Below are 55,695 nucleotides of genomic sequence, written 5' to 3'. Positions count from 1 at the left end.
GTGACGGCGCGGACCACGCAGGTCGTCTCGTCGAAGCACTGCAGGGCCTTGGTGCCGAGCATGGAACCGGCGGCGCCCACGCCCTCGTAGTCCAGCGGGACATCGAGGTGTTCCTCGGTGAACATCGGGGTCGAGGAGCCGCCCGGGGTCCAGAACTTCAGCCGGTGGCCGGGCCGCATCCCGCCGCTCATGTCGAGCAGTTGACGCAGGGTGATGCCGAGCGGGGCCTCGTACTGTCCGGGGCTCGCGACATGGCCGCTGAGCGAGTACAGCGTGAAGCCCGGGGACTTCTCGCTGCCCATCGAGCGGAACCATTCCTTGCCCCGGTTCAGGATCGTGGGAACCGAAGCGATGGACTCGACGTTGTTCACCACAGTGGGGCACGCGTAGAGGCCCGCGACGGCAGGGAAGGGGGGACGCAACCGCGGTTGGCCACGGCGGCCTTCGAGCGAGTCGAGCAGCGCGGTCTCCTCACCGCAGATGTACGCGCCCGCGCCCGCGTGCACGGTGAGTTCGAGATCGAGTCCGCTGCCCAGGATGTTCTCGCTGAGGTAGCCCGCCGCGTAGGCCTCGCGGACGGCCGAGTGCAACCGCCGCAGTACGGGGACGACTTCACCCCGCAGATAGATGAAGGCATGCGACGACCTGATGGCGTAGCACGCGATGACGATGCCCTCGATGAGGCTGTGCGGGTTCGCGAAGAGGAGCGGAATGTCCTTGCACGTTCCGGGCTCCGACTCGTCGGCGTTGACAACAAGATAGTGAGGCTTGCCGTCTCCCTGGGGAATGAACTGCCACTTCATCCCGGTGGGGAACCCGGCGCCGCCCCGGCCGCGCAGCCCGGAGTCCTTGACGTACGCGATCACGTCGTCCGGCGACATGGCGAGCGCCTTGCGGAGCCCCTCGTATCCCTCGTGCCGCCGGTAGACGTCCAGCGTCCAGGACTTCTCCTCGTCCCAGAAGGCCGACAGGACGGGTACGAGCAGCTTCTCGGGGCTGTCCGATCCACCCTCGAATCCGCTCGGGCGGGGGGTGCCGTTCTCGGGTGCCAAGGTCATCACTGCCCCTCCTCGTCGACGGGCCCGTCCGACTCGGAAGCGGGTGACGGGTGGTCAGGGTCGGAGGCCGAGGTCTCCTGGGGCGCGTCGTGGGAGCTGAGGTGCTCGGCCGGTGACGGCTCGTGCGGCGCCGCGTCCTGCGGTTCGTCCTGCGGCCCGCCGTCGCGCGGGTGCACCACGCGCGCCGCGGCGGTGTCCCCCTTGGCCAGCCGCAGTCCGACCAGCGAGGCCGGTCCCGCCCCGCCGGTCGCGTCGACGGCTCCGTCCCGTTCGTCGGGGAAGCCGGCCAGCATCCGGGCCGTCTCCTTGAACGTGCACAGGGGGGCGCCGCGGGTGGGGTCGACCTGGCGGCCCGCGCGCAGGTCGTCCACCAGGCGCTTGGCGCTCTCCGGTGTCTGGTTGTCGAAGAACTCCCAGTTGACCATCACGACCGGTGCGAAGTCGCAGGCCGCGTTGCACTCGATGTGCTCCAGGGTGACCTTGCCGTCGGCGGTGGTCTCGTCGTTGCCGACGCCCAGGTGCTCCTGGAGAGCGGCGAAGATCGCGTCGCCGCCCATCACGGCGCACAGCGTGTTGGTGCAGACGCCCACCTGGTAGTCGCCGGACGGCTTGCGGCGGTACATGGTGTAGAAGGTGGCGACCGCGGCGACCTCGGCCGTGGTCAGCTCCAGCAGGTCCGCGCAGAACCGCATCCCGGTGCGGGTGACATGGCCCTCCTCCGACTGCACGAGGTGCAGCATCGGCAGAAGGGCGGATCGCGAGTCCGGGTAGCGCCCGATGATCTCGCGCGCGTCTGCTTCGAGTCGGGCTCGGACGTCGTCCGGGTAGTCCGGTGCGGGCAGTTGGGGCATGCCCAGGCCGACGCCGCGCTCCGAAGAACTGGTGGTCACCGGTCGACGCCTCCCATCACGGGGTCGATGGACGCGACGGCGACGATCACGTCGGCGACCTGGCCGCCCTCGCACATCGCCGCCATGGCCTGAAGGTTGGTGAAGGACGGGTCGCGGAAGTGGACCCGGTAGGGGCGGGTGCCGCCGTCGGAGACGACGTGCGCGCCGAGTTCGCCCTTGGGTGACTCGACGGCCGCGTACGCCTGTCCCGGCGGGACGCGGAACCCCTCGGTCACCAGCTTGAAGTGGTGGATCAGGGCCTCCATGGAGGTGCCCATGATCTTCTTGATGTGGTCGAGCGAGTTGCCGAGTCCGTCCGGGCCCAGGGCCAGTTGGGCGGGCCAGGCGATCTTCTTGTCGGCGACCATGACCGGGCCGGGCTGGAGCCGGTCCAGGCACTGCTCGACGATCCTGAGCGACTGGCGCATCTCCTCGAGGCGGATGAGGAAGCGGCCGTAGGAGTCGCAGGTGTCGGCGGTCGGGATGTCGAAGTCGAACGTCTCGTAACCGCAGTACGGCTGTGTCTTGCGCAGGTCGTGCGGCAGGCCCGCCGCGCGCAGGATCGGGCCCGTCGCGCCGAGGGCCATGCAGCCGGCCAGGTCGAGATAGCCGATGTCCTGCATACGGCCCTTGAAGATGGGGTTCCCGGTGGCGAGCTTGTCGTACTCCGGGAGGTTCTTCTTCATCTTCTTGACGAACGCGCGGATCTGGTCCACCGCGCCGGGCGGCAGGTCCTGGGCGAGTCCGCCGGGGCGGATGAAGGCGTGGTTCATCCGCAGCCCGGTGATCAGCTCGTAGAGGTCGAGGATCATCTCCCGGTCGCGGAAGCCGTAGATCATGATCGTGGTGGCGCCCAGCTCCATGCCGCCGGTGGCGATGCACACCAGGTGGGAGGAGAGCCGGTTCAACTCCATCAGGAGCACGCGGATGAGCGTGGCGCGGTCCGGGACCTGGTCCTCGATGCCGAGCAGCTTCTCGACGCCGAGGCAGTACGCCGTCTCGTTGAAGAACGACGTGAGGTAGTCCATGCGCGTCACGAACGTCGTGCCCTGTGTCCACGTGCGGTATTCGAGGTTCTTCTCGATACCGGTGTGGAGATAGCCGATGCCGCAGCGGGCCTCGGTGACGGTCTCGCCCTCGATCTCCAGGATGAGCCGGAGCACACCGTGCGTGGAGGGGTGCTGCGGACCCATGTTGACGATGATGCGCTCGTCGTCGGCGCGGGCCGCGGACTGGACGACCTCGTCCCAGTCACCACCGGTGACCGTGTAGACGGTGCCTTCGGTGGTCTCGCGCGACGACGCGGAGGACGGTGTCTGTGTGCTCATGAGTACGACCTCCGCTGGTCCGGAGCCGGGATCTGGGCGCCCTTGTACTCGACGGGGATGCCGCCGAGGGGGTAGTCCTTGCGCTGCGGATGGCCCTGCCAGTCGTCGGGCATCATGATCCGCGTCAGGGCCGGGTGACCGTCGAAGACCAGACCGAAGAAGTCGTAGGTCTCGCGCTCGTGCCAGTCGTTGGTGGGGTAGACGGCGACGAGCGAGGGGACGTGCGGATCGGCGTCGGGGGCGCTGACCTCCAGCCGGATCAACCGGTTGTGCGTGATCGACCGCAGATGGTAGACGGCGTGCAGCTCCCGGCCCTTGTCGCCGGGGTAGTGCACTCCGCTCACGCCCGTGCACAGTTCGAAGCGGAGCGCCGGGTCGTCGCGCAGGATCTGGGCGACGGCGACGAGGTACTCGCGCTCGATGTGGAAGGTCAGCTCACCGCGGTCGACGACGGTCTTCTCCAGCGCGTTGCCGGGGACGATGCCCTGTTCCTCCAGCGCGCCCTCGAGTTCGTCGGCGACCTCGTCGAACCAGCCGCCGTAGGGGCGGGTGGCCGGGCCCGGCAGCCGCACGGGGCGGACCAGACCGCCGTAACCGGAGGTGTCCCCGCCGTTGTTGGCGCCGAACATGCCGCGCTGGACGCGGATCTGCTCGCCGTGATCGCCGCGCATCCCGGGGAGGTTGGACGTACCGAGGTCCTTCTCGGGATTGACGCCGTTGCCGTTCGCGGCGGCCCCGTTCGCGCCGTTGCGCGGGGTGTTCGCGCCGTTGCTCTTCGGGTCGCTCATCGCAGCAGCCCCTTCATCTCGATCGTCGGGAGCGCCTTGAGTGCCGCTTCCTCCGCCTCGCGGGCCGCTTCCTCGGCGTTGACTCCGAGCTTGGAGCTCTGGATCTTCTGATGGAGCTTGAGGATCGCGTCCATCAGCATCTCCGGGCGCGGCGGGCAGCCGGGCAGATAGATGTCGACGGGGACGATGTGGTCGACGCCCTGGACAATCGCGTAGTTGTTGAACATGCCGCCCGAGGAGGCGCAGACTCCCATCGAGATCACCCACTTGGGAGCGGGCATCTGGTCATAGACCTGCCTCAGGACCGGCGCCATCTTCTGGCTGACCCGGCCCGCGACGATCATCAGGTCCGCCTGGCGCGGCGATCCCCGGAAGACCTCCATACCGAAGCGCGCCAGGTCGTAGCGGCCGGCGCCGGTGGTCATCATCTCGATGGCGCAGCAGGCGAGTCCGAAGGTCGCCGGGAACACCGACGACTTGCGCACCCAGCCCGCGGCCTGCTCCACGGTCGTCAGAAGGAATCCGCTCGGCAGCTTTTCTTCGAGTCCCATGACGTATAGCCCCTCAGTCCCATTCCAGGCCGCCGCGCCGCCATACGTACGCGTACGCGACGAAGACGGTGAGCACGAAGAGCAACATCTCCACGAGCCCGAAGATCCCGAGGGCGTCGAAGGTGACGGCCCACGGGTAGAGGAAGACGATCTCGATGTCGAAGACGATGAAGAGCATCGCCGTCAGGTAGTACTTGATGGGGAAGCGCCCGCCACCGGCCGGCGTGGGGGTCGGCTCGATACCGCACTCGTAGGCCTCGAGCTTGGCCCGGTTGTACCGCTTCGGACCGATCATCGTGGCCATGACCACGGAGAAGATCGCAAAGCCTGCCCCGAGGGCTCCCAGTACGAGGATGGGCGCATACGCGTTCACCGCTCCTCGCTCCTCTCAGTCGGCACTGACTGCTGGCGGTTGGTTGAGCCACAGCCGCCCCACCTGTCCCACGAGCCCCGCTCGCCCCAACGAAGATCGCTAACATGTGAAGCAGGTCACAAGCCCAACTGCCCCGCATCCTATGCCCGGCCGCATGTGATCTGCGACACGGGGGTCACTACGTACTTTGTGATCTTCACCACCCGACGAAGGATCATGAAGTCGGATGAGCAGTGATCTTCGTACGCGAAGCAGTCAAGTGATCACCAAGAGGTGACAATTTCGATCGTTCTCGCTGGTAGAGGCCGCCTTGCCAATATCAAGAAGAGATCGTCCAGGGCAAATTGGCTTCGGGTCGGATCCCTTGATAATGGGATGCGTTCACACATCAGGGGGAGGAGTGAGGACGTAAGTGGACACGTGCACGCGTTCACGAGCGGGCCGCACCCTCGCGAGCGCGCGAGCGATCACCGCGAGCGGGAGAGCGCGTGAGACGCGGGCGGCCGTCGCACGCGAGACGCACTCGTCGCAGTGACCGTTCCGTGACCTCCGCCACACGGACGTGTGGTCGACATAAAGCGGGGTTGGCCACTCATGGTGACGAGTGGTAGGCGCGGGGCAATTCGGACGTAACAGCGATAACCCATGATCACAGGCATGATCATCACTGTCCGGTTTGCCCGTTACGGCGTCAATAAAGGCCGACACGCCCGGGGTTCGCAGGTGCGATCGGGCAACTGTGGCGCAGGCCACGTTTCTTGAAGCGACGGACGGGCCCCTGATACCGCTAGTAGCCATGTCCCACACCGCTCACATACGTAGCCACCGGAAGCCCCGCAACCGCAGCGCGTCTTCTCTCGCGATGCGGGCCGGAGTTGCCGGTGGCGTCCTCGGCACCCTGGCCGTCGCAGGCTCGTCGGCCTCTGCCTACGCAGCCGAGCCGGTGACGCAGACCCTCGAACTGCCCACCCTCACGGCCGACCTGGCCGCGCAGGCCGCCCAGTCCGCGGAGACCACCCAGCAGGTCGCCGCCACCTACCAGTTGCAGGCCGAACGCGACGCGGCCGTCTCGAAGGCCGCGAAGCAGGCCGAGGCGAACCTCGCCAAGGCCAAGAAGAAGGCGGCGGAGGCCAAGAAGAAGGCCGAAGCCGAGCGCAAGGCGGAGGCCGACCGCAAGGCCGAGCTCGCCGCCTCGCGCGGCACCGAGCGCACCGTCCTCACCGACGCCGCGCCGGTCAGCGCCTCCACGAGCGTCTCGTCCACCACGGTGAACAGCAGCTCCACCGGCACCGGTTCGGCCGCCACGGTCATCGCCTTCGTCAAGGCGCAGCTCGGCGACGCCTACGTCTCCGGCGGCACCGGTCCCAACTCCTGGGACTGCTCCGGCCTCGTCCAGGCCGCGTTCAAGCAGGTCGGCGTGGACCTGCCGCGCGTCTCGCAGAACCAGTCGACCGCCGGTACGCAGGTCTCGCTGAGCAACCTCCAGCCGGGCGACATCCTTTACTGGGGCGGCGCGGGCAGCGCGTACCACGTCGCGGTGTACGTCGGCGACGGCATGTTCGTCGGCGCGCAGAACCCGTCCAGCGGCGTCGTCGAGAAGCCCCTGTCGTACGACCCGCCGTCCGGCGCCGTCCGCGTGCTCTGAACACAGCGGCTCCGCCAGGCATTCCGCGTTCCCCATGAGGGCCGCCGCACCGATCGGTGCGGCGGCCCTTCGGACGTTGACGCGCCGTCACCCGCACCGCCGCGGACGCGCGCATTCAGACCAGCGGGAACACGCGCGTCACCACGGCGACGGGCCGGGCCCCCTCCGGCCTGATGGTGGGCCGCTGTTCACGGTCCTCGTAGCGGGTGAGCGCGCGGCGCATGATGTCCGCGACGGTCCCCATCTCCTCCGGCGTCAGATAGACGACGGCGCTGAACGCCTCGTCCCGCCGCCACTCCTCGGGGGCTTGCTCCTTCTGCGCGAGCCACTGCTGGTAGCTCTCGTCCTCCAGGCCACGCGCGAGGTCCTTGAACCCCGCGGGTTCGGGTGCCTGTCCCCGCAGCCGCCACGGCTTGGCCCGTCCGCGGCTGACCGGCACCTCCTCGATGCGTCCGTACCGGGCGAGCTGACGCAGATGGAACGAGCACAGGCCGGAGCTGTGGCCGAGCCGGGCGGCGGCCTCCGTGGCGGTGACGGTGCCCACCTCGGCGAGCAGCGCCAGCAGGGCGGTACGGACCTCGTGCTCGGGGAGCACGGTCTCGGGCGGCCGGCTCACATCGTCTTCGGTCACACTGGCTCCAGATCTAGGGGCGCTTTGCAAAGTCTGCTACTTTGCAAAGCCACTGACAAGCGGCCGAGCGGCAGCGAGGAGCAGCGATGCCCACCGTGTTCGTGCAAGGGAAGCCCGTCGACGCGTACCCCGCGGCGGCACCGGAGGCGCGGCGCGGCGCCGTACGACGGATCACCGAGGTGGGCGAGGCGGTGCTGCGCCGGCCCTGCCGGGAGGTCACCGCCGCGGAGTTCGGCTCCCCGGAGCTGGCCGCGCTCATCGACGACATGTTCCTGATGATGTACGTGGCCGACGGCTGCGGGCTCGCCGCGAACCAGGTGGGCGTGGACCTCCGCCTCTTCGTCTACGACTGCGCCGACGAGTACGGCGACCGCCATGTCGGCCACATCGTCAACCCCGTGGTGGACGAACCGGACACCACGGGCCGCCGCCTCCTCGACGAGGCCGAGGGCTGCCTGTCCGTGCCCGGCGCCACACGGGAGGTGCCGCGGCCCGACCGTGCCGTGGTCCGGGGCCGCGACAAGGACGGCGTACCGCTCGTCCTGGAGGGCAGGGGCTACTTCGCCCGCTGCCTCCTGCACGAGACGGACCATCTGCACGGGCACGTGTACCTGGACCGGCTGTCCAAGCGCGACCGCAAGGACGCGCTCCGGCAGATGGCGGACCGTCGCGAGGAGGTGTGCGCGCGACGCGCGGCGAAGGAGGCGGAGCTGAGCACTCCGTAGGACCGCTCCGCCCCCGGGCCTCACGCCTTCGGGGCCACCTTCGACAGACCGTTGATCACCCGGTCCATCGCGTCCCCGCCCGTCGGGTCCGTCAGGTTGGCCAGCAGCTTCAGCGTGAACTTCATCAGCAGCGGATGCGTCAGGCCCCGCTCCGTGGCGATCTTCATGACCTTCGGGTTGCCGATGAGCTTCACGAAGGCGCGGCCCAGCGTGTAGTAGCCGCCGTAGGTGTCCTTGAGGATCTTCGGGTAGTTCCGCAGGGCCAGTTCGCGCTGGGCCGGGGTCGCGCGCGCCACCGCCTGCACGATGACGTCCGCGGCGAGCTGGCCGGACTCCATGGCGTAGGCGATGCCCTCGCCGTTGAAGGGGTTGACCAGGCCGCCCGCGTCACCGACGAGCAGCAGGCCCTTCGTGTAGTGCGGCTGGCGGTTGAAGGCCATGGGCAGCGCGGCGCCGCGGATCGGGCAGGTCATGTTCTCCGGCGTGTACCCCCAGTCCTCGGGCATCGAGGCGCACCAGGCCTTGAGGACCTCGCGCCAGTCCAGCTCCTTGAAGGACGCCGAGGTGTTGAGGACACCGAGGCCGACGTTGCTGGTGCCGTCCCCCATGCCGAAGATCCAGCCGTAGCCGGGCAGCAGCCGCTCCTGGCCGCCGCGCCGGTCCCACAGCTCCAGCCAGGACTCCAGGTAGTCGTCCTCGTGGCGCGGGGAGGTGAAGTACGTACGGACCGCGACGCCCATCGGGCGGTCCTCGCGGCGGTGCAGTCCCATCGCCAGCGACAGCCGCGAGGAGTTGCCGTCCGCGGCCACCACCAGCGGCGCGTGGAAGGTGACTTCGCGCTTCTCCTCGCCCAGCTTGGCGTGGACGCCGGTGATCCGGCCGGTGCGGTCGTCGACGATCGGCGCGCCCACGTTGCAGCGCTCGTACAGGCGCGCGCCCGCCTTCTGCGCCTGGCGGGCCAGTTGCTCGTCGAAGTCGTCGCGCTTGCGGACCAGGCCGTAGTCCGGGTACGAGGCGAGATCCGGCCAGTCGAGCTGGAGCCGTACGCCGCCGCCGACGATGCGCAGACCCTTGTTGCGCAGCCAGCCGGCCTCCTCGGAGATGTCGATGCCCATCGCCACGAGCTGCTTGACCGCGCGGGGGGTGAGGCCGTCGCCGCACACCTTCTCGCGCGGGAACGCGGTCTTCTCCAGGAGCAGGACGTCGAGCCCGGCCTTGGCCAGGTAGTACGCGGTGGTGGAACCGGCTGGCCCGGCCCCGACGACGATCACATCGGCGCTGTGTTCGGTAAGGGGCTGGGGTTCGGTCACGGCGGGGTTCTCCACAGGACTCGACGGTACGGACGGCGCCAGCGGCGGTGTCAGCGGCGACCGCCGCGAGATCCACGGCGGGATCCATGGGGAGATCCACTGTGAAATCCGCGACGAAAAGGGCGTGCTGACGGGCGCTGGACATGGGCAGTCTATTCAGCGGTACCGATCTCCTGGCTGAAGGGCTGTCTCCCGTGAACCGAGCACTCCCCGATGTACGGCTGCGCGTTCCCACCGACGAGGACGCCGTCGCCTGGCACCGGGTCTTCGCCGACCCCGAGGTCATGGAGTTCCACGGCGGCCGGGCCGCCGAGCTGTCCGTCTACGAGGAACTGACGGCGCGCCAGCGCCGGCACGACGCCGAACTGGGCTTCTGCCTGTGGACCGTCCTCGACGAGTCGGGCGCGGCCATGGGGTTCACGGGCGCGCAGCCCTGGCCGCGCGAGTGGGGCCCGAAGGGCGAGATCGAGATCGGCTGGCGGCTCGGCCGCGAGCACTGGGGCAAGGGGTACGTCACCGCCGCCGCGCTCGCCACGCTGGAGCGGGTACGGGCGGCGGGCGTGAGCAGCGTGGTGGCCATGGTCGACGCCCGCAACACCCGCTCGATCGCGGTCACCCAGCGCCTCGGCATGAGCCTCGCCGAGGTGTTCACGACCCCCGACGGGCGGGAGGGGCACTGCTACCGACTCACGTTGTGACACTGGGTAGTTGATTGCCACAGAACGACACAGAGCGCTTCCGGGTGACACCCTCGGCCGGTTACCCTTCCGGGTATCGCTGGGGGTGACATCTGTGCGTATACCACCCAAGACACCCGAAGTGCGTGTGCCGCGGCTGGTCGGCCTGATGGCGGTGGACGCGCGCGAGGCCGCCGCGCGGCAGGGCGTCCTGCTGGCCGCGCCGGACCGGCCGGACTTCCACCGCACGGTCGTCGACCACGTCGTCCGTCAGTACCCGCCGCCCGGCACCGAGGTGCCCCGGGGTGCCGCGATCACCGTGTGGTTCGACCTCGGTGAGGGCGAGGGCGGCGGAGGCGCGGGGGTGCGCGAACCCCGCCTGCCTGCCCGGCCGCCGGGCGGACTCCTCCGCGAACTGGACGAGCCCGCGGGCAAGTTGACCGGCTGAGACCGTCAGGCCTTGAAGCCGCGGTGCAGCGCCACCACGCCGCCCGTCAGATTGCGCCACGCCACCTTCGACCAGCCCGCCGTACGCAGCCGCCCGGCGAGCCCCGGCTGGTCGGGCCAGGCGCGGATGGACTCGGCGAGGTAGACGTACGCCTCGGGGTTGGACGACACCGCGCGGGCCACCGGCGGCAGCGCGCGCATCAGGTACTCGGTATACACCGTCCGGAAGGGCGCCCAGGTCGGATGCGAGAACTCGCAGATCACGACCCGCCCGCCCGGCTTCGTCACCCGGTACAGCTCGCGCAGGGCCGCGTCGGTGTCCTGCACGTTGCGCAGTCCGAACGAGATCGTCACCGCGTCGAAGACGTCGTCCTTGAACGGCAGCCGCGTCGCGTCGCCCGCCGTGAACGGCAGCCAGGTGTGCCGCTTCTTGCCGACTTGGACCATGCCGAGGGAGAAGTCGCAGGGGACGACGTACGCGCCGGTACGGGTGAAGGGGAGCGACGAGGTCGCCGTGCCCGCCGCGAGGTCGAGGATCCGCTGCGCGGGGCGCGCGTCGACCGCCTTCGCGACCTCCTTGCGCCACAGCCTCGCCTGTCCGAGTGACAGCACGTCGTTCGTCAGGTCGTACCGTTCCGCCACGCCGTCGAACATCGAGGCGACATCGTGCGGCTGCTTGTCCAGGGATGCGCGGGTCACGGTCCCCATTGTGGCAGCACGGGACGGACGTACCGCAGGCGCCCGGCCCTACGCGCGTCACCCGCACGCCATGGCCGCCGACGCGGTCAGCGGCGGCGGTGCACCAGCCGTCCCGCGAGGACCGTCGCCACACATGTACCGGCGCCCCGCTCGGCGAGCGCCGCCTCGTCCGGGGCGTCGAACACCGCGAACGTTGCGTCCGCGCCCTCGGGCGGGAACGGCGAGACCAGTGCGTCGGCCAGGGTCCGCCCGGCCAGCGGATCGAGGCCCGGCCGGCCCGCCGGGGCCGCGGACCGCGCCCGCAGGCCCAGCCCGGCACGGTGCACGGCGTCCCGCACCGTGGGGCGGCTCGGCTCCCCGGCCGCGGCGACCGTCCCGTGCGCCAGCATCCGCTGCACACCGCGCCGCGCGCTCGCGCCCCAGCGGGTGTCGGTCATGGGGAGCGCCGCGAGGGCCTCGTCCATGAGCGGTTCGGTGCCCAGTTCATCGGCCTCGCGCGGGTCGGGATGGTAGGCCCGCTCCAGCAGTTCGGGGCCGTACGGGTTCACCAGGCCCGGCGTGAGAAGCCCCGGCCAGCGCCGGACGCGGGCGGCCGGATGCGCCGCCGCCAGGTCCTCGTACGGGCCGATGCCCGCGCACATCCGCCCGTCGACCAGCACCGCGCCGCCCACGACGGACGGCCGCTCCCGGTCCCCCGTGATCAGAAGATCGGCGGCGTGAATCGTCAGCATGGGAAGGCCAGTCGGTCCAGTCGGATCAGTTGGAGTTGAGCAGCTTCAGTTCCGGATGCGCCGTGCCGCCCTCGATCGCCGTCGAGGAGATGTGCGACGCGACCCGCTCGTCGGCGGGGTCGTTCGCCGGGTCGTCGTGGACGGCGAGGTGCTCGTACGTGGTGGAGCGCTGGGCCGGAACCCGTCCCGCCTTGCGGATCAGGTCGATGATCTCCTGGCGGTTGGAGCGGTGCTTGGCACCGGCCGAGGAGACGACGTTCTCCTCCAGCATGATCGAGCCGAGGTCGTCCGCGCCGTAGTGCAGGGAGAGTTGGCCGATCTCCTTGCCCGTGGTCAGCCACGAGCCCTGGATGTGCTGGACGTTGTCGAGGAAGATGCGGGCGATCGCGATCATCCGCAGGTACTCGAAGATGGTCGCCTGCGTGCGGCCCTTCAGATGGTTGTTCTCGGGCTGGTAGGTGTACGGGATGAAGGCCCGGAAGCCGCCCGTGCGGTCCTGTACGTCACGGATCATCCGCAGGTGCTCGATGCGCTCGGCGTTGGTCTCGCCCGTGCCCATGAGCATGGTGGCCGTCGACTCGACACCGAGGTTGTGCGCGATCTCCATGATCTCCAGCCAGCGCTCACCGCTCTCCTTGAGCGGCGCGATGGCCTTGCGCGGGCGCTCGGGCAGCAACTCCGCGCCCGCCCCGGCGAAGGAGTCGAGCCCGGCGGCGTGGATGCGCGTGATGGCCTCCTCGACCGTCACACCGGAGATCCGCGCCATGTGCTCGACCTCGGAGGCCCCCAGGCTGTGGATGACCAACTGCGGGAACGCGTCCTTGATGGCCCGGAAGTGCTTCTCGTAGTACTCGACGCCGTAGTCCGGGTGGTGGCCGCCCTGGAACATGATCTGGGTGCCGCCGAGTTCGACCGTCTCGGCACAGCGCCGCAGGATGTCCTCGAGGTCACGCGTCCAGCCCTTGGCGGTGTCCTTCGGGGCCGCGTAGAACGCACAGAACCGGCACGCCGTCACGCACACGTTCGTGTAGTTGATGTTGCGCTCGATGATGTACGTGGCGATGTGCTCGATGCCCGCGTACTTACGGCGGCGCACGGCGTCGGCGGCGGCGCCCAGCGCGTGCAGCGGCGCGTCGCGGTAGAGGACGAGCGCTTCGTCGGGAGTGATCCGCCCACCGGCAGCGGCGCGGTCGAGGACCGCTGTGACATCAAGGGACGTGAGGTCGGCCTTCTCGGTCACCGGGCGTGCCTTTCGTAGGGGAACAACAGGCGCGAAGCGCGTTCCGAACAGGGGTGAGGGGACGGGCGGACGGACCGATCCAGCGTACGTCAGGGGCTCTACGGGACGGACGTCAGGCTGTTCGGCCGTATGCCGGGACAGAGATGCCGGTTTCATGCGGCGTACGCATAGGCGAGCAGTCCGGCGAAGGCGCCCGCGATGAGGAACGGTCCGAGCGGGATCGCCGTCCGCCGCCCGGCCCGCCGAGCGAGGACGAGCCCGAGCCCGTACACCCCGGCGAAGACGAATCCAGCGAACGTCCCGAGCACCACGGTCCCCCAGCCGTACCAGCCGAGCAGCGCCCCGAGTCCCAGCGCGAGCTTGACATCGCCGAAGCCCATGCCGTTCGGGTTGATGAGGAAGAGAACGAAGTAGGCGCCGGCGAGCACGAGCGCGCCGAGCAACGCGGTGAGCCACTCCCCCACATGACCGGGCACGAGCGCGGCCACCCCCAACAGCGCGAGGGAGGCGGCGGCCAGCGGCAGAGTGAGCACGTCCGGCAGCCGCCGCACCCGGAAGTCCACCAGTGCCAGCAGCACGCCGAAGGGGGCGAGCAGCAGCCAGACGCCCAGTTCGGGGCGAGTCCCGATAGCGAGCACCAGCCCCGCGCACACCAGGGCGGTGACCACGCACACCATCAGGGTCCCGGGGCCGTACGCGCATCCGTCCGCACACCGCGCCCGCCCGACCCAGCCGCCGATCGGATGCCCAGCCGGACAGCGATCGCGCCATGGCTGCTCGGGCTCGACGGAGAACCGGTATGCGGCCCGGGGTACCAACACACCGGCTACGACGCCCCACAGGGCTGCGGCCGGTGCCGTCCAGAGGTCGAGGTCCACCGCCACACCCTACGCAGGCCGTCGGCCGGAGGATCGGCTCGCTCAGCCCGCCGTGCTCGCGTCGGAGCGCCGACTCGGCAGCAGTTCGTCGAGAAGCGCCTCGGTACGCGGCGGTAGGCCCCGGGCCCCGCTGCGCCCGATGAGGTCGTCGGCGACCTGCCGCAACCGCTCCATGTCGCCAGTGGCGTGGGTCGCACGCACCAGTTCGTTCCAGAGCCGCTCGTCGGACGGAGCGGTACGCAGTGCCGCGTTCAGCGCCTCGATCGCCCTCTCCGCACGGTTCTTCTCCAGGTGGAACGTGGCGAGCGCCAGTGCGATGTCCGCGACGAGCAACGGGAGTTGCGCGTCGATGATCTCGTGCGAGAGCCAGGCGTAGCGGTCCGCGGGCCGGTCGGCGAGGAGCGGGCCACGGACGAGCACCATCGCGTCGGTGAGCAGCCGCCCGCGCACGGCTCGGCTGGTCACGCCCTTGCCCTGGGTCGCCTCGTGGTACAGCGAGCGCAGCACATCCAGGTCGGACACGACCGACTCGGCGAGCGTGAGCCTCCCACCCGCGTCGGTACGCAGCCGCGGGGTGCCGTCGGGGTCGGTGCCCAGCCAGCCGTCGAGCCGCTCGATCAGGGCGTCGCGCACATCGTCCGTGACACCCCTCGGCCACAGAGCCGACGCCAGCACCCGCGGATGCACGCCCTCCCGGTGCAGGAGCAGCAGCGCCAACGCCTCACGCAACAGGGGGCCTCGCTGGTCGTCGATCTCGTCCAGTCCGATGAGTTCGTACGCTCCAACGAGCCGCGCGTACACCGCCGGCCGTCCCTGCTCGCTGATGTCGACGAGGAACGGCGGGGTCGAGGGCCCTTCGGGGTCGTTGTCGGGGTCCGCGGCGGCGAACAGTTCGACGACGGCCCGCTGTTGCGCCACCGGAAGCAGTTGGGCATCGAGTTCCAGCCCGAGCAACTGCGCGACGAGCTTGCCCTCGGCCGTGATCTCCATCTCCCAGGCGGCGCCGGGCAGATCGCCTGAGTCGGTGCCCACCAGATACCCGATCCCGAGTCGGCTCGCGTCCACGGCGAGTTCCGCCAGCCGGGACGCCTCCTCGGCCGACGGCTCGGCCGCGAGCAGCACCAGGTGCGGGGCCCAGCGTGTGTGCTGCGCGGGCCCGGTACGGCCGGTGAGTACGGAGTCGTGTCCCGCAGCACCGAGCGCTCCGCGCCGCTGGCGGGTCTCTGCCGCCATCGTCTCGATCAACGCCTCGATGTCGTCGAGATGACGCAGCCGGTTGGGGGCGAGCGGGGTGAGGTCCTCGCCGAATCCGACGAGGGTGATGGTCATGCGGTCGGACCAGCCGTTGGTGGCCAACTCGGCCGCGACAGAGGCGAAGACGGCCGCACGATCGCGTTCGAGGCCGCGCAGAGAGACGATGCCGGGGACCGCTTCTAGGTTGAGCAGCAGCCGGGCGCCGTCCATGGTCCCGAGGCTGACCAGTCCGGGGTAGGGGGCGGCGGTGTCGGCGTCCCCGTAGCGTTCGGCGTCGGTGCGCGCCAGTACCCAGAACGTCTGGTCCTGTCCGAGTTGCCAGGGCGCGGGCGGCTTCCCGGCGGGCTGAGCAAGCTGCAGTTGCAGATCGCCGTTGCTGAGCCAGGCGGCGTACACGGCGGGCAGCGCCCGCGACTCGGCGGCGAGGGAGGCGGCGAGCCCGCGCAGGGAGCGGTCGAGTACCCGCACCCCTTCGGGGTCGGCGCCCACGAGCAGCGCGTCCTGGACATCCGCGGCGGCCCCGGTCGGCGTGGGCGGCTCCATGCCGCGCCGCCCGCCGACCGCGCCGATCGCCGACTGCCACAGTGCCTGCCGGCGCCGGCGGCCGAGGGCGCCGAGGAGGCCGGCGGCGAGCAGGGGCGCGCCGATGAGGGCTTCGGGCAGGCCGAACGAATCGCTGCCCGTCTCGTCGGTGGCCTGCGGCTGGTGCCGATGCCCGGTGTCCTGGTGGGCAGACCGCTGCTGGGGACGGGGGGTCCCGGACGAGTGCTCGCCACGCTCCTCGGAGTGCCCGCCACGCGCCTCGCTGTGACTGCCGCCTTGGGCGTGGTCCCCGGTCTTGGCGTAGTCGTCGATCTGCTGCCGCACCTCCGGGGAGACCTTGGGCGCCTCGTCAGGCATCTCGACGAGTTCTCCGCCATGGGCGTCGGCAGGCATCTCCATGATCCAGCCGGGCCGGATGAGACTGGCCTCGGACAGCCGGGATCCGTCGGGCTGCACGCGGTCCTTGTTGAGCTGGTAGATCTCCTTGTACCGGCGCCCGTCCCCGAGGTGCCGCTCCGCGACCTCCCACAGCGAGTCGTGGTGGCGCCCTTCGGGGGGCTGGATCCGGTAGTACTTCGTGTCACCGTGCTCGGCCGAACCGCTCTCGGCATGGGACGCGGCCTGGGAGGCCTGCTCGGCGAGGGCGGCGACGGTGCGCGCGGACTGCTCCTGCTGCTGTGCGAAGAGCCCCGGAGTCTGCTGGGCCGAGGCGACGACGCCCTTCTGATGGCTTTCCAGGGGGTGTCCGAGCTGCGAGAGCCCCGGCGTGAGGCTCGCAGCCGTGGCACCGACAAGCAGCAGGGCGGCGACGAGCTGCCGCGCGAGCAACTGACTCGGCCCGGCGCCGGGAACGCGGCTTGGCAGTCCGACACCGGACACGGCGGCCCGCACCTCGACAAGCACACACGCGGTGAACTGAGCCCAGGCCAGCCAGACGATCACCGTCAGCACATGCAGGAACGTCGTGACGGTGATCTCCTGCTGCAGCCAGTCAAGGCCCGGCGCCCCGTGCGGCAGCGGCCATCCGGCCCACACAGCCAGTGCGCCCGGCACACCGACGATCAGCAGAAGCAGCGCGACGAAGGCGAGGAACGCCTTGGCGAAGTCCCCGAACGTACGCCGCCGCACCAGCACGGGCTGCGGTGTCCGGTTCCTCGGGCCCGTCGAGCTTCCCGTTGAGCTTGAAGTGCTACGTCGCGCCATAGCGGGTGTCCTGGGTCGTGAGTGAAGTGGGTGCGGTGAGCGATGAGGGGTAAGGGGTAGGGGGGCCGTACCGAGCCTACAGAGATCTCACGACGGCGGGCGATGCACCTTACGGACTGGGGCAGTTGAAGCCCAGTCTGCCGGTTCGGCAATGACAAGGGTGTGCGGGCCCGTCTCCGCGGCGCCGTCCTCCTCGGCCGGGTTGCCCTGTTCGACGAAGGTGTCCCGGACGTGCTTCGGTGTCTGGAGGGTTCCTTGATCCGGCCTACGTACGCGTGCTGGACAGTGGCCTCAGCCCACCTCGTTCCGTGCAACCGCCCGACCGTGGACGACCACACTGCCCCCGTAGAACATGCCGGTGAACACCGGCGAGTACGTGAGCTGCACCTCGACCTGCACCTGTTGTACGTCGGCGGCCACGCAGTGCGTCCCGGCGATGTCGGCGCCGGTCATCCTCATGGTCCGGGCGAAGGCCTTCACCCGGGCGTCGCAATCCTGGTACTTGATCGGCGCGGGCCCGCCCTCGTTGTCGTAGAGGGCCTCGCGGTCGATGTTCTGGGCAGCGTAGCGAGCCGCCTGTTCGGCGATGTCCGCCGCGCGCTCGCGCTTGGAGATGGACAGGCCGCCGTCGATGACGAAGGCCGCCAACGTCAGGAAGACCAGGGCGAAGATGATGACCGCGCCGGCTCCCGAGCCGCGGTCGTCCAGGTGCGCCCTCCGGGAGGACAGCCACGCGCTCGGCCGACTCCTCATGCCGACCTCCGGTACGGGTCCAGTGGCGAGCTGAAGCTCGATGACAGTCGCGTGGGAACGTTCAGACCGAGCATCGCCAGACCACGGACCTGACAGCTCACTTCCACCGTGAACAAGGTGTCGGGGGCGAAGCCCGGACTCGTCTGCGTCACGGACACCGGGCCCGAGCAGATGTCCGCAAGGTCCGCCTCCGCCGCCTTCCTCGCCTCCGCGATCGCCGTCCCGTGGTTCTTCTGGATCGAGCCCGCACGGGCCGCGTCGCGCGCAGCGCCGTCCAACGCGCCCCGCGCATTGACCAGTTGACCGAAGCCCACCAGCACAAGGATGAAGAGGATCATCACCGGGGCAAGGATGACCACCTCGACCGTGGACAGACCACGGTCGCTCCGCTCCCGTGTCATGCGATCCCTCAGCGGGTGGGAGTCCATCAGTGCCCACCCTCCTTCACGAATCGCTCCACCGGGCCCGCCGACCGTGCGTGCACGGTCAGTCCCAGGCCGGGGAACACGGACGGCACTCGCGCCGAGATCTCCACGCCAACAGTTCCCGGCTCCGGCTGCAACGTCTTCACGTCGGGTGACAGCACCAGGTTCGGGCCCAGTTGACGGATATAGGAGTCGGCGACGCCCCGCGCCTCGCCCTGCCAGGAGCCCGGCTGCTGGTCGGCCGTGGCGCGCGCCTTGCGGGCGCCCGCCTGGGCCGCCGCCTGGGCCACGTGGTCGGCGAAGAAGTACAGACCGAACTGCACCGTCGCGAAGATCATGAAGAAGAGCACCGGGGTGAGCAGTACGAACTCGATCGCGGTCATGCCCGAGTCACCGTGGGTGGAGGACGCCTTCCGCGCGCTCTCCACTCTGCCGCGCACCCATCTGCTCACACTCACGAGCAACCCCCGTCAGTCCCGTCGTACGTGCGATCAGCAGGTGTTGCCGGCGTCCGCACCCTTGATGCAGTCGCCGACCTTGTTGGCGCCCTCGCTCAGCGCCGAGTTGATGATCGCGGCGACCACGCCGACGATCGCCACCACGACCGCCGAGATGATGACCCACTCGACCGCTGAGGCACCGCGGTCCAGCTCACCGCTGCGGGCGCGCTCCACGCGGCCTCGCAGGAAGGTGACGAGGAAGTCCACCGCGGGGATTCCGGTGTGGAAGTTCCTTCCGTTCATAGAAGTTGTCCTCTCGACTCAGCGGGATCTCAGGAAGTCGGTTGTCAGTACGGGACGTTGAGCACGCCGGGGGCTCACACCTGGAACACCCGCACCGCCGCCGGGTAGATCAGGAACACCAGGAATCCGGCGCACAACAGCAATTGGGCCACGAGCATCGACTGCGACTTCTCGGCCGCGCTGCCCTCGATCTCGGCGAGTTCGCGGTGTCGCATGGTCTCCGCGCGGGAGGCGAGGGACTCGCGGACCTTCGCGCCGTCGTCCGAGACCAGGGCGAGGGAGGCGGAGAGATCCTTGAGTTCCTCGATGCCCAGCTCCTCGCCGAGCTGACCGAGCGCCTGCCACTGACTGATGCCGGTGATACGGGCGTCGGACAGGGCGTTGCGAATGCGCTGGTTCGCCCAGCCGTCGGAGATCTCGGCCGCCGCCATCAACGCCTCGGGCAGACCGCGCCCGCCGGCCAGGCTCATCGCCACCAGGTCCAGGTAGGCGCCGATCACCCGCTTCAGGTCGCGCCGCTTCTCGGCCGCATCACGCCGTACCTCCAGGTCCGGCAGGAAGAAGAACACCGCCGCGCACAGCAGCGCCAGCCACACTGGGATGAGGGGGCTGCTGCCGAAGCCCAGCGTCCAGACGACCGCGAACAGGAACGGACCGAAGATCAGGCCCGCCGCGGCCAGGAGGACCTTGGTCGCCAGGAACTTCTCCCAGCTACGGTCCAGCACGGCCAGGTCCGCGCGCAGCGAGCGCAGTTCCCAGCCACGCTGCAGATAGAACTCGGACACGCGGGAGCCCACTTGCCCCCGGATGGTGCCGAGGCGTCCGGTGTCTTCCACCCGGCGCGCCGACTCGTACGCTGCACCCCGCGCCCGCATCGCGTCGATCCGCGCCACCTGCGCGACCGCGCTGCGCTTCGACGGCATCAGCGCGCGTACGAGGGCGTAGACGCCCAGGCCCAGGACCACTCCGACCAGGACCGGCATCGTCAGGTTCATCGTCGTACCCCCCCTTCCGACGGGGCGGGCGTGCGGGGACGCACGAGGTGGACCGCCGACTCGTCCCGTACCAGGAACCGTTCGGGCGTCTCGATCGTGGACAGCTTGCGCAGCCACCAGAAGCCGAGCGCGAACAGGCCGCAGACACAGGCGAGGACGAGTTGGCCGAGCGGACTGCCGTACGGCTCCACGAATTCACGGTTGAAGATGGCCAGGCCCAGCACGAAGGCGACCGACACAGCGACGACGATCTGGACCGAGCGCCGCGTGGCGGCACGCTGGGCCATCACCCGCTGACGCATGTCGACCTCCTCGCGCGCCGACTTGGCCAGCGCGCCGAGGACCTGCCGCAGGCCGGGGCCGCGCAGCCGCGCGTTGAGGATCAGCGCGGCGACGATGATGTCGGCGGAGGCGTCGTCGATCTCGTCGGCGAGCACTTGAAGCGCCTCGGGCAGCGGGGTGCGCGCCCGCAGGCGGTCGACCAGGGCATCCAGATGGGGCCGCAGGACCGGAGCTGCCGCTCGGGCGGACGCCGGGATCGCCTGTTCGAGACCGACTGCGCCCGCGATGGTGTCGCGCAGCGACTCCGTCCAGGAGGCCAGTGCCTCGACGCGACGCATGGCGGCCCGCTCCTCCGCGGCACCGCCGAAGAGACGGTCCCAGAAGAAGACGAGAACACCTGCCGCGATACCGGCGACCGCCCAGCGCGTCAGCAGCAGGACGGCGAGCCCGACGAGGGCCGCCAGTGAGCCGCGCCGACCCGCGAACCGGATCAGTTCGCTCGCGCGGCGGATCGCCTTCTGCTTCTCGTGCTCGGACTTGGCGGGCAGGCCGCGCACGGCGGCAAGCAACAACGCGAGGCCACCGCCGACAGCGACGCCGCACGCGATCGAGTACAGGACGGTGGTGGAGAACAGGCCGCCCATGGAGGTGAGCGAGCCAACTGCCGCGTATGTCGTGGTCACCGCGTCACCCCCAGGACCCGGCGGGCCGATAGCCGTATGCGATCAGATCGTCCAGGCAGGCAACGGGCGCGTGCGGCACGACCCGGCCGTCGGGGGCCTCGGCGAACACCTCACTGGACAGGACACGCCCGTCGACGCCGTTCACCTCGCGGACGGAGGTGACCATGCGCTGCAGACGGCCGCCGCTCTGGTAGTTGTTGCGCCGCTGGATGAAGGCGACGAAGTTCACCGCGCCCGCGATCAGCATCTGGCTTGCCTCGATGGGCAGCCGCTCCTGTGCCTGGAGAGCGTAGGTCGAGATGCGGTTGAAGACTTCGCTGGAGCTGTTGGCATGGATCGTGGACAGCGACCCGTCATTGCCCTGCGACATGGCGTTGAGCATGGTGACGATCTCGTCGCCGAGCACTTCACCGACGATGACCCGGGAGGGGTTCATCCGCAGGGAACGGCGGACGAGTTCGGCCATGCCGATCGCGCCGTGGCCCTCGGAGTTGGGCAGCCGCTCCTCGAACGCGACGACGTTCGGGTGGAGTTCGGGAAACGTGTCGAGGCCGAGCTCCAGGGCGCGTTCCACGGTGATCAGACGTTCCTGCCCCGGGATCTCGTTGGCGAGGGCGCGCAGCAGCGTCGTCTTGCCTGCGTTGGTGGCGCCCGCGATCATGATGTTCTTCCGGGCCCGGACCGCGCAGGCCAGGAAGTGGCCGACCTCCGGCGTCAGCGTGCCGTTGCCGACGAGGTCCGAGATGAACACCTTGCCCATACGGGCGCGGCGGATGGACAGCGCGGGGCGCCGGGAGACATCCATGACGGCCGACAGTCGCGAACCGTCCGGCAGCCTCAGGTCGAGCTGCGGGTTCGCGGAGTCGAAAGGCCGGGACGACAGACCGGAGTAGGCGCCGAGCACCTGGATGAGCTCGATGAGCTCCTCGTCGGTCTCGGCGACCGGGTCGCCCGTGGCCTCGCGGCCGTCGGCATAGCCGACGAAGACCTGGTCGCAGCCGTTGATGTCGATGTTCTCGACCTCTGGGTCGTCCAGCAGGGGCTGCAGCCGGCCCACGCCGAACAGCGCGGCGTGCACGGCTGCCGCGTACTGCTCCTCGGTCTCCGCGTCCAGTGGCGTACGGCCCGCGTTGATCTCGGTGCGAGCGTACTCCTCCAGGATCTGGGCTATGACCGCGCGGGCGTAATGCCGTTCGTCCTCGCTGGACATCGGCGTGACGCCGCTGACCTGATCGAGCCGCCGCTGCTCGGCTATGCGGTCGCCGGCTTCCTGCCGGAACCGCTTGACCAGTTGGTGGTCGACCGCTGTCATCGGCCGACCCCCGCCTGTCCGCCTATCTGCCCGTGCGTCGGCACTGCCCAGGCGGCGCCGTACTGCTGGTGGAGATCCACCGTGATCTTACGGGCGGAGCGGATCAGCAGTGACTTGTCGAGACGTCCTCGCTTGCGGCCCGCCAGCTGGTCGGCACCCATGGGGTCGTCGGCGATGGTGCCGACGACCCGGGCGCCGGTCTGGGCATGCACCAGCATGTCGTTGACCTGGCCTGCCAGCTTGCCGGCCTTGCTCGGATCGGCGATCAGCACGACGCCGATCAGCGGGGTGGCGAGGCTCGCCACGCCGCGCGGGCCGCCGTGCAGCTTGATCGCGAGGGCGGTGGCCCGGTCGCGTACACGCGCGATGGCTTCGGGTTCGGTGCGGGAGATCAGCAGGACCAGCGCGGCATGCGGGAAGAGTTCGGCGGCAGGGCTGTCACCGCTGATGCGCCCGCAGTCGGCGATGACGTCGGCAGAGGCCTGCGGGGAGTCGGCGAGCGAGGCGAAGGCGCGACCGAGGGTCGGCCACAGCCCGGCAAGGCCGACGGCTTGCTCGGCGACACCGAGGCCCACGAGAACTTCGAGACCGCCGTTCAACGGCTGTACGTGGTCCCAGAGTTGGTCCGGTACGAGTCCCCGGCGGGCGGTGGCGGCGATGGACAGCATGCCGGTGTTCGGATTGAGCGGCCCGCCGTGCGCGGCGGCGCTGCGGTAGACGAGGTCGCCACCGGCCGGGTCGGTCTCGGCGAGCAGAGCGCGGCGGGGCCAGACCGCGGCGAGGGCCACGGCGGCGGTGGTGACGCCGGGGGAACCCTTGTCCGCGGCGAGGGCGATGAGAGCCATGTGTGTTCTGCTCGCCTCTAGTTGCCGGATACCAGTACGACGGCGACGTTGCCCGAGGCGGCGGCGCTGGCCAGGGCCGGGGCGTCGTTCTTGTCGACGGTCACAGTGATCTGCTTGTTGCCGCTGCTGATGGTGGAGCCGCTGCCCGTCGGCACACTGGCGACGCGGGCGTCGGCCACGATCGGCGTACCGTCGACGCTGCTGCCGGAGGCGTCGCGTCGGCTCGAAGACGAAGAGGAGGAGCCGCTGTCGCCGACGAAGTAGACGGCGACGGTGTCCCCGGACTTGATACCGGTCGGGTACTGCCCGTCCTTGAGGGAGAGACCGACGACGGCCTTGCCCGAGGCAAGGCCGGTCTTGCCGAACATCTCACCGACGACGACGGTGCCACCGTAGATGGTGGACTTCGCTTTGAGTGCCTTGAGGGCGCCGAGCTGGGACCACTTGACGTAGTGGATGCTGTCATCGGCGGCGACCATCACGGAGGTCACCTTGCTGTTGGTGACGGACTCCCCGGGCTGGATGTCGCTGGTCACCTTCACAACCTCGATACGGTCGCCGGCCTGCAGCACCAGCATGGTCGCACCGAGCGCGCCGACCAGGATGAGCAGTACCGCGAGAGCGGCCAGAGCGGGTTTGCGTTCGCGAGGCGGCGTGGGAAGCCGATCACCTGCCGCCTGCTGAGCCGGAGCGGAACGGCCAAGGCTCGCCCCCGTACGCTCTTGGATCTTCACGCAAGTGCTCCCCGTACGCCCACAAATGTGTTCCGCTGGATTCTCTGCAAGTCAGGACACTCCGCCCCGACAGCACATCGGGAAGGCATAGTTGACATCCAGTCAGACTGGCTGACTTAACTGCCACTTGGGCGAGTGTCAAGCCCTCGCACCGTATCAGCCGCACATAGGCCCCTCAAGGGGCCTTGGACCCTGTTAGGCACCGCCCTGCCCACCGGCGCCCCTCTGCAACGGGTCGTTCTGACTGCGGTTGCCCACCACGGGAACGGTGAATGACAGGTGTGGTCTCGTAACCACGTTACGTTGACGCCCAGTTGACCTATGCAGTCAGCCTCGCCCCGAACGCCCGATCAACACGAAGAGCTCGCAAGGCCTGGACGCTTCGCCCACAAGCACCGGACGACGAACAGAGTCGACAGAGCTTCCGTATCCAGAGATTCCTACACGAGCCCCGTACGCCCGGAATCACCCCTATATGGAGGGAAGTTCGGCCTGGGCAACCGAAACGCGGCACCGATACCGTCAGTTCACTTGACTGAATGCCTGTCTCACGGGGAGTCCACTGTGAAGCGCCGCACATTGCCCACCGCTGTCGCGCTGACCGCAACAGCAGCCATCCTGTTGACGGGATGCGGCAGCGGGGGCGACAAGCCGAAGGACAACGACAAGATCACCGGTTCCGACGCGGACGGGACGAAGGCATCGGCCTCGCCGAGCAGTGACGAAGCCGCGGACAGGCCCAAGGTCTCGCTCCCGAGCGATCTCACGGACACCTTCGAGGGCTGGAAGGCCGGCGACGCCGTCCAGAACACGATCCTTGGCGATGTCGCACAGAGAGTCGACGTGACCAACTATGCGATCACCAAGGGAGATGCCGACCTTCCCGCGCTCAGCTTCTACTACAGCGGAGGCGCCCTGGCGGACGCCAAGGACTGGGTCCAGTCCATCGTGAAGGACGGCTACACCATCACTGGTTCCAACCGGTACTACAACGCCAAGGTCGACGTCTTCGACTCCTCTTCGGCAGGCGTCGTCTACTGCGAGGACCAGGGCAAGGCGTACGCCAAGGACCGTAAGTCCAACAAGGTCTACAAGACCGCCGTCACCGACAAGTCGTACGTGCTCTACACAACGCGCCTGGAGAAGAACGGACAGGGCGTTTGGCAGACGACGAAGCTGACCTCACAGCGGGGGAGCACGTCGTGCACGCCGTGACTCTCCGCAGCCGATTCGCCGTGACAGGCCTACTCGCGGGCGCACTCACCCTTGCCGCTCCCGGAGCAGCCTTCGCGGACTGGCCACATGTGCCGTACGGCGCACTGCGCACGCTGCCATGCACTGTGGCGGAGTTGCGTGCTGAATTCGTGCCGTTCCAGCCTGTTGGGCTAAACCTGGCGAACAAAGAAGCACATCGATAACGTCATCCCTGACTCAACTCTCGTCCCACTGGGAGCAGAACGTGAATCGCCGCCCATTGCCCGTCGCTGCTGCGCTCGTCGCAACCGCGGCCATCCTGCTGTCTGCGTGCAGCAGCGGGAGTGACTCGTCGAAGGTGAACGACAAGATCGCAGGAGCCGATCAGGACGATGCGACGAAGAGAGCTTCACCGAGAACGTCGACTGACGCGACGGATATAGGCCGCCCAAGGATGTCCTTCTCGTCTGACTTCAAGATGGTGTTCGACCGCAGTGAGCCTTCCGACCCCACGGAAGCGGCTGCTCTCCGTGACGCCGAGAACTTCGTGCGTGCAATCAACTATGGAATCGTCCAACAGGACGCTGAAGATGCGGCGTACAAGTTCTATTCGAGCCCCGAGGGAAATGCCCAGGCGTACGCTAAGAACCAGATTCAGCAATATATCGACGGCGGCTGGACTGTCACAGGTGTACAGCGCTACACGCGAGCAAAGGTGACAAGCGACGGCCAACGCGCATCCGTTTCATTCTGCGATGACGACTCAAAGTTCTACGGGAAGGTAATCAAGACCCATAAGGTACTCAAGACCAAACCGAGCGCGAAGGACTACTACTTCTTTGAGATCGTCATGACCAAACCGAAGGAGACAAAAGACCTCTGGATCGCAGATGCAATCGAGGTGCAAAAGGAGGCCACGCAATGCAAAACATAAATCGTCGAAATTTAGGCACAATTGGTCTACTCGTGACCTGCTCATCATTCCCGCACAGAATTCGTTCGCCGGAGGACCGACAGACAAAGGCACAAAAGATTCGAGCACGGAAAATGGTCTCAATGGTGACGATCTCTACGCGAAAGCGCAGGCGATCTCCTACAATACGTCGAAGAACGGGTCCGGGTCTACCGCTGGCCCGATTACGGTCAGCAGGAGTTCCTGGAGTCCCCCAGCAAGGAGCCAGGGTTACCCCGGTTCCCCGATGTTGTAATTATTGTACTTGCCGTCCTTGTACTCTTGACGAAATTCGGACGAGGCGCTCTTTGCGTGCGGCGGCTGCTTACCGTCCTCGATGATCGCCTTGTAACCGTCCTCTGTCTCCTTGGCGAATTGTTTCGCACTCCATAACGGAGCGAACCAGCATACGACGCTACTAAGGTCAACTTACCCACATGGGCCTGGCTGAACAAAGGCGAGTTCAAGCCTGTCTCAGTCACGGCATCACTCAACGCCCCTGGCTTCAATATTCAGGCCACCACCAGCGCCAAGCCCGTCTCTCTTGAAATGGAGCCAGGCACAACGGACGCCGAAGTCTACCCTAGCTCCGGAAAATGCGCGATCAACGATGACGGCTCAATCGGAGAGCCGTACGCCAAGGGAAACGCAAACCAGTCGCCGCCATGCGGCATCAAGTACCATCGCTCGTCCGGAAGCGGGATCTTCACATTGAGGGCGACGATCACTTGGGAAATCGCTTGGACTGGTACCGGTGGCACAGGTGGCGACCTCCCCGACGGCACCTTCGGAAAGGACCAAGATATCGCCGTTCAAGAGATCCAGTCTGTCAATCGGTGACATTCCCATCCTCGCTACATCGACGTAATATTTAGCGAAATTTACAAACTCCGCCGACGGGGGACTGCCTGGATGACGTTCAGAGGGATGACCAAAGATAAGGCGCGGAAACTGGCCGCCGCACTAGACGTCGCTGATGGTGCACTCTCTATTCAGGGCCCATTAGTATCTGGCATTCTCGCTAAATGGGGAGGCGACCGGCGAAATACAAGTCCACATCCCCTTCCCTACCGGTCCATTCCTTGCCGTGTTCACACTCTTCACCGCATCGACAGAGTACTGGGGCGAATTCTGCGACATGATGGCAGCCATCCTCCAGACCGTCGTCTTCGACTTGCCCGACGCCGACTGACCAATGGGCCTGACATGCCCTCGTTTTAGGACCATGCATCCGCAATCGTCCGTGGCCCGACGGTAGTTCAGCCTGGCGAAACCCCGTCACCACCGATAGCGTCTCTACTCTTGACTGAAACTCTTGTCTCACGGGGGAGTCCCACTGTGAAGCGCCACACTGTGCCCGTTACTGTCGCGCTTGCCGCAACCACCGCCCTGCTGCTGTCCGCATGCGGCAGTGGCGACGCCAAGTCCGACGGCGCCGACAAGATCACGGGCGCCGAGGCAGGCGACAACAAGACATCATCGCCGAGTGCCGGCGCCTCCAGTACCGCCGACAGGCCAAAGATCACGTTGCCCGACGACGTGGAGAACACGTTCGAGAACTGGAAGACCGGCGACCCGGCCAAGGACGCGGTGCTTTCCGATGTGACTCAGACGGTGAACGCCATTGACGACGCGATCATCAAGGGTGAAGCGAACTCGGCAACAGTCGCGTACTACCGGCAGGGCAAGGCGCTCGCAAGCGCTCAGAGGTGGATCCAGGCATGGCTGGACGCGAACCTCTCGTGGACGGGTGTCACACGCTACTTCGCTCCGAACATCAAGCTCGCCGACAAGGACACTGCCGCGGTCGTCTACTGCGCGGACGAAAGCAAGGCCTACAACAAGGACCGCAAGACCGGCAAAGTTGACAAGTCGCCCTCCGATGAGAGCCCGTATGTCACCTACAGCACACAACTGAAGAAGAACACCGCGGGCGTCTGGCAGACCACGGACGTGGTATCGAAGAGGGGGGACAAGACGTGCGCCCGCTGACACGCGGCACGGCTGTCGTGAGCGTCCTCGCAGTTGCTCTCATGTTCGGTGGAACAGCGGAAGCCAAGGGGCCGGGAAAGTCCGAGTCCTAGATCGAAACCAGCGGAAGCCGATCCAGGAACACTCTGATCTCCAGGATCACCTACACGGGCGCTACGAAAGGCAGCAGCACTGGCGCCGGCCACGTCGCCCCCGTGGGCAACTGGACACCTCCTGCTTGCTGGTACGAGCCGCGCTCGGCCGAAGAGTTCGCGAAGTACGTCGAAGACATGTACACCGAGACCGTCAACTTTCCCGGCCAGCACAGTTACGCGAAGACCTCCGCAGGGATGTTCCGCAACGAATACAAGGACGGGACGTACAAGAACTACAACCTGGACAAGAAGGACAAGGGCACCTGGTGGGTCGCCGTCCGCGACGAGAATCGTTGGGCGGAACCTGAAGCCCAACTCTGCAGCAAGGCCCCCTTCTGGGTGGAGAACGGCGACACGCCACCCGTCGAAAACGCGGTAACGCCCCAGGTCCTCGCGGAAATCGCCTACAGCCGAATCCAGCTTCCGACCACCAAGGTCGCTCTCGCTCCGGCAGACACCACCAAGGTCAATCTCCCCACATGGGCCTGGCTCGACAAGACCGAGTTCAAGGCGGTGTCCGTGACCGCCGCGCTCAATGTGGGCGCTCTCAACATCCAGGCCACCACCACCGCCAAACCAGTCTCTCTCAGATTGGAGCCAGGCACAGCAGACGCCGAAACCTACCCCTCGTCGGGCGAGTGCGCACTCCATGACGATGGCTCGATCGGCGAACCGTACGCCAAAGGCAAGGCCGACAGAACTCCGCCCTGCGGGATCCAGTACCTTCGCTCTTCCGGTAATGGGGTCTTCAAACTCCAGGCAACCGTGACGTGGGAGATCACCTGGACGGGTACGGGGAACCCCGAACCGAAGCAGCTTCCCAAGGGCACCTTCGGGAACACGCAGGACATCAAGGTTCAGGAAATCCAGTCCGTCAACCGCTGATCGGCCCTACAACTCCGGTCAGGCAGCCCGTCCTTCCTGACCGAAGTGTCAGAGCAGCGTCACGACATGGCCTCGCCTCACACGATCCAGCGCAAGGACTCCACGATCGACGTGCACAGGCGGTGCATGGCGCCTGTCATTCGGCTCGTCGGTGCCGCGAAGGCGAGGATCAGGTAGCCGACGGCGCCGGGCATGTGGACGTAGAGGTCCATGGTCGTCGCCGTACGGACTCGTACTGCTTCTCCAGCGGGCAGACTGACGGTCGACACGTCGGAGAAGGCTGTACTCCGCCCATTGCCGACCTCCAATGACAATTGGAGTTCCTCAGGGGTCAGGGCGCCGGTTCGCGGGATCAACGAGACCATGAGCGAGGCTGGCATGACGCCGCCGTCGTCGTCGAGTTCCGACCTGAGGAAGAACTCCAGCGCCCCGCTCCTGACGCCTGCCTCGGCGGCGTTCCGCAGAGTGGCCCAGGCATCCTGCTTCGCTTCCGCGGGGACGCTCTTCCCTTCGGCTTGGTGGTCTACGAAGGTCTTCAACTGCGTACGCCACCGGTCCTGCGTGAGGTCGATGCGAAACCAGTCCCGCGGTACGAGCAGACGGTAGTCCTTGGGCGGCGCCGCAGCACCCGGCTCCTTCGTCATGCCGACATCACCATCGGCTTGCCGTCGTCGAACACACGGACACTCTTCACGACGCCCGCGAACATGGACGAGAACACCTCCCAGCCCTCGGGGGTCGGAGTCCCCAACTCCATGACCAGAACAGTGCCGTTGTCCAGGGGAATCTGGACCTGGATGAAGGACGTCCACACCGGCTCGTCCGCCCCGGAGGCCGTCAGACTTCCGTCCAGGCCGGCCTTCCGCGTACCGATGCAGGAGACAGCGGGTCCGCAGGGGAGCTCGATCTCGCTGACCTGTCCGAGGCCGAGGTGCCGCATCGTCGAGCCCAGGAACGGGACCGGCCTGGCTCCAGCTCTCTCGTCCAAGTCGATCAAGCTCACGCTCACCGTGGCTGTACACCGCGTGCCGTCCACCTCTGTCATGACGAAGCCCGCGTACTGGACCCCGGCTTCGATGAATGAGTCGTACTGAGCGGCAACCATGACGGCCCACTGAAGCTGCACCTCGAAGTCGGCCTCCGGCATCACCTGCCCAGCCAGTTCGACCAGTTGCTCAGCGGTCTCGTCCAGGTCCTCCGCATCCATCGGGATCTCGAAGAACCCTTCTGGCATGATCCAGCGGACGTCGAGCCCTTCGGAGCCCACCGAGCCCTGGACGTTGTACTCAGCTCGTACCGCGGTCACGACCAGGTTCTCCCTCACTCAATTCTGCTTCCGCCACTTCAGGGTGGAAGTCGGCGGCGAACAGATACGGTCCGTAGTGCGGATAGTGAGCGGGAACGGCAGCGCCTTCGCTGCGCGCCAGGTGCACCAGCTCCCGATACTTCCCCGCGCGTGCTCGGGTGTTTTGGCGTACTGGGTCTCCCCATTGATTCGCCGCAGCACGGCAGAAGAGCACCAGCAGGGCAAGGACGACGACTGCGACCGAGGCCAGATACCCGGTACGGGCTGCGCTCGATTCCCAGTACTGGGCCACCCCACCCCAGTACACGGCCGCCCCGAAGCCGACGATGGCCAGCGGAACGCCCACCTTGGATCCCGCGCTGAACATCGCCTCTTCGTCGTCATGCCGCAGCCTCAGCAACCTCAACACTGCGTGGTCGTCCAGGAAGTCGAAGCGAAGTTCCTTGCTTGCCTGCTCCGCGAACGACTTCGCTGCAGGAGTCTCGGCGATCACGTTTCCGGGGACGAGTCGTGCGGGCTCGCCGCCTCTACGGCCGATGAACTCCCACTCTCCGAGTTCAGTCGAGTCGCTCATATATCCTTCCCTCTCTTCTTCGTCTTTCCATTCGCTGAGACTTTGACTATGCGGCCAGAGCGGCGTGGAACGGCTTGGGTGACGGGTTAGGCGAGGGGCGCGGAGTCGGGGTGGGGGCAGGAGAAGTCTTCGGCTTGGCCGGCTCTTGATATCCCGTCTTCTCCCCGTTCTCTCCACTGAACATCCGGTGCAGCGCACTTGCGAGCCCCGTGCCCTTGATGGCGGCCGTGACCTGCTTGCCCCCAAGAGGCTCGAACGCCTTCGGAAGGTTAGTCACCTTGAGCTTGGTGCCGAGCTTGGTGCCGAGCTTGAGTCCTACGGCCAGAGTCTTGTTCGTGAGGGTCACGCTGACGCCGTTGAGAAAGTTGTGGCCCACACCGCCTATCGCGGCTGAACCGAACTTGCCAAGCCCACGGAATTTCCCCAGTCCCTTGAGGCCGCTGAACGCTTTGAAGCCCTTGAGCGCTCCGAGACCGGGAAGGATGCCCAGCGCGTCGGTCCCCAGTTTCAGCCAGTTGACCTTCCCCCCACGCACCGACATGTCGTAGGCATGACCGGCCAGCGCCGCCGCACTGGAGAGGACGGCCAGGGCCGCGAAGACGGGGACGAGGAACTGCAGCGGTGGAACGAACGCACAGATGACAGCCAGGACAGACAGGATTGCGGAGATATTGGAGAACGTGTCCGCCCAGTCGGCGAGCCAGTTCATGAATCCGCCCGGATCGCGCACGGCGTCGTGGTGCACCACGTTCTTGATGCGTCGGGCAGCGCGGTCTCCTGCGTCGTCGAAGATGTCTCTGGCGTCCTTGACGTTCTTGCGCGCATCCCCCATCCGACGCAGCGCCTCAGCGCGCTTCTTCGTCCACTTCTCGTGATCCTGCCGGTCCGATTCGGCCACATCACCCAGAGGGTGCTTGTCCGTTATCTTCTTCACTTCTCTGTCGGCAAGGTCGTGATCGGTCACGGCCTCCTGGTAGTCGGCCAACGCCTTGTCCGCCTTCTTCTGCGCACGGTGCAGTTCCCCGGCGAACTCCTTGGACTCACCCTCGGTGACCTTGGTGCCGAGCGCCTTCGCCGCTTCGTCGTACCGCTCGAAGGCCTTCTTGAGGCGATCACCCGCGCCGTCGGCAATCTCGTTGAAAGCGCGTCCCGCATCGCTGTCCCAGCCCTCCACGGTCGACAACGCCTTGATGACCCGAGCCTGTTCATCGATTGAGTCGGCCATTTTGCGCAGCTTGCGCCCGAGTGCGGCGACTTCGTCAGGGTCTCCCGGGGTGGGGTCACCGTCCCACAGCGGCGGCCAGTCGCTCGATCGCCTGCTCACTTCTTGCCCTTCCCCATGGCGCCGGCGATGGCCTTTGCCAACTCGTGATCGATCTCCTCGTACTTCTGGGCTGCGGCCCCGGTGTACTCGGACAGCTTCTTCACTTCCTTCGAGAGCTTCTTGCGTGTCTTCTTCCATGTGCTGCCGAACTCGTCGAAGGCATCTTTCAGACCGCCGTGCCCCAGATCGTCCTCATAACCGTCCGCCGGATTTCCATGATGGTCGAACTCTCGGTGGATTCTCCCCAGAGTTCGGGAACATTCCTTGATCGTGTCGAGGTCGTACTTGAGTCCGTCAGCCATTGAAGAATTCCCCGTCGTGAACATGAGAGACTGCTACGCGGCTTCGCCCCCGCAGGCAGCAAGGAAGGTGGGACGGCTTGTCCAGGAGTACCGACCGCGCCATACGAAACCGCCTCGGTGTCACCCCGGATGCCGGGGCCTGGTGCACGATCGGCACAATCCCCAGGCCTCCCGAAGATGTGTACGCGGCCGCCGGATCCGGTGCCCTTCGCCTGGCGTTCAGGGGGCCGCTCGGTGTGCTCGGCGTCGTACTGGCCGCCCCCCCTGATGGCGGTTGTGGCCCTACTCGGCCTCCTCGCGTCGGGCGAGGAGGCGCTCAAGCGCATGTTGTCGACGAAGGCGGAGCGCGAACGTGCGCGCGCGACGGACCTCGAAGCCGAGCGACGTGGCGCGGCAATCATCGAGCAGCGCCTCGACCAGACCTTCGACGGCAACTGGAACGGCACGGCAGCCGGATTCCTGCTGCGCTGGTACAGCCACTCCACCCACCACCAACGGTTCGTCCTGCTCGCCGAGGGGCGCATCCTCCTGGCCGCACCGCCCAAGCGGGTGTCGGTCCGCAGGGAGCAGCGCATGCGCGTCGTCGCCGAGATTCCCGCCGGAGAGGCGGTTCTCGAAGACCCTCTGCTCGGCGCGTTCGAGACCGACAAGCTCCGCATTCGCTTTCCCGACGGTTCGTGGCTGGCCTTGACCACGGAGGAGTTGCGCAGCGACCTGCACATGTACGTGATGCGCAACCCTCCGCACCAGTGAGCCCTACGACGGCTCGTTGCGAATCGGGGCGCAGCAGGGCGGGTGCGGTGGAGAGCGCCGCACGCCCCACCACACCCGCGAAGGCACGACAGCCCCAGCGTCACTTCGGCCTGGCGGCGCGCTCCAGATCGGTGTCCACGTTCTCGTAGGCCTCCTTGGCCTTCGTCAGGAAGTCGGACAGGCCGTGCAGGCCATGGATGGTCCTCACCGCGCCCTTGGCGAATTCCTTCATGGACTCTTCGTAGGCTCCAGAGGCCTTCTGCGTGGTGAAGCCGTGCTCCACCAGGGACTTGACCCGCTTCTCGACCGAGTTGATCTTGTCCTCGAGGTGGTCCATGTCCTTGAGGAGATCCGTCGCGGTCTTCTCCATCTCGGCATAGGTGAGATCTGCGTCCTTGCCGCTCTTGCCGCCCATAAGGACTTCCTCCCGTTCGGTTCGCCGCAGGGACTGCCCCCGTGGCGCGTTGCCGCGAACGAACCGGCTGCGCCTGCCGGTTGCTGCCGATCGAAACGTCCGCGTTGGGCAAAGATCCTACGGGTGTGGGTCGTTGGGAGACAGCGCGGCAGTTGGTGACCGGTGAACTGTGGACATCCTGTTGCACTGGTGAACCACGGGACGGCTAAGGTCGCTTGCACTGTGTTCTGCGCTCCGGGGGCGGCCCGAGCACTGCGAGGAGGACGAACGTGCGCCTGAGTCTGACCGTCGTCGACCCGCTCAGCGGCACCAGCGCCGACGTGATCCTCGACGCTGATCCGGAGTCGTCGGTCGGCGATATCACCCGGGAGTTGGCCGAACACGTCGGGCTCCACAGCAGTACGCAGATCGTCTCTCTCGCAGGACACCACCAAGAGGCCGGCCACAGCTTCGGCGAGGCACCACCGGCGTACGTCGACGGCCGTCCCCTCGACCCGGCAGCCACCGTCGTCGGGTCGCCGCTGCGGGAGGGCGCCGTCGTCAGCCTGCACGATCCGGCGGGCTGCCTGCTCGGAGAACCGAGTGGAGTCGTCGAGTTCCGGGTGACCGGTGGACCGGGGGCGGGTGCCGTGCACCGGCTCGGCGTAGGGCGGTACGAAATCGGCAGCGGCGCCACCGCGCACCTGCGCATCAACGATCCCGAACTGGCTCACCGTGCCGCGACGTTGTCCCTCTCCATCGATGGCACCTGCCAGGTCACCCTGCATACGGAGGCGGGTGCCAAAGGTGGAGGGAAGGGCGGCAAGGAGGACCCCGCCCGCCCGAGCGCGGCACCGTCTTCCGCCCGGCTCGACAGTGAGGACTTCGACGGCGGCAACTGGCCCCTCGGCGCACAACTCGCTCTCGGCAACAGCCTGTTGGAGATCACCCGGTACAGCCTGCCCGACGCGGCCCTGAAGTGGTCGGACGACGGAGCCGGGCTTGACTACAACAGGCCTCCGCGACTACGCCCGGCCGAACGCAGGACACAGTTCCGGCTGCCCTCGCCGCCCGGCGAGTACGAGGCGCGTCCGCTGCCGTGGCTCATGGCGCTGATGCCGCTGGTCGGTGCCGTGGTCTCGGTCATGGTGTTCGGCCGCTGGTACTACCTGATCATGGCCGTGATGAGCCCACTGATGCTCGTCGCTAACTACTTCGTGGACAAGAAGCAGGGGCGCAAGTCCCATACGAAGCAGGTCAAGGAGTACAAGGAGCACAAGGAGCGGATCGAGAAGGAGGCCCGGGAGGCGCTGCGCATCGAGCGACTTGACCGGCGCGACGCCATCCCGGATCCCGCCGCCGTACTCAACTTCGCCACGGGCCCCCGTACCCGCCTGTGGGAGCGTCGGCGCACCGACGCCGACCATCTGCTCGTCCGTGTCGGCACCGGTCGTATCCCGTCCGAGGTGGTGCTGGACGATCCGAAGCAGGACGATCACAAACGCGAGGTCACCTGGCATATCGAGGATTCACCGGTCGCGCTGCCGCTGAGGGACCTCGGAGTCGTCGGTATCGCCGGACCCGGCGACTGTGCGCAGGCGCTGGGCAGGTGGGTCGTGGCCCAGACGGCGGTCCTGCACAGCCCCATGGACGTCCAGTTCTACGTCCTCACCGAGAACGACGCGCATCCGCGCTGGGACTGGGTGCGCTGGCTGCCGCACACCCGTCCCTCGGGCGGCCAGGACGTCAACGTACTGATCGGGACCGACTCCGAGACCGTCAGCGCACGTGTCGGCGAGCTGACCCGGTTGCTGGACGCCCGGCAGAAGGCGCTCAAGGAGAGCGGCCGTCGCGGTGGCGGACCTGCCTTCTCCGACCCGGACATCGTGGTGGTCTGGGACGGCTCCCGTCGGCTGCGCTCGCTGCCCGGGGTGGTAAGGCTGCTGCGCGAGGGGCCGGACGTCTCCTTGTACGCGATCTGCCTCGACACGGAGGAACGGTTCCTGCCGGGCGAATGCCAGGCCGTCGTGCTTGCCGAGCCACGTCGTACCGACGACAGCACAGGCGCTTCCCCCACCGCCACGGAAGCGGTCGTCGGTGGCTTCCCCTCCTTCCAGGCCTGGCACCGGACGGCACAGCAGACCCAGGCCACCGAGCAGGTCCTCCAGTTGCGGCTGCGGGTGGAGCAGGCCGGCGCCCCGCGCAGGCAGGACATCCGGCCCGACTTCGTGTCGTCGGCCTGGTGCGCCCGGGTGTCCCGCGCGCTGTCCCCGCTGCGTGACATCAGCGGCGAGGCCGAGGGCTCCGCCCTGCCCGCCGCGAGCCGACTGCTCGACGTACTGCAGTTGGAACCGCCGACGGGGGACGGAATCGTCGCGCGATGGCGGGCGGGCGGCCAGTCGACGATGGCGGTGATCGGCGAGTCGTACGACGGCCCGTTCGGCATCGATCTCCGGCGCGACGGGCCGCACGGTCTGATCGCCGGTACGACCGGTTCCGGCAAGTCGGAACTCCTGCAGACCATCGTGGCAGCCCTCGCCGTGGCCAACACCCCCGAGAACATGACGTTCGTGCTCGTCGACTACAAGGGCGGTTCGGCGTTCAAGGACTGTGTGAAGCTGCCGCACACCGTCGGCATGGTCACCGACCTCGACGCACACCTCGTGGAGCGTGCCCTCGAATCGCTGGGCGCGGAGTTGAAGCGACGCGAGCACATCCTGGCTGCCGCCGACGCCAAGGACATCGAGGACTACCAGGACCTGGTCCGCCGGGACCCGTCGCACGAGGCCGTGCCCCGGCTGCTCCTCGTCATCGACGAGTTCGCGTCCATGGTGCGCGACCTGCCCGACTTCGTCACGGGTCTGGTCAATATCGCCCAACGAGGCCGGTCGCTGGGCATCCACCTGCTGCTGGCCACCCAGCGCCCGAGCGGCGTCGTCTCTCCAGAGATCCGGGCCAACACCAACTTGCGTATCGCGCTGCGGGTGACGGATGCCGGTGAATCCAGCGACGTCATCGACGCGCCCGAGGCCGGGCACATCTCCAAGGGCACTCCGGGGCGTGCGTACGTCCGCCTGGGTCACGCCTCCCTGATCCCCTTCCAGTCCGGCCGGGTCGGTGGCCGCCGCCCGGGCGCGGCCGACCCGCGGTCACTGGCACCCTGGGCCGGTCCACTGCCCTGGGCGGAACTGGGGCGCGCGGCGCTGCAGAAGCCCAAGTCCGAGGCGCGCGAGGACGACGAGATCACCGACCTCAAGGTGCTGGTGGACGCCGTACGTGAGGCGAACCACGCCCTCGGGATCCCCGCTCAGCACTCCCCCTGGCTGCCCGCCCTCGAGGAGACCCTGCTCCTCGACGACCTCCCGGCCGTACGAGCCCAGGGAGCACTGCCCGCCGCCCCGTACGGCATGGAGGACATCCCCGCCGACCAGGCCCGGCGCCCGGTGGCCGTGGACTTCGCCACCTTCGGGCATCTGCTCGTCGCCGGTGCGCCGCGCACCGGCCGCTCGCAATTGCTGCGCACCATCGCCGGTTCGCTGGCCCGTACGCACTCCTGTGCCGACGTCCACTTGTACGGCATCGACTGCGGCAACGGCGCCCTCAACGCGCTGGCCCGGCTGCCGCACTGTGGCGCGGTCGTCGGGCGCAACCAACTCGAGCGGGTCGTCCGGCTCGTCACCCGGCTGACCGGCGAACTCAACCGGCGCCAGGACCTGCTCGCCGAGAAGGGCTTCGCCGACATCGGCGAGCAGCGAGCCGCGGTCGCAGAGGACGAGCGGCTGCCGCACATCGTGCTGCTCCTCGACCGCTGGGAGGGCTGGCTCCCCACACTGGGCGAGTACGACCACGGAGACCTTACCGACCAGCTCTTCGCGATGATGCGCGAGGGCGCGAGCGTGGGCCTGCACGTCGTGATCACCGGTGACCGTCAGCTTCTGACGGGGCGGATCTCCTCGCTGACGGAGGACAAATACGGTCTGCGGCTGTCGGACCGCGGCGACTTCTCGATGCTGGACATCAACTCCCGCAAGGTTCCCGAGGAGATCGCGCCAGGCCGGGCCTTTCGCGCGGAGACCGCCGCGGAGACGCAGTTCGCGCTGCTCTCCCAGGACACCACCGGTCAGGGCCAGGGAGCCGCGCTGATCGCCATCGGCGACGCGGCGGCGGCCCGGGACACGGACGCGCCGCGCGCTCGGCGGCCCTTCCGGGTCGACGTCCTGCCCGGCCGGATCTCGTTCGCCGATGCGTGGGCCATGCGCGAACCGACCACCGACACCGCCCCGCTGTGGGCCCTGGCGGGTGTCGGCGGCGACGAACTCACCGCGTTCGGCCCCGACCTCGCCCAGGGGGTCCCGGTGTTCGTCATCGGCGGTCCGGCCAAGTCGGGTCGCAGCACCGTGCTGCTGAACTTCGCGCGCTCCTACCTCACTCACGGCGTACGCCTGGTCGTCGCAGCGCCACGCCAGTCACCGTTGCGCCAACTGGATGGCCAGGAAGGCGTGTTGCGGGTCTTCACCGGACGCGACATCGACGAGGACGAGCTGGAGGAGGTCCTCGGGTCGGCCTCGACCGAGCAGCCGATCGTAGTCCTGGTCGACGACGCGGAGGTACTGGACGACTGCGACGCGGAGGATGTGTTCAAGCGCATCATCGAGCGTGGCGGCGAAGAGGGCTTGGCCGTCGTCATCGCGGGTGACGAGGAAGAGATCTGCGACGGCTTCTCCGGATGGCAGGTCGACGCGAAGAAGGCCCGCCGAGGCATCCTGCTCTCGCCGCAGGACTCCTCCGCGGGCGAGCTGATCGGCATCCGCACGACACGGAGCATGGTCGGCGGGCCCATCACGCCGGGCAAGGGGATGCTGCACCTGGGCGGCGGAGAGCACATCACGGTCACGACGCCGGTGTGAGGCAGACTCCTTACTTGATCTTCGCCAACCGGGCTGTCGGGTTCCCCGCCTCCCTGTTCTCCATGGTGAACTCGAGCGCGGCGCCGTCGGGAGTCAGCCGTACGGCGTGTCTGCCCTTCGTGCACACGGCGCGGTTGGTCGCCTTGGCCACGCTCGTCGCGACGAGCCGGGTCTTCGTGGCTCTGTCCAGGACGAGTACGTTCTCGCAGACGCCGCCGAGCTGGTCGGTCTGCCGCATTGTGCCCAACTCCTCGCCCACAGCGGCCCGGTGGACGGTGACCCGGAACGTGCCCGAAGGAAGCGTGCCCCTGAGGGCCTTCGCCGCGCCCTCCCAGGTACCGAGGTAGGCCGCGGGAACGTCACCGGCGGCATCCCGACTGCTGCCGGGCTGCGGGGAGGCGGGGTGTGCCGCCTGATCCGAAGAGCCGTCGCCGAACAGCCCGGTCATGAACGCCGAGCCGACCGTGACGGCGGCCAGCGCTCCCGCGACCGCCAGCGCGACCGTGCAGCTCACCCGGCGCCCCCGCCCGCCCGCTCCCGGACCGGAGGTCGCGGCCATGCTCACGGAGAGCTTCCCGGGCCCGCCGTCGGTGGGAGGCGTGGTGGGGCCGGGCATGTCGGGTGGTCGGCCGAAGACCCCGGCGGGTGCCGGGCCGAAGCCTTCCGGAACCGGGGCCGAGCCAGAACCCCCATCGGCGGGCGTCCAGGCCTCCGCCCCCGTCGACACCCTGCTGAACCCCACCGGTCCCGACGGCGTCGTCTCCACCGTCTCCAGGTTCAGGAGCTGTACGGCACTGCGGCTGACCTGTTCCACCAACCGGCCCGGCAACCAGCCGCCCGCCACCAGACGGGCCGCGCCCTGCGGGGCCAGCCGGGCCGCCATCTGAGCCGGAGTGGGCCGCGCCGCCGGGTCCTTGGTCAGGCACGCGGCCACCAGATCCCGTATCTCGCCGTCCAGCGCCCCGAGTTCGGGCTCTTCGTGGACCACCTGGTACAGCAGCGCCGCGGACGAGTCACCGGGGAAGGGAGAGTTCCCGGTCGCCGCGTACGCCAGCACGGCGCCGAGCGAGAAGACATCGGCCGCGCCCGTGACGCCCTTGCCGAGGATCTGCTCGGGGGCCATATAGCCGGGCGAGCCGATGGACGCGCCCGTGGAGGTCAGCGACGCCGTGCCGTCGATGGCCCGCGCGATGCCGAAGTCGATGAGGAGCGGGCCGTCCAGGGTCAGCAGCACATTGGACGGCTTCACGTCCCGGTGCACCAGCCCCAGACCGTGCACCGCCGCGAGCGCCTCCGCGAGACCCGCGCCCAGGGTCCGTACCGCGTGTTCGGGCAACGGACCGCCGTCCGCGACAGCGCCTGCCAGCGAGGGACCGGCCGCGTACCCGCTCGCCACCCAGGGCACCGCGGCCTCCGGGTCCGCGTCCAGGACCGGCGCGGTCCACGCGCCGCCGACCCGCCGCGCGGCCTCCACCTCGCGGTGGAAGCGGGCACGGAACTCCTCGTCCAGCGCGAGGTGCGGATGCACGACCTTGACCGCGACCGTGCGCCCACCGGCACTGCGCCCCAGATAGACGCGGCCCATCCCACCGGAACCGAGCCTGCCGAGCAGCCGGTAGGGCCCCACCGCGGTGGGCTCACCGGCCTCGAGCGGCTGCATGACTCCCCCTTCCCTCCCGGGGCGTGTCGCGAAAGTCCCTACGCCGCACGCCCTCAGCAGGGTATGCCCACGCTCTGAACTCCCGTACGACGGGAGGGGCTTCGGCTACCCGCTGTGATCGCCGTATCGTTGCTGCGCATGTGGCCAGGAGAGCAGCCGCCGGGGGACGGGCAGAGCCCACAGTCGTCCGGGGCCGGACAGCCGTCGAATCCGTACCAGCAACCGGGGTATCACCAGCAGAACCCGTACCAGCGGCAGCCGCCCCCGTGGAACGCGCCGACCCAGCCGTCCGGTGGGCCCGTGCCTCCGCCGCCGAAGGGTGACGGGAAGCGCACCAGGACCATCGCCGCCGTGGCGGCGGCCGTCGTGGTCGCCGCGGGCGTGACCGGCTACGCCGTGATCGGGAACGGCGGGGACGACAAACCGGGGCCTGCACCCACTAACACCGCTTCTCCGACGCGGAGTTCGCACAACTCTCGCAACAAGGAGCCGGACGCCCCCACGATCGACGGCTGGAAGGTCGTGGTGAACGCGGACGCGGGCGTCGCCTTCGACGTCCCGCCGCAGTGGGCGCTCAAGTCCCCCGGCTGGGTCACCTACGTCGCCGCCGACGACGACCCCGACGACAAGCCGCTGATCGCGGTGCGCGCCCCCGCGTTCCTGAAGGAGCAGTGGTGCTCCTCGGACGAGGACAAGGACGGCACTCGGGACTACTCGCCGCTGGCCATGGCCGGTACCAAGGTCAACGGCGGCACTCACACCACCGAGGAGACAGCCACCGCCGACGCAAAAACCTGGGTCTACGGGCAATACACCCAGCCGGACAAGGCGAAGGTGCAGTCGGGCACCGCGGAGCCGTTCACCGCGACGTCCGGCCTCAAGGGCAGTCTGGGGAGCGCCTGGTCCGCCGGTGTGAAGCAGACCAAGAAGTGCGATACGAACGGCAAGGCATGGACCTTCGCCTTCAAGAACGCCAAGGGAGAGCTGTCCTCCTGGTCGTTCGTCGGCGTCAAGGGCGTGTCCGAGGAGGTGTCGGACGCCACGGTGCGGAAAATCGCCTCCACCGTACGGCTGTACAAGGACCCGACCATCTCCTGAAGTCCGAACTGCCCCACCGCGCGGGGAGGGTGGCGCAGCACCCTCCCCGACTGCCTTACGGCTGGAGGAGCTTGACGTTCACGTCCGACGGCACCCCGGCCGTCTCGCCGACCCGCCGGGCGAACTCGGTGACCGCCGCCAACTGGTGGGCGCCGAAGCGGAAGTCGAGCGTCGTGAAGTACTTCTCCAGGACCTGCTCGTCGAAGTCCTCCCAACGGGCCGCCTGTTCCGCGACCTTGTGGACCTCCTCCAGGGAGAGGTTGCGGGAGGCCAGGAAGGACTCGTGCACCTTGCGGGTGATGACCGGCTCGCGCTCCAGGTAGTCGCGCCGGGCCGCCCACACCGCGAAGACGAACGGCAGCCCCGTCCACTCCTTCCACAGCGTGCCGAGGTCATGCACCTGGAGGCCGTAGCGGGGCCCGTCGATCATGTTGGCGCGCAGGGCGGCGTCGCCGATCAGCACCGCCGCCTCCGCCTCCCGCATCATCAGACCGAGGTCGGGCGGGCAGGTGAAGTAGTCGGGCTTCACCCCGTAGCGCTCGGCGAGCAGCAACTGGGCGAGCAGCACGGACGTGCGCGAGGTGGAGCCCAGGGCGACCCGGGCGCCGTCGAGGCGGTCCAGCGGCACCTGGGAGACGATCACACAGGACATCACCGGGCCGTCGCAGCCGACGGCGATGTCCGGGAAGGCGACCAACTCGTCCGCGTTCCTGAGGAACTCGACCAGGCTGATGGGCGCGACGTCGAGTTCGCCCCGCACCAGCATGTCGTTGAGCTTGTCGGGGGTGTCCTTGGTCAGCTCGAAGTCCAGCAGCGTTCCGGTCCTCGCGAGCCCCCAGTACAGGGGCATGCAGTTCAGGAACTGGATGTGGCCTACGCGTGGCCGGGTGCGAGAATTGTCCACATCGCGAGACTAGACCCCATGCGGTACGGTGCTGGCCCCAGGGCCCGTATGCGGCGCCCGTAAGCGGCTTCGGACGACCCCGTATGCGGTCCCCGGACGACCCCCGGAATCCCGGTGTCCATTTCTAGGACTACGATGAGACATCTGTCGTCAATCCGGCTCGCCGCATGTTCAAACATCCGGGTGACGTGATCTTGAGCGCTATTGCTTTCGGCTGCCTGCGTGCTAGGCTCGCCGCAAGTTGCAGTTTGGTTTCCTTGCAGTACAGAGCCTGCGGAGCATGTAACCGCGGGCTCTCGTCGTTTTCAGACATATGCAGTGCGGGCGCTCAGTTTTCACACTTGCAGGTTCTGGAGCAGGGCAACCCTTTGGGCCCAAGGAGGGCTTATGGCTACCGGAACCGTGAAGTGGTTCAACGCCGAAAAGGGCTTTGGTTTCATCGCCCAGGAAGGCGGCGGCCCCGACGTCTTCGTCCACTACTCCGCGATCAACGCGAACGGTTTCCGCTCGCTCGAGGAGAACCAGCAGGTGAGCTTCGACGTGACGCAGGGCCCCAAGGGTCCGCAGGCGGAGAACGTCACGGCCATCTGAGTCCTCGGTCTCGGACTTCGGTCTTCGGTTCCAGGCCTTCGGGCTCACCGGGCCTCGCGCTCACGAGCCTGATGCTTTGATCCGGACGGACAGCAGTACCCAAGGAGCCCCACGCGCCCCGGCGCAGGGGGCTCCTGCTTTTTGCCCGCCCCCACCCCATACACCCCGCCCCGCCCCCCTACACGTGCTGCATGATCAGCACCAGCACGGTCCCGGGCGCCAGCGCCTCGTACGCGTGCGGTACGTCTCCCCGGTACGCCATGTAGTCCCCGGGCCCCAGCTCCACCTGCTCGCCGCGCGGCCCCGCGAGCACCCGGCCCGCGCTCACCACCATGTGCTCCATCGAGCCCGGGATATGCGGCTCCGACGCCCGTACCGACCCCGGCTCCAGCCGGATGCGATAGATGTCCCGGCGGGCGCCCGGCGGGCTCGCCGAGAGCAGCGTCGCCGCGTAGCTGGCCTGCTCGGAGTGCACCGCCGGGCCCTCGCCCGCCCGGATCACCTGCACCGCCGGGGCCGGTGGCTCGACCAGCGCGCTGAACGGCACACCGAGCGCCACCCCGAGCGCCCACAGCGTCTCCACGCTGGGGTTGCCGCTCGCCGCCTCCAACTGGGACAGCGTGGACTTCGCGATGCCGGCCCGCTTGGCCAGCTCGGAGAGGGAGAGCCCGGCGCGGGCGCGCTCGCGGCGCAGGGCGGCGGCGATCCAGTCGAGGGGGAGCCGGGCCGGAGGGGACACGGTCGCGTCGTCGGTCATGCTGTTCGCTCCATCGGTCCGATCGTTCGCCTTGACGAACAGGTGGGTCGCTATCCATTGTAAGGAACATGCGTTCGCCGTACCGAACAGCACCGCCCGCGGTGCTCGACCGTTCCCTGCTCCGTGATGTGTCACTCGTCTGCCTCGCCAGTGGAGTGGTCGGCGTCTCCTTCGGCGCGATCGCCGTCGCGGGCGGGCTGCCCGTGTGGGTGCCGGTGGTGATGTCCCTGGTGGTGTACGCGGGCTCGGCGCAGTTCAGCGCCGTGGGCATCCTGCTGGCCGGGGGCGGACCGGTGGCCGCGGCGGCCACGGGGCTGCTGCTGAACACCCGTACGGCGGCATTCAGCCTCGCCGTGGCGGACGTACTCGGCGACCGGGGCCGGCTGGCCCGGTTCGCGGGCGCGCATCTGGTGACCGACGAGACGGCCGCCTTCGCCCTGGCCCAGCGGGACCCGGCACGGCGCCGGGCGGCGTTCTGGATCTCGGGGATCGGGCTGTTCGCGGTGTGGAACCTGTGCGTGCTCGGCGGCGCGCTGGCCGGGGGCGCGCTCGGCGACACCGCCCGGTTCGGCCTGGACGCCGCCTTCCCCGCCGTCCTCGTCGCCCTGGTCCTGCCCGCCGTACGCGAGGACGCGGGCGTACGGCGGGCCGCGCTGCTCGGCTGCGCGGTCGCGCTGGCGGTGACGCCGTTCGTACCGGTCGGGGTGCCCGTACTGCTGGCCCTCACGGGGCTTCTCGCCCTCGGGAGGCGGGCATGACGGCCATGGTCGCGGCGATCCTCGCCCTCGCCGTCGGGACGTACGCCTTCCGGCTGGTGGGCCCGTTGCTGCACGGCCGCGTCCAACTGCCGGACCACGTCCAGCGGTTGCTGTCGGCGGGTGCGGTGGTACTGCTGGTCGCCCTGCTGGCCACGGGCGCGCTCACCGAGGCGGGCGGCTTCGCGGGATGGGCGCGCCCGGCGGGGGTGTTGACGGGCGGGGTCCTGGCGTGGCGCCGGGCGCCGTTCGTGGTGGTGGTCCTGGGCGCGGCGATCACCACGGCACTGCTGCGGGCGGCCGGGGTGAGCTAGGGCCTGTTGCGAAAGTCCCGCCTGCCTGGCGGCGTCCGGCACGGCACCTCGCCGCGTTGTCGGGTCGCCCGCGTACATCCAGTACGCGGGCGACCCTCCGCCTTGCGATGCACCGCACCGGACGCCGCCAGGCCCGCCCTCCGGGCGAACGACGGGACTTTCGCAACAGGCCCTAGCACCCCGGCCACCACCACGGGCTCTACCAGGTCACGGGCAGTTCGATCGGGAAGCGGCGGATCGTCTCCGTGTCCCAGCGCACCTCCTGCGGCGGGATCGCCAGCCGGAGACCGGGGAAGCGCTCCAGCAACAGGCCGATGGCCACTTCGAGTTCGGCCATGGCCAGGGGGACGGCGATACAGCGGTGGCCGCCCCAGCCGAAGGTCATGTGCGGCGCGCCCGCCCGGTCGGGGTCGATGGTGTGCGGCTCCGGGTAGCGCTCCGGGTCGCGGTTCGCCGTCAGATAGGAGACATGGACGAAGTCGCCCGCCCGGATGCGTACGCCGTCCATCTCCACGTCCTCCCGAGCGACCCGGGGGATACCGACACCCTTGCGGAAGGGGATGTAGCGGAGCAGTTCGTTCAGGACGTCCGTCAGGGTCTCGGGGCGTTGCCTGAGGTGTTCCATCAACTCGGGTCGGGTCAGGAGGAGATAGGCGATGTTACTGATCTGGCAGGTGGCCGTGTCCTGACCGCTGAGCGTCAACGTCAGTGCCATGACCGCGAGTTCCTCGTCGCTGAACGTGTCGTCGCCCTCCTTGGCGGCGGCCAGCGCGCTGATCAGGTCCTTCCCGGGGGAGCGCCGCCGCTGCTCGACCAAGTCGAGGAAGTAGGCGCGCAGTTCGGCCTTGGCCGCCGCGGCGGTGTGGCGGCTGTCCGGTCCGGTGGCGAGCAACTGGTGGACGTACTCCTGCATCCGGGGCCAGTCGGACCGGGGGATGCTGAGCAGGTCGAAGATGGTCTGCTGGGGGAACGGGTTCGACAGATGCCGGACGAGGTCCGCGGGCTGGTCCTGCGCGGCCATCTCGTCCAGCAGGGTGTCCGCCAGACCGGCGATCGTGTGCCGCATCTCCTCCACATGCCGCGGGGTGAAGGCCTGCGACGCCAGATGCCGCAGCCGGCTGCTGTGCGGCGGGTCCATCACGTTGATCGACTCCGGGGAGACGATGGGCTCCGGTGTCAGCCGCGGGTAGTCGGACCCGATGATCCCCGCCCGGCTGAACCGCTGGTCGGTGGTCACCTGGCGTACCCCCTCGAACCCGGTGACCAGCCAGGCGTCGGCCTCGCCGTACGGCAGCCGGATCCGGGTGAGGGACTCGCGGGCCATGAGCGCCGCGAGCGAGGGGTCGAACTCCAGCGCCTCGCTGAAGTCGAACGGGCACGTGATCGCTTCCTTGCCAGGTTTCATCGCACGGTTCTCCTTTCCAGCCGCCTTCACTGCTCCATACGCCTGACGAGATGGAAGCACGCAGCGCAGCACACGCTCGCCCCGCACCGCCACCGCAGGGGCCAGGTGGGCTAGCGGTCGTTTGCGATCGAGTGAGACGGTGGGGCGAGTGGAAGCGGGACCTGGACAAGCGGGTGCCGGGGCAGGGGGCTTCGATGAGTCACGACCGTGTCGTTCTTCGTCGGTCGCCCGCGCTCGCCCCGCTGCTCGCCCGCGGCGCCCTCCGCTCGCCCCTCAGGCGCCCCCGGCCCGACGCCCGCTTCCCCCGCACCCGCCTCGTGCTGCCCGGGGTGCGGATCGATCCCGCCCGGCTCGCCGCCTACGAACGTGTCTGCGCGTTCCCCACCGGCGTCGACACGCTTCCCCTCACCTATCCGCACGTCCTCGGCTTCCCGCTCGCCATGCGGATCATGACGGGACGGGGGTTCCCGCTCCCTCTTCTCGGGCTCGTGCACACGTCCGTAGAGATCACCCAGCGGCAGGGGCTCCTCCCGCACGACGCGTACGAACTCACGGTGTACGTCGCCGAGTTGCGGCCGCATCGGCGCGGCACGGAGGCGGTCGTCGTCACCGAGGCCCGTACCGGGGAGCGGCTCGTATGGGAGTCGGCCAGCACCTATCTCGCCCGGCACCGCGGCGGCTCGGCCCCCTCCCCCGCGTCACCCGCCGAGGATCACGCCCCCTTGCCCGCGCTCGCCGAGTGGCGGCTCGCGGCGGATGTCGGGCGGCGGTACGCGACCGCGTCCGGGGACCGGAACCCGATTCATCTGCACCCGGTCACCGCGCGGCTCTTCGGCTTCCCCGGCGCCATCGCGCACGGGATGTGGAGTCTCGCCCGATGTCTGGCCGAGCGACCGGCCCGCGCCGCCGTGCGTCTTCGCGCCGAGTTCAGGGCGCCCGTGCCGCTTCCGGGAACGGTGACGTACGCGGCCGACGGGGACCGTTTCGCGCTACGCGGCGGGAAGCGGCTTCACCTCGTCGGCACGGTCGTCACGACGTCTGACCCTGCGTCCTGACGGTGTCGTCCGCCACGTCCTCCTGGGAACGGTTGGCCTCGAGGTTGGCCTTCACACGCTCGACCTTGTCGGCGATCTGCTCGGAGGCCCGGTCCCGCTCGCCACGCAGCACCACGAAGCTGATCGGGGCCGAGACCAGCAGGGAGAGCAGGACGATCCACAGACCGTTGGAGTCACCGAGGCCGCGCGGGGCGAGGCCCGAGTAGACAAGGCCCGCAACGACCATGAGGCAGCCCGCGAAGACACCGAGGCGCATCAACGTGTAGCGGAGCATGTCACACCACTCTTTCGTTCCGGACAGGCCCAAAGGACACCATCCAGTGAAACACGACCGGCCCACCGATCTTGCAGGGGGGTTGGGCCCGGACGTGTCACCCCAGCGGCAGCAGCATCACGATCTCGTCGCGGTCGTCCCCGTCCGCCACCCGGACCGCGCCGGGCACCCGGCCGACCTCCTTGTAGCCGCAGGAGGCGTAGAACCGCTCCAGGCCGTGGCCGCCCCGGCAGGTGAGCCGTATCGCGTCGATGCCCTCGCAGCCGCGGGCCGCGTCCGCCGCCGCGGCCATCAGGTCCCGGCCATAGCCCTTGCCCTGGTGCCGCGGATGCACCATCACCGTGTAGAGCCACAGCCAGTGCGCCGCCATCCGGTCGGTGTTGAAGGTGAGGAAGGCGGTGGCGGCCACCTTGTGCTCCTCGTCGTACCCGACGAGCAGCCGGGCGCGCCCCTCGGCCATCACCGCGAGCTGCCGGACGAGGCTCGGGCGTATCTCCTCGCGCGTGACCGGCGGGACGAAGCCCACGGCGCCGCCCGCGTTGGACGTGTCGGTCCACAGGTCGAGGATGTCGTCGTGCAGGGCCGGGGTCATGGACGGATCGAGCGCAAAGGTAAGAGGCACAGACCGATGTTATCCATTACACCCTCGGCGCCTCAAGACCTTGCTCCCCCTCCGCCTCCTGTGCCGCTCCCGTACACGCGACAGGCCCCGGCCGGAGCCGGGGCCTGTCATGAAGCGGTACGGGGTGGCGGAAGGCTCAGAGGCGCATGGGCTGCGGCTCGTCCCGGCGGGCCGGGTCCGCGCCCTCGTACTCGCGGATGATCTCGTAGCGGGTGTTGCGCTCCACCGGGCGGAAGCCCGCGTCACGGATCAGGTCGAGCAGGTCCTCGCGGGTCAGCTTGTTCGGCGTGCCGTAGTTGTCCGCGTCGTGCGTGATCTTGTACTCGACGACCGAGCCGTCCATGTCGTCGGCGCCGTGCTGGAGGGCCAGTTGCGCGGTCTGTACGCCGTGCATCACCCAGAAGACCTTGACGTGGGGGACGTTGTCGAACAGCAGCCGCGAGACCGCGAAGGTCTTCAGGGCCTCGGCGCCGGTCGCCATCGTGGTGCGCGCCTGAAGGCGGTTGCGGACCTTGCCGTCCTTCATGTCCACGAAGTCGTGCTGGTAGCGCAGCGGGATGAAGACCTGGAAGCCGCCGGTCTCGTCCTGGAGTTCACGCAGCCGCAGCACGTGGTCCACGCGGTGGCGAGGCTCCTCGATGTGCCCGTAGAGCATGGTGCACGGGGTCTTCAGACCCTTCTCGTGCGCCAGGCGGTGGATGCGCGACCAGTCTTCCCAGTGGGTCCTGTGGTCGACGATGTGCTGCCGGACCTCCCAGTCGAAGATCTCGGCGCCACCGCCGGTCAGCGACTCCAGGCCCGCGTCGATCAGCTCGTCGAGGATCTCGGAGGCCGTAAGGCCCGAGATCGTCTCGAAGTGGTGGATCTCCGTGGCCGTGAACGCCTTCAGCGAGACGCCCGGCAGCGCGGCCTTCAACTCCCGCAGCGAGCGCGGGTAGTAGCGCCACGGCAGGTTCGGGTGCAGGCCGTTGACGATGTGCAGTTCGGTGAGGTTCTCCGACTCCATCGCCGTGGCGAGCCGGACCGCCTCCTCGATGCGCATCGTGTACGCGTCCTTCTCGCCCGGCTTGCGCTGGAAGGAGCAGTAGGCGCAGGAGGCGGTGCACACGTTCGTCATGTTGAGGTGACGGTTGACGTTGAAGTGGACGACGTCACCGTTCTTACGGGTCCGCACCTCGTGCGCGAGGCCGCCCAGCCAGGCCAGGTCGTCCGACTCGTACAGCGCGATGCCGTCCTCGCGGGTCAGCCGCTCACCGGCCCGGACCTTGTCCTCCAGCTCGCGCTTGAGCCCGACATCCATCCTTCTACCTCTCCCTGCCGACAACTTCGCCCCACCGTACTCTGCCGCCCGCGGGCGGCCGGTGCCGCCACAGATCGTCGCTTCCCGCCGCCGCTACTCGGGCTCGGGCAGCTCGCCGACGCGGTTCTCCCACTTCGTGGAGAGCACGATCGTCGTCCGCGTACGGGAGACGCCCTGGGTTCCCGACAGCCGGCGGATGGTCTTCTCCAGGCCGTCCACGTCGTCCGCGCGCACCTTGAGCATGAAGGAGTCGTCACCGGCGATGAACCAGCAGTCCTCGATCTCCTGAAGGTGCTTCAGGCGCTGGGCCACGTCCTCGTGGTCGGCGTCGTCGGAGAGCGAGATGCCGATGAGGGCGGTCACGCCGAGGCCGAGAGAGGCGGCGTCCACCGTGGCGCGGTAGCCCGTGATGACGCCGGCCGCCTCCAGGCGGTTGATGCGGTCGGTGACGCTGGGCCCGGAGAGGCCGACCAGTCGGCCGAGTTCGGCATAGGAGGCCCTGCCGTTCTCCCGTAGGGCCTGGATGAGCTGCCTGTCAACGGCATCCATAGATCCGAAGCCTTTCATTGTTCGGCGTTCCCGCAGTCTACGTATAGAAGTCAAGGAACACAGGGGTCTCTTCCTGTGAATCCCGCATTAATCCCGCATACGATCAGCGACGAGCCATGGCACAGGCTCGCCGCCGTGAAACGCTGCCCCCACCCGTGGCGCGCCTAGGCGCCGGGCCGAGAGCCGCCCCCCAGCTCTCCCTTCCACCGCCGGTACAGGCCGTGCGGCACCCCTGCCGCGTCCAGCACCCGTCCCGCGACGAAGTCCACCAGATCCTGGATATGGGTCGCCCCCGCGTAGAACGCCGGAGTGGCCGGCAGGACGACGGCGCCCGCGTCGTCCAGCGCCACCAACTGCCGTAGCGTCTGGCCGCTCAGTGGGGTCTCCCGTACCGCGACGACGAGGGGGCGCCCCTCCTTGAGCGTGACGCTCGCGGCCCGCTGCAACAGATCCTTGGACAGCCCCAGGGCGACCCCGGCCACACAGGCCGTGGAGGCGGGCACGATCAGCATGCCCCGCGCGGGGTACGAGCCCGAGGACGGCCCGGCGGCGAGGTCGCCCGCGCTCCAGTACCGGACGCGGTCGCCGTCGAGGTCCGCCTCGAACGTCCCGGGCTTGCCGTCGGCCCCCCGCTCCAGCCACTCCCGCAGATCCTCCCGCCAGTGCGCGTCACGGAAGGAGATACCGGTCTCGTCCAGCAGCGTGAGCCGCGCGGCCCGGGAGACGACGAGATCGACGCTCTCCCCCGCGGCGAGGAGCCCGCGCAGCACGGCAGCCGCATACGGGGTGCCGGAAGCGCCGGACACCCCCACGATCCAAGGCCGGCGCGGCGTGTCTCCTGGCATGACTGGGTTCACAACACCGAGCCTATCCGGCCCCCGAAACCGAGAACCGGCCCAGGGGGCCAGGGCATATGCCCTGCGGCTCCCACCGGGAACTCACCGCGGACTCACACGGTCAGACCCCGGACCAGAAGGTCGAGCAGGGCGCACACGAACAGGGCAATGCCGATGAACCCGTTGACGCTGAAGAACGCGCGGTTGAGGCGGCTCAGGTCGTGGGGGCGGACGATCGTGTGCTCGTAGACGAAGGCGCCCGCCGTGATCACCAGGCCCAGCCAGAAGAAGACCCCGGCGCCGGTGGTGACCGCGTACCACGCGAGCAGTGCCGTCGTGATCGTGTGGCACACCCGGGCGCCCCGGATCGCGGCCGGGATGCCGAAGCGGGCCGGTACCGACATGACGCCGATCTCGCGGTCCGTCTCCACGTCCTGGCAGGCGTAGATCAGGTCGAAGCCGCCGATCCAGATGCCGACCGCGAGACCGAGGATCACCGCGTCCCAGGACCAGGTGCCGCTGATCGCCAGCCAGCCGCCGACCGGGCCCATCGCCTGGGCGAGACCCAGGATGGCCTGCGGGAAGTTCGTGAACCGCTTGCCGTAGGGGTAGACCACCATCGGGATCACCGCGACGGGGGCGAGGGCGAGGCAGAGCGGGTTGAGCAGGGCCGCGGAGCCCAGGAAGACCACCAGGGCGATCAGCGCGCCGGTCCACGCGTGGCGGACGGACATCGCGCCCGTGACCAGTTCGCGGTGCGCGGTCCTCGGGTTACGGGCGTCGATCTCCCGGTCGATGATCCGGTTGACCGCCATCGCGAAGGTCCGCAGCCCCACCATGCAGACGGTGACGAGCAGCAGCCGTCCCCAGTGGATGGACTCGTCCCACTTGTACATCGCGGTCAGCGAGGCGATGTACGCGAAGGGCAGGGCGAACACGGAGTGCTCGATCATCACCAGGCGCAGGAACGCCTTGGTGCGTCCTGGCTGCGGGATCGCGGCGGATGCTGAACTCACAGCCCGTACCCCGGTTCACCCTCGCGGCGGCGGCGGGGAAGCCCCGTCGCCGCGCTGCCTGCTTCCAGCGTGTACGGCTGCATCAGAGCCCGTACTCCTTCCAGCGTCGTGTCACCCGTTCGGATGTCTCCGGGTCGGACAACACCATCTCAGGCCAGCCGCCGTCCCGGGTGTAGCCCTCCTCGGGCCACTTCCTCGTCGCGTCGATACCCGCCTTGCCGCCCCAGAACTGCTGGTAGGAGGCGTGGTCGAGATGGTCGACGGGGCCTTCCACGACCGTGAGGTCACGGGCGTAGTCCGTGTTGCCGAGGGCCCGCCAGGCGACCTCGTGCAGATCGTGGACGTCGCAGTCGGCGTCGACGACCACGATCAGCTTGGTCAGCGACATCATGTGCGCGCCCCAGATCGCGTGCATCACCTTCTGGGCGTGCTTGGGGTACTTCTTGTCGATCGACACGATCGCGCAGTTGTGGAAGCCGCCCGCCTCGGGCAGGTGGTAGTCCACGATGTCCGGCACGATGATCTTGAGCAGGGGGAGGAAGAAGCGCTCGGTGGCGCGGCCGAGGGGACCGTCCTCCGTCGGGGGGCGGCCCACCACGATCGACTGGAGCAGCGGGCGGCGGCGCATGGTGACGCAGTCGATCGTCAGCGCCGGGAAGGGCTCCTGCGGCGTGTAGAAGCCGGTGTGGTCGCCGAACGGCCCCTCCGGCAGCATCTCGCCGGGCTCCAGCCAGCCCTCGAGGACGACCTCGGCATGGGCCGGGACCTGGAGCGGGACCGTCTTGCAGTCGACCATCTCGATGCGCCGGCCCGCGACGAACCCGGCGAAGAGGTACTCGTCGATGTCGCCGGGCAGGGGCGCGGTGGAGGCGTAGGTGACGGCGGGCGGGCAGCCGAAGGCGATGGCGACCGGGAGCTTCTCGCCGCGCTTGGCGGCCACCTGGTAGTGGTTGCGGCTGTCCTTGTGGATCTGCCAGTGCATCCCGATGGTGCGCCGGTCGTGGCGCTGGAGTCGGTACAGCCCGAGATTGCGGATCCCGGTCTCCGGGTCCTTGGTGTGGGTGAGCCCGAGGTTGAAGAAGGAGCCGCCGTCCTTTGGCCAGGTGAACAGCGCGGGCAGAGCGTCGAGATCGACGTCGTCGCCGTGCAGCACGACCTCCTGCACGGGCGCGCTGTCCGCCTTGACCTTCCTCGGCGGCACATGGGCCATCGTGCCGAGCTTGCCGAAGGCCTCGCGCATCCCGACGAACCCGTGCGGCAGTTCGGGCTTCAGCAGGCCGCCGATCTTCTCGGAGATCTCGCCGTACGACTTCAGGCCGAGGGCCTTGAGCAGGCGCCGGTCGGTCCCGAAGACGTTCATGGCGAGCGGCATCGACGAGCCGCGCACGTTCTCGAAGAGCAGCGCGGGCCCGCCGGACTTCTGCACCCGGTCGACGATCTCCCCGACTTCCAAGTAGGGGTCGACCTCCGCCTTCACGCGTTTGAGATCGCCCTCGCGTTCCAGCGCCCGGAGCAGGGTCCGAAGATCGTCGTAAGCCATGCGCACCAGTATCGCCGAGGGACCGCGCCGCCCCCGCGCCCACCCCTGAACCCGCCGGGTTCGAGGCGGGAGGGTGTCGGGGGTACGGGCTACCCTGACCCCGTCACCGGGCCCGTCCCCGGCTCTGTCACCGTCCTCTGGGGGGATCGCACGACCATGTTCCGGTATCTGCCCTTCCTGCTGGTCCTCGCGTTGTGGATCTATGCCTTCATCGACTGCCTGAACACCCCCGAGGAGCAGGTGCGCGGGCTGCCCAAGGTGGTCTGGGTGATCATCATCCTGCTCTTCGGCGAGGTGCTGGTCGGCCCGATCGCCTGGCTCGTCGCCGGCAAGGTGCGCCAGGCTCCGGCGGGCGGCGCCACGCCCACGGAGTGGCATCGCGACCACCGCACGACCTGGGTCGCGCCCGATGACAACCCCGAGTTCCTGCGGTCGCTGAAGGAAGAGAACAAGAAGGACGAGTCGCTGCTGAAGGACTGGGAGGCCGACCTGCGCCGCCGCGAGGAGGAGCTGCGGCGGCGGGAGCGGGGCGAGGAGCCCTCGGCCGACTGATGGAACTCCGCCTGCTCGTCGCCTTCGAGAAGGTCGCCACGGTGCTCAGCTTCACCCGGGCCGCGGCCGAGCTGGCGTACGCGCAGTCCAGTGTGACCGCGCAGGTCCGCGCCCTGGAGTCCGCCCTCGGCACCGAGCTGTTCGACCGGCTCGGCAGCCGGATCCGGTTGACGGAGGCGGGGGAACGGCTGCTGCCCTACGCCCGGCGGATCATCGAGCTGAGCGAGGAGGCGCGCGCGGCGGTCACCGGGACCGAGGAGCCGTCCGGGACGTTGACCGTCGGCACCATGGAGTCCCTGACGTCCTATCGGCTGCCCCCGCTCCTGGAGCTGTTCCACCACCGCTATCCCGGGGTACGGCTGTCGCTGCGGACCACCATCGGGGACGAGACGCGGCGGGCGCTGCGCCAGGGCACGTACGATGTCGGCTTCCTGATGGAGGAGCGGACCGAGCATCCCGGGCTGGAGAGCGAGGTGCTGGCGGTGGAGCCGCTGGCGCTGGTGGCGGCGGCCGGACATCCCCTGGCCGACCAGGAGGTCACGCTCACCGAGCTGGTGCGGATCCCCCTCCTCGCCACCGAACCCGGCTGTGCCTACCGGGACCTGTTCGAGCGGGAGCTCACCGCCGTGGCCCCCGTGGAGTTCATGGAGTTCGGCACGATCGAGGCCACCAAGCGCGCGGCGGCGGCCGGCCTCGGGGCGGCGCTGCTGCCTGAGGTGACGGTCGCCGCCGAACTCGCGGACGGATCTCTCGTACGACTGCGGTGGGAGCCGCCGTTCACGCTTCGGACGCAGTTGGCGTGGCGGGCGGGGAAGCGGCTTCCGGCGCATGCGCGGCTGTTCGTGGAGCGGGCGCGGCAGTTGGTGTCCGAGCAAGGGTGACCTTGAGACTGGCCGTCACGATCAGCGGGACGCCCAGTGCCTGGACGAGTCCGATGTGGTGGCCGTACACCGCCCAGTCCATGACCATCGCGACCGCCGGGTAGACGAAGGCGAGCACCGCGATCTTCGCCGTCGGGAGCGTGGCGTACGCGGCGTACATGAGGACGTACATCACGCCGGTGTGGATGACGCCCAGCCCGACCAGCCAGCCCCAGTCCGCGCCGTGCGTCCCCGTGGCGCCGAAGTCGGCGAAGGGCAGCAGCAGCGGGATGCCGACGAGCACCTGGACGAGGGCGATGAGGTGGGGCCGCACCCCGTCGATGCGCTTGATGACCAGGGTGGCCAGGCCGTACAGCAGCGCGGCGAGCAGCGCCTGGCCCACGCCGAGGAGATACGTCCCGCCGCTGGTGAAGTCGCCGGGGGTGATGCCCGAGACGAGGATCAGCCCGGCGAAGGCGACGCCCACCCAGCCGACCCTCGCGGCGGTGAGCCGCTCACGGAAGAACAGGGCGCCGAGCAGGACGACGTAGAACGGCTGGGTGTGGTAGACGACCGTGGCCACGGAGATCGAGGTGTTCTCGTACGACGAGAACAGCAGGACCCAGTTGAAGACGATGAACACCCCGCCGAGCGCCGCGAGACCCAACGTGCGCGGGGTGAAGCCGTGATCGCGCAGCCAGCCACGGGCGACGACGTAGGCGCCGAGGGCGAGGGCGCCGAACAGGACGCGGAAGAAGACGACGTCGAAGGGCGAGGCGCCCGACTCCACGACGAAGATACCGAGGGTGCCGGACAGCACCATCGCGGCGGTCAGTCGGGCGGTGCCCTTGCTCTCTGGTGTCATGCCCAGGACCGTACGAGCGGCCCGCACACCCGGTCCACGCGCTGGCGGGGCGTCCTGCCGATGGGGCTATCGGCAGGACCGATGACGGTGCGGCCCCTGGGCTCCCCTAGCCCTTGTGCCGGTAGACGACCAGATACCGTTCATCGCCGACGCTGTGGTCGAAGACACCGACCCCGGCCAAGTCGGCGACCGGTGTCTGCTCCTTTTCGGGAAGCCCCTTCGGGGTGCCCGTGGCCAGCGAGAGCTGGACGGGGGCCGTGGTCCCGCTCAGGCTCTTCGTGA

General features: G+C 68.6%; 58 protein-coding genes and 1 pseudogene (2 of these 59 only partly in view). 18 read left to right on the top strand and 41 right to left on the bottom strand.

The genetic code is table 11. The annotated features are described in order from the left end of the window. The 6 genes in view from nuoF to ACZ60T_RS30860 are tightly spaced (at most 13 nt apart) and all read right to left on the bottom strand, a layout consistent with a single transcriptional unit that may run on beyond the window. Nucleotides 1–1,058 carry the 5' portion of an NADH-quinone oxidoreductase subunit NuoF gene (gene nuoF, locus ACZ60T_RS30885; RefSeq protein WP_469668920.1) on the bottom strand. It extends 322 nt beyond the left edge of the window, so the window shows 1,058 of its 1,380 coding nt (coding positions 1–1,058); its start codon is at nt 1,056–1,058; the stop codon falls past the left edge of the window. Beyond that, nucleotides 1,058–1,948 (bottom strand): NADH-quinone oxidoreductase subunit NuoE, encoded by an 891-nt coding sequence (gene nuoE, locus ACZ60T_RS30880; protein ID WP_469668919.1) that lies wholly within the window; start codon nt 1,946–1,948, stop codon nt 1,058–1,060. Before nuoE ends, nuoF begins: the two co-directional genes overlap by 1 nt. Continuing rightward, a complete protein-coding gene (locus ACZ60T_RS30875) occupies nt 1,945–3,276 on the bottom strand; it encodes an NADH-quinone oxidoreductase subunit D (RefSeq protein ID WP_365632221.1) in 1,332 nt (443 codons plus the stop codon). Before ACZ60T_RS30875 ends, nuoE begins: the two co-directional genes overlap by 4 nt. Next, entirely contained in the window at nt 3,273–4,064 is a 792-nt protein-coding gene (locus ACZ60T_RS30870) for an NADH-quinone oxidoreductase subunit C (protein WP_365632218.1), read from the bottom strand. Before ACZ60T_RS30870 ends, ACZ60T_RS30875 begins: the two co-directional genes overlap by 4 nt. Further along, nucleotides 4,061–4,615: a NuoB/complex I 20 kDa subunit family protein gene (locus ACZ60T_RS30865; RefSeq protein ID WP_365632215.1), complete on the bottom strand. Its 555-nt coding sequence runs from the start codon at nt 4,613–4,615 to the stop codon at nt 4,061–4,063. The genes ACZ60T_RS30870 and ACZ60T_RS30865 overlap by 4 nt, the downstream gene beginning before the upstream one ends. Before the next feature lie 13 nt (nt 4,616–4,628). Continuing rightward, entirely contained in the window at nt 4,629–4,988 is a 360-nt protein-coding gene (locus ACZ60T_RS30860; RefSeq protein WP_252424455.1) for an NADH-quinone oxidoreductase subunit A, read from the bottom strand. A gap of 796 nt (nt 4,989–5,784) precedes the next feature. Here ACZ60T_RS30860 and ACZ60T_RS30855 point away from each other — a divergent pair. After that, a complete protein-coding gene (locus ACZ60T_RS30855) occupies nt 5,785–6,633 on the top strand; it encodes a C40 family peptidase (protein ID WP_365632213.1) in 849 nt (282 codons plus the stop codon). A gap of 115 nt (nt 6,634–6,748) precedes the next feature. Here the strand turns inward: ACZ60T_RS30855 and ACZ60T_RS30850 are convergent, their stop codons facing one another. Then, nucleotides 6,749–7,264, bottom strand: coding sequence for an ArsR family transcriptional regulator (locus ACZ60T_RS30850; protein ID WP_469668918.1), 516 nt, complete (start codon nt 7,262–7,264; stop codon nt 6,749–6,751). 86 nt (nt 7,265–7,350) lie between these two features. Here ACZ60T_RS30850 and def point away from each other — a divergent pair, with 86 nt between their 5' ends. Further along, entirely contained in the window at nt 7,351–7,989 is a 639-nt protein-coding gene (gene def, locus ACZ60T_RS30845; protein WP_469668916.1) for a peptide deformylase, read from the top strand. Nucleotides 7,990–8,009: 20 nt separating this feature from the next. Here the strand turns inward: def and ACZ60T_RS30840 are convergent, their stop codons facing one another. Continuing rightward, nucleotides 8,010–9,299 carry a geranylgeranyl reductase family protein gene (locus ACZ60T_RS30840; RefSeq protein ID WP_365632204.1) on the bottom strand — a complete coding sequence of 430 codons (1,290 nt, stop codon included), beginning with the start codon at nt 9,297–9,299 and terminating at the stop codon, nt 8,010–8,012. 194 nt (nt 9,300–9,493) lie between these two features. Here ACZ60T_RS30840 and ACZ60T_RS30835 point away from each other — a divergent pair, with 194 nt between their 5' ends. Beyond that, nucleotides 9,494–9,997, top strand: a complete 504-nt coding sequence (locus tag ACZ60T_RS30835; protein WP_469668915.1) for a GNAT family N-acetyltransferase — start codon at nt 9,494–9,496, stop codon at nt 9,995–9,997. Between the two features lie 94 nt (nt 9,998–10,091). After that, nucleotides 10,092–10,424 (top strand): PASTA domain-containing protein, encoded by a 333-nt coding sequence (locus ACZ60T_RS30830; RefSeq protein WP_469668914.1) that lies wholly within the window; start codon nt 10,092–10,094, stop codon nt 10,422–10,424. 5 nt (nt 10,425–10,429) lie between these two features. On the opposite strand, the gene ACZ60T_RS30825 is transcribed toward ACZ60T_RS30830, so the two are convergent. The 14 genes from ACZ60T_RS30825 to ACZ60T_RS30760 all read right to left on the bottom strand — a co-directional run bounded on the left by ACZ60T_RS30825 (nt 10,430) and on the right by ACZ60T_RS30760 (nt 23,743). Continuing rightward, complete coding sequence (locus tag ACZ60T_RS30825; protein WP_469668912.1) at nt 10,430–11,122, bottom strand: demethylmenaquinone methyltransferase; 693 nt, start codon at nt 11,120–11,122, stop codon at nt 10,430–10,432. A gap of 86 nt (nt 11,123–11,208) precedes the next feature. Next, the gene (locus ACZ60T_RS30820; RefSeq protein ID WP_469668911.1) at nt 11,209–11,853 is read right to left on the bottom strand and encodes a hypothetical protein; all 645 of its coding nucleotides are present in this window, start codon (nt 11,851–11,853) and stop codon (nt 11,209–11,211) included. A gap of 25 nt (nt 11,854–11,878) precedes the next feature. Further along, nucleotides 11,879–13,093 (bottom strand): cyclic dehypoxanthinyl futalosine synthase, encoded by a 1,215-nt coding sequence (gene mqnC, locus ACZ60T_RS30815; RefSeq protein WP_365632189.1) that lies wholly within the window; start codon nt 13,091–13,093, stop codon nt 11,879–11,881. A 152-nt stretch (nt 13,094–13,245) separates the two neighbouring features. Beyond that, entirely contained in the window at nt 13,246–13,971 is a 726-nt protein-coding gene (locus tag ACZ60T_RS30810) for a prepilin peptidase (RefSeq protein WP_469668910.1), read from the bottom strand. A 42-nt stretch (nt 13,972–14,013) separates the two neighbouring features. After that, complete coding sequence (locus ACZ60T_RS30805) at nt 14,014–16,971, bottom strand: BTAD domain-containing putative transcriptional regulator (protein WP_469668909.1); 2,958 nt, start codon at nt 16,969–16,971, stop codon at nt 14,014–14,016. 291 nt (nt 16,972–17,262) lie between these two features. After that, the gene (locus ACZ60T_RS30800; RefSeq protein ID WP_469668908.1) at nt 17,263–17,724 is read right to left on the bottom strand and encodes a TadE/TadG family type IV pilus assembly protein; all 462 of its coding nucleotides are present in this window, start codon (nt 17,722–17,724) and stop codon (nt 17,263–17,265) included. Continuing rightward, the gene (locus ACZ60T_RS30795; RefSeq protein ID WP_469668906.1) at nt 17,721–18,152 is read right to left on the bottom strand and encodes a TadE/TadG family type IV pilus assembly protein; all 432 of its coding nucleotides are present in this window, start codon (nt 18,150–18,152) and stop codon (nt 17,721–17,723) included. The genes ACZ60T_RS30800 and ACZ60T_RS30795 overlap by 4 nt, the downstream gene beginning before the upstream one ends. After that, nucleotides 18,152–18,613 carry a TadE family protein gene (locus tag ACZ60T_RS30790; RefSeq protein ID WP_469668905.1) on the bottom strand — a complete coding sequence of 154 codons (462 nt, stop codon included), beginning with the start codon at nt 18,611–18,613 and terminating at the stop codon, nt 18,152–18,154. Before ACZ60T_RS30790 ends, ACZ60T_RS30795 begins: the two co-directional genes overlap by 1 nt. A gap of 27 nt (nt 18,614–18,640) precedes the next feature. After that, complete coding sequence (locus ACZ60T_RS30785) at nt 18,641–18,892, bottom strand: hypothetical protein (protein ID WP_469668904.1); 252 nt, start codon at nt 18,890–18,892, stop codon at nt 18,641–18,643. A 74-nt stretch (nt 18,893–18,966) separates the two neighbouring features. Then, nucleotides 18,967–19,887, bottom strand: coding sequence for a type II secretion system F family protein (locus ACZ60T_RS30780; protein WP_469668903.1), 921 nt, complete (start codon nt 19,885–19,887; stop codon nt 18,967–18,969). Then, complete coding sequence (locus tag ACZ60T_RS30775; protein ID WP_469668961.1) at nt 19,884–20,813, bottom strand: type II secretion system F family protein; 930 nt, start codon at nt 20,811–20,813, stop codon at nt 19,884–19,886. Before ACZ60T_RS30775 ends, ACZ60T_RS30780 begins: the two co-directional genes overlap by 4 nt. A 43-nt stretch (nt 20,814–20,856) precedes the next feature. Next, nucleotides 20,857–22,164, bottom strand: coding sequence for a CpaF family protein (locus ACZ60T_RS30770; protein ID WP_469668902.1), 1,308 nt, complete (start codon nt 22,162–22,164; stop codon nt 20,857–20,859). Next, entirely contained in the window at nt 22,161–23,009 is an 849-nt protein-coding gene (locus ACZ60T_RS30765; RefSeq protein WP_469668901.1) for a hypothetical protein, read from the bottom strand. Before ACZ60T_RS30765 ends, ACZ60T_RS30770 begins: the two co-directional genes overlap by 4 nt. 17 nt (nt 23,010–23,026) lie before the next feature. Next, nucleotides 23,027–23,743, bottom strand: coding sequence for a hypothetical protein (locus ACZ60T_RS30760; RefSeq protein ID WP_469668900.1), 717 nt, complete (start codon nt 23,741–23,743; stop codon nt 23,027–23,029). A gap of 564 nt (nt 23,744–24,307) precedes the next feature. Here ACZ60T_RS30760 and ACZ60T_RS30755 point away from each other — a divergent pair. From ACZ60T_RS30755 to ACZ60T_RS30735, 5 genes and pseudogenes are all read left to right on the top strand, one after another. After that, nucleotides 24,308–24,958 carry a hypothetical protein gene (locus tag ACZ60T_RS30755; protein ID WP_469668899.1) on the top strand — a complete coding sequence of 217 codons (651 nt, stop codon included), beginning with the start codon at nt 24,308–24,310 and terminating at the stop codon, nt 24,956–24,958. A 337-nt stretch (nt 24,959–25,295) separates the two neighbouring features. Beyond that, nucleotides 25,296–25,871, top strand: a complete 576-nt coding sequence (locus ACZ60T_RS30750; RefSeq protein ID WP_469668898.1) for a hypothetical protein — start codon at nt 25,296–25,298, stop codon at nt 25,869–25,871. A 435-nt stretch (nt 25,872–26,306) separates the two neighbouring features. Continuing rightward, a pseudogene (locus ACZ60T_RS30745) lies at nt 26,307–26,729 on the top strand (hypothetical protein); the annotation flags it as partial. A gap of 498 nt (nt 26,730–27,227) precedes the next feature. Continuing rightward, nucleotides 27,228–27,881 carry a hypothetical protein gene (locus tag ACZ60T_RS30740; protein WP_469668896.1) on the top strand — a complete coding sequence of 218 codons (654 nt, stop codon included), beginning with the start codon at nt 27,228–27,230 and terminating at the stop codon, nt 27,879–27,881. A gap of 194 nt (nt 27,882–28,075) precedes the next feature. Continuing rightward, a complete protein-coding gene (locus tag ACZ60T_RS30735) occupies nt 28,076–28,900 on the top strand; it encodes a hypothetical protein (RefSeq protein ID WP_469668894.1) in 825 nt (274 codons plus the stop codon). 77 nt (nt 28,901–28,977) lie between these two features. Here ACZ60T_RS30735 and ACZ60T_RS30730 read toward each other — a convergent pair whose 3' ends face one another. From ACZ60T_RS30730 to ACZ60T_RS30710, 5 genes are read right to left on the bottom strand one after another with little or no spacing between them, the layout of a single operon-like run. Further along, nucleotides 28,978–29,544 (bottom strand): hypothetical protein, encoded by a 567-nt coding sequence (locus ACZ60T_RS30730; protein ID WP_469668893.1) that lies wholly within the window; start codon nt 29,542–29,544, stop codon nt 28,978–28,980. Then, nucleotides 29,541–30,206: a hypothetical protein gene (locus ACZ60T_RS30725; RefSeq protein WP_469668892.1), complete on the bottom strand. Its 666-nt coding sequence runs from the start codon at nt 30,204–30,206 to the stop codon at nt 29,541–29,543. The genes ACZ60T_RS30730 and ACZ60T_RS30725 overlap by 4 nt, the downstream gene beginning before the upstream one ends. Then, on the bottom strand, nt 30,187–30,780 hold the full coding sequence (locus tag ACZ60T_RS30720) for a hypothetical protein (protein WP_469668891.1): 594 nt from the start codon (nt 30,778–30,780) through the stop codon (nt 30,187–30,189). The genes ACZ60T_RS30725 and ACZ60T_RS30720 overlap by 20 nt, the downstream gene beginning before the upstream one ends. A gap of 46 nt (nt 30,781–30,826) precedes the next feature. Then, nucleotides 30,827–32,104, bottom strand: a complete 1,278-nt coding sequence (locus tag ACZ60T_RS30715) for a putative T7SS-secreted protein (RefSeq protein WP_469668889.1) — start codon at nt 32,102–32,104, stop codon at nt 30,827–30,829. Then, the gene (locus tag ACZ60T_RS30710) at nt 32,101–32,406 is read right to left on the bottom strand and encodes a WXG100 family type VII secretion target (protein ID WP_469668888.1); all 306 of its coding nucleotides are present in this window, start codon (nt 32,404–32,406) and stop codon (nt 32,101–32,103) included. The genes ACZ60T_RS30715 and ACZ60T_RS30710 overlap by 4 nt, the downstream gene beginning before the upstream one ends. 201 nt (nt 32,407–32,607) lie before the next feature. Between ACZ60T_RS30710 and ACZ60T_RS30705 the strand changes: the two genes are divergently transcribed. Beyond that, complete coding sequence (locus ACZ60T_RS30705; RefSeq protein ID WP_469668887.1) at nt 32,608–33,159, top strand: hypothetical protein; 552 nt, start codon at nt 32,608–32,610, stop codon at nt 33,157–33,159. Nucleotides 33,160–33,259: 100 nt separating this feature from the next. Here ACZ60T_RS30705 and ACZ60T_RS30700 read toward each other — a convergent pair whose 3' ends face one another. Further along, nucleotides 33,260–33,574, bottom strand: coding sequence for a WXG100 family type VII secretion target (locus ACZ60T_RS30700; protein ID WP_469668886.1), 315 nt, complete (start codon nt 33,572–33,574; stop codon nt 33,260–33,262). Between the two features lie 269 nt (nt 33,575–33,843). Between ACZ60T_RS30700 and ACZ60T_RS30695 the strand changes: the two genes are divergently transcribed. After that, nucleotides 33,844–38,460: an FtsK/SpoIIIE domain-containing protein gene (locus tag ACZ60T_RS30695; RefSeq protein WP_469668884.1), complete on the top strand. Its 4,617-nt coding sequence runs from the start codon at nt 33,844–33,846 to the stop codon at nt 38,458–38,460. Between the two features lie 10 nt (nt 38,461–38,470). Here ACZ60T_RS30695 and ACZ60T_RS30690 read toward each other — a convergent pair whose 3' ends face one another. Further along, nucleotides 38,471–40,120: a protein kinase domain-containing protein gene (locus ACZ60T_RS30690; protein WP_469668883.1), complete on the bottom strand. Its 1,650-nt coding sequence runs from the start codon at nt 40,118–40,120 to the stop codon at nt 38,471–38,473. Nucleotides 40,121–40,258: 138 nt separating this feature from the next. Here ACZ60T_RS30690 and ACZ60T_RS30685 point away from each other — a divergent pair, with 138 nt between their 5' ends. Then, nucleotides 40,259–41,218, top strand: a complete 960-nt coding sequence (locus tag ACZ60T_RS30685) for a DUF8017 domain-containing protein (RefSeq protein WP_469668882.1) — start codon at nt 40,259–40,261, stop codon at nt 41,216–41,218. Between the two features lie 55 nt (nt 41,219–41,273). On the opposite strand, the gene ACZ60T_RS30680 is transcribed toward ACZ60T_RS30685, so the two are convergent. Further along, on the bottom strand, nt 41,274–42,122 hold the full coding sequence (locus ACZ60T_RS30680; protein WP_469668881.1) for a menaquinone biosynthetic enzyme MqnA/MqnD family protein: 849 nt from the start codon (nt 42,120–42,122) through the stop codon (nt 41,274–41,276). A gap of 387 nt (nt 42,123–42,509) precedes the next feature. Here ACZ60T_RS30680 and ACZ60T_RS30675 point away from each other — a divergent pair, with 387 nt between their 5' ends. Next, a complete protein-coding gene (locus ACZ60T_RS30675; RefSeq protein ID WP_043442843.1) occupies nt 42,510–42,713 on the top strand; it encodes a cold-shock protein in 204 nt (67 codons plus the stop codon). Between the two features lie 178 nt (nt 42,714–42,891). Here ACZ60T_RS30675 and ACZ60T_RS30670 read toward each other — a convergent pair whose 3' ends face one another. Beyond that, a complete protein-coding gene (locus ACZ60T_RS30670; protein WP_469668880.1) occupies nt 42,892–43,470 on the bottom strand; it encodes a helix-turn-helix domain-containing protein in 579 nt (192 codons plus the stop codon). A 68-nt stretch (nt 43,471–43,538) separates the two neighbouring features. Here ACZ60T_RS30670 and ACZ60T_RS30665 point away from each other — a divergent pair, with 68 nt between their 5' ends. Beyond that, nucleotides 43,539–44,228 carry an AzlC family ABC transporter permease gene (locus ACZ60T_RS30665; RefSeq protein ID WP_469668879.1) on the top strand — a complete coding sequence of 230 codons (690 nt, stop codon included), beginning with the start codon at nt 43,539–43,541 and terminating at the stop codon, nt 44,226–44,228. After that, a complete protein-coding gene (locus ACZ60T_RS30660) occupies nt 44,225–44,539 on the top strand; it encodes an AzlD domain-containing protein (protein WP_469668878.1) in 315 nt (104 codons plus the stop codon). The genes ACZ60T_RS30665 and ACZ60T_RS30660 overlap by 4 nt, the downstream gene beginning before the upstream one ends. A 199-nt stretch (nt 44,540–44,738) precedes the next feature. Here the strand turns inward: ACZ60T_RS30660 and ACZ60T_RS30655 are convergent, their stop codons facing one another. Beyond that, nucleotides 44,739–45,944 carry a cytochrome P450 gene (locus tag ACZ60T_RS30655; protein ID WP_469668877.1) on the bottom strand — a complete coding sequence of 402 codons (1,206 nt, stop codon included), beginning with the start codon at nt 45,942–45,944 and terminating at the stop codon, nt 44,739–44,741. Nucleotides 45,945–46,138: 194 nt separating this feature from the next. Between ACZ60T_RS30655 and ACZ60T_RS30650 the strand changes: the two genes are divergently transcribed. Then, nucleotides 46,139–46,999, top strand: coding sequence for a MaoC/PaaZ C-terminal domain-containing protein (locus ACZ60T_RS30650; RefSeq protein WP_469668876.1), 861 nt, complete (start codon nt 46,139–46,141; stop codon nt 46,997–46,999). Here the strand turns inward: ACZ60T_RS30650 and ACZ60T_RS30645 are convergent. The 7 genes from ACZ60T_RS30645 to ACZ60T_RS30615 form a co-directional block, all read right to left on the bottom strand. Further along, nucleotides 46,974–47,273, bottom strand: a complete 300-nt coding sequence (locus ACZ60T_RS30645) for a DUF4229 domain-containing protein (protein ID WP_365633614.1) — start codon at nt 47,271–47,273, stop codon at nt 46,974–46,976. The genes ACZ60T_RS30650 and ACZ60T_RS30645 overlap by 26 nt on opposite strands. Nucleotides 47,274–47,370: 97 nt before the next feature. Further along, nucleotides 47,371–47,895: a GNAT family N-acetyltransferase gene (locus ACZ60T_RS30640; protein ID WP_365633617.1), complete on the bottom strand. Its 525-nt coding sequence runs from the start codon at nt 47,893–47,895 to the stop codon at nt 47,371–47,373. A gap of 136 nt (nt 47,896–48,031) precedes the next feature. Next, entirely contained in the window at nt 48,032–49,195 is a 1,164-nt protein-coding gene (gene mqnE / locus ACZ60T_RS30635) for an aminofutalosine synthase MqnE (RefSeq protein ID WP_365633620.1), read from the bottom strand. 93 nt (nt 49,196–49,288) lie between these two features. Further along, entirely contained in the window at nt 49,289–49,744 is a 456-nt protein-coding gene (locus tag ACZ60T_RS30630) for an Lrp/AsnC family transcriptional regulator (RefSeq protein ID WP_365633623.1), read from the bottom strand. 164 nt (nt 49,745–49,908) lie between these two features. Then, nucleotides 49,909–50,589 carry a UbiX family flavin prenyltransferase gene (locus ACZ60T_RS30625; RefSeq protein WP_469668960.1) on the bottom strand — a complete coding sequence of 227 codons (681 nt, stop codon included), beginning with the start codon at nt 50,587–50,589 and terminating at the stop codon, nt 49,909–49,911. Between the two features lie 104 nt (nt 50,590–50,693). Next, nucleotides 50,694–51,596 carry a menaquinone biosynthesis prenyltransferase MqnP gene (gene mqnP, locus ACZ60T_RS30620; protein WP_365633626.1) on the bottom strand — a complete coding sequence of 301 codons (903 nt, stop codon included), beginning with the start codon at nt 51,594–51,596 and terminating at the stop codon, nt 50,694–50,696. Between the two features lie 82 nt (nt 51,597–51,678). Then, nucleotides 51,679–53,136, bottom strand: coding sequence for a menaquinone biosynthesis decarboxylase (locus ACZ60T_RS30615; protein WP_469668875.1), 1,458 nt, complete (start codon nt 53,134–53,136; stop codon nt 51,679–51,681). A gap of 156 nt (nt 53,137–53,292) precedes the next feature. Here ACZ60T_RS30615 and ACZ60T_RS30610 point away from each other — a divergent pair, with 156 nt between their 5' ends. After that, the gene (locus ACZ60T_RS30610) at nt 53,293–53,688 is read left to right on the top strand and encodes a PLD nuclease N-terminal domain-containing protein (RefSeq protein ID WP_365633632.1); all 396 of its coding nucleotides are present in this window, start codon (nt 53,293–53,295) and stop codon (nt 53,686–53,688) included. Beyond that, entirely contained in the window at nt 53,688–54,569 is an 882-nt protein-coding gene (locus tag ACZ60T_RS30605) for a LysR family transcriptional regulator (RefSeq protein ID WP_469668874.1), read from the top strand. The genes ACZ60T_RS30610 and ACZ60T_RS30605 overlap by 1 nt, the downstream gene beginning before the upstream one ends. Here the strand turns inward: ACZ60T_RS30605 and ACZ60T_RS30600 are convergent. After that, a complete protein-coding gene (locus ACZ60T_RS30600) occupies nt 54,466–55,413 on the bottom strand; it encodes a DMT family transporter (protein ID WP_469668873.1) in 948 nt (315 codons plus the stop codon). The two genes, ACZ60T_RS30605 and ACZ60T_RS30600, sit on opposite strands and share 104 nt — an antisense overlap. Nucleotides 55,414–55,519: 106 nt before the next feature. Next, nucleotides 55,520–55,695: the end of a hypothetical protein gene (locus tag ACZ60T_RS30595; protein ID WP_469668872.1), read on the bottom strand. It continues 1,153 nt past the right edge of the window; 176 of the gene's 1,329 nt are visible here — the last part of the coding sequence; its start codon lies beyond the right edge, outside the window; its stop codon occupies nt 55,520–55,522.

This window comes from Streptomyces sp. NPDC104371, assembly GCF_055583785.1.
This window is presented reverse-complemented; position numbering and strand designations above follow the sequence as displayed.

Excerpts from the sequence above, each read along its gene's own strand:
- ACZ60T_RS30775 (WP_469668961.1), bottom strand. The coding sequence starts at position 20,813 with ATGGGCGGCCTGTTCTCCACCACCGTCCTGTACTCGATCGCGTGCGGC.
- ACZ60T_RS30605 (WP_469668874.1), top strand. The coding sequence starts at position 53,688 with ATGGAACTCCGCCTGCTCGTCGCCTTCGAGAAGGTCGCCACGGTGCTC.
- ACZ60T_RS30765 (WP_469668901.1), bottom strand. The coding sequence starts at position 23,009 with ATGGCTCTCATCGCCCTCGCCGCGGACAAGGGTTCCCCCGGCGTCACC.
- ACZ60T_RS30645 (WP_365633614.1), bottom strand. The coding sequence starts at position 47,273 with ATGCTCCGCTACACGTTGATGCGCCTCGGTGTCTTCGCGGGCTGCCTC.
- ACZ60T_RS30615 (WP_469668875.1), bottom strand. The coding sequence starts at position 53,136 with ATGGCTTACGACGATCTTCGGACCCTGCTCCGGGCGCTGGAACGCGAG.
- ACZ60T_RS30780 (WP_469668903.1), bottom strand. The coding sequence starts at position 19,887 with ATGAACCTGACGATGCCGGTCCTGGTCGGAGTGGTCCTGGGCCTGGGC.
- ACZ60T_RS30685 (WP_469668882.1), top strand. The coding sequence starts at position 40,259 with ATGTGGCCAGGAGAGCAGCCGCCGGGGGACGGGCAGAGCCCACAGTCG.
- ACZ60T_RS30800 (WP_469668908.1), bottom strand. The coding sequence starts at position 17,724 with ATGAGGAGTCGGCCGAGCGCGTGGCTGTCCTCCCGGAGGGCGCACCTG.
- ACZ60T_RS30650 (WP_469668876.1), top strand. The coding sequence starts at position 46,139 with ATGAGTCACGACCGTGTCGTTCTTCGTCGGTCGCCCGCGCTCGCCCCG.
- ACZ60T_RS30660 (WP_469668878.1), top strand. The coding sequence starts at position 44,225 with ATGACGGCCATGGTCGCGGCGATCCTCGCCCTCGCCGTCGGGACGTAC.
- def (WP_469668916.1), top strand. The coding sequence starts at position 7,351 with ATGCCCACCGTGTTCGTGCAAGGGAAGCCCGTCGACGCGTACCCCGCG.
- ACZ60T_RS30710 (WP_469668888.1), bottom strand. The coding sequence starts at position 32,406 with ATGGCTGACGGACTCAAGTACGACCTCGACACGATCAAGGAATGTTCC.
- ACZ60T_RS30870 (WP_365632218.1), bottom strand. The coding sequence starts at position 4,064 with ATGAGCGACCCGAAGAGCAACGGCGCGAACACCCCGCGCAACGGCGCG.
- ACZ60T_RS30600 (WP_469668873.1), bottom strand. The coding sequence starts at position 55,413 with ATGACACCAGAGAGCAAGGGCACCGCCCGACTGACCGCCGCGATGGTG.
- ACZ60T_RS30675 (WP_043442843.1), top strand. The coding sequence starts at position 42,510 with ATGGCTACCGGAACCGTGAAGTGGTTCAACGCCGAAAAGGGCTTTGGT.
- ACZ60T_RS30655 (WP_469668877.1), bottom strand. The coding sequence starts at position 45,944 with ATGAAACCTGGCAAGGAAGCGATCACGTGCCCGTTCGACTTCAGCGAG.
- ACZ60T_RS30690 (WP_469668883.1), bottom strand. The coding sequence starts at position 40,120 with ATGCAGCCGCTCGAGGCCGGTGAGCCCACCGCGGTGGGGCCCTACCGG.
- ACZ60T_RS30795 (WP_469668906.1), bottom strand. The coding sequence starts at position 18,152 with ATGGACTCCCACCCGCTGAGGGATCGCATGACACGGGAGCGGAGCGAC.
- ACZ60T_RS30610 (WP_365633632.1), top strand. The coding sequence starts at position 53,293 with ATGTTCCGGTATCTGCCCTTCCTGCTGGTCCTCGCGTTGTGGATCTAT.
- ACZ60T_RS30730 (WP_469668893.1), bottom strand. The coding sequence starts at position 29,544 with ATGACGAAGGAGCCGGGTGCTGCGGCGCCGCCCAAGGACTACCGTCTG.
- ACZ60T_RS30630 (WP_365633623.1), bottom strand. The coding sequence starts at position 49,744 with ATGGATGCCGTTGACAGGCAGCTCATCCAGGCCCTACGGGAGAACGGC.
- ACZ60T_RS30720 (WP_469668891.1), bottom strand. The coding sequence starts at position 30,780 with ATGAGCGACTCGACTGAACTCGGAGAGTGGGAGTTCATCGGCCGTAGA.
- ACZ60T_RS30700 (WP_469668886.1), bottom strand. The coding sequence starts at position 33,574 with ATGGGCGGCAAGAGCGGCAAGGACGCAGATCTCACCTATGCCGAGATG.
- ACZ60T_RS30625 (WP_469668960.1), bottom strand. The coding sequence starts at position 50,589 with ATGCCAGGAGACACGCCGCGCCGGCCTTGGATCGTGGGGGTGTCCGGC.
- ACZ60T_RS30805 (WP_469668909.1), bottom strand. The coding sequence starts at position 16,971 with ATGGCGCGACGTAGCACTTCAAGCTCAACGGGAAGCTCGACGGGCCCG.
- ACZ60T_RS30785 (WP_469668904.1), bottom strand. The coding sequence starts at position 18,892 with ATGAACGGAAGGAACTTCCACACCGGAATCCCCGCGGTGGACTTCCTC.
- ACZ60T_RS30820 (WP_469668911.1), bottom strand. The coding sequence starts at position 11,853 with ATGCTGACGATTCACGCCGCCGATCTTCTGATCACGGGGGACCGGGAG.
- ACZ60T_RS30670 (WP_469668880.1), bottom strand. The coding sequence starts at position 43,470 with ATGACCGACGACGCGACCGTGTCCCCTCCGGCCCGGCTCCCCCTCGAC.
- ACZ60T_RS30875 (WP_365632221.1), bottom strand. The coding sequence starts at position 3,276 with ATGAGCACACAGACACCGTCCTCCGCGTCGTCGCGCGAGACCACCGAA.
- mqnE (WP_365633620.1), bottom strand. The coding sequence starts at position 49,195 with ATGGATGTCGGGCTCAAGCGCGAGCTGGAGGACAAGGTCCGGGCCGGT.
- ACZ60T_RS30865 (WP_365632215.1), bottom strand. The coding sequence starts at position 4,615 with ATGGGACTCGAAGAAAAGCTGCCGAGCGGATTCCTTCTGACGACCGTG.
- ACZ60T_RS30855 (WP_365632213.1), top strand. The coding sequence starts at position 5,785 with ATGTCCCACACCGCTCACATACGTAGCCACCGGAAGCCCCGCAACCGC.
- ACZ60T_RS30770 (WP_469668902.1), bottom strand. The coding sequence starts at position 22,164 with ATGACAGCGGTCGACCACCAACTGGTCAAGCGGTTCCGGCAGGAAGCC.
- ACZ60T_RS30665 (WP_469668879.1), top strand. The coding sequence starts at position 43,539 with ATGCGTTCGCCGTACCGAACAGCACCGCCCGCGGTGCTCGACCGTTCC.